This is a genomic window from Motilimonas cestriensis, assembly GCF_021295315.1.
Classification (GTDB): domain Bacteria; phylum Pseudomonadota; class Gammaproteobacteria; order Enterobacterales; family CBDFNC01; genus Motilimonas; species Motilimonas cestriensis.
This window is the reverse complement of record NZ_JAIMJA010000008.1, coordinates 57672-113700: the sequence shown is the minus strand read 5'-3', so window position 1 is coordinate 113700 and position 56029 is coordinate 57672. Positions and strand designations below refer to the sequence as shown.

Genomic DNA, 56029 nt, shown 5'->3' with positions numbered 1-56029 from the left:
CTGCGCCCGTACCGCAATTTGCATTAATTCGTCAGCCTCAGGATCGAAGCGATTAAGCATGTCGGTCATGCGCTGTGAATATAACAATTCTTTCGGCCAGCATTTACCGTCAAATTCTTCTTGATTGGGATCTTGGCTATTCGCTTCATCAATTAACGATATGACTTGCTCAAACATGGGGAGATTCTCATTATTCATGGGGATAAATTAGCTCACTAGTGTAACCTGTTGCACCATACTGCACCTGCGTTTGCACTATAAATGAAGCGTTCAATTAGCGCACTAACGAAACAATATTTTGCTCAGTTTTCTGCATTCTGGAGAAGATACCTTGGTACTCGTCTTGTGTGATGACTTGCTCGTTTAATAAAAACTCAAGGTGCTTTGAATAAATGACCTGCATCTCACTTCTTGAATAACCTGTGCCATAAGAAATCGATTTCAATCTAGCTTCCAATGCATTAACAAAGCCCGTCACTTCTGTTTCAGATGGAGTGGAAGGCTTGATAGCAAAAATCCCCTCTCGTGTTCTTCCATCTGTAAAAATCAACAGATTCGTATATGAAGACATGACACTGCTAAAAGAAAACAACGAAATAGTACCAAAAATAATCAATGCGAATAATGCTCTTTCCCCTGAGCCCTGCGAGATATCACCCATAGATAGATAATACGTAGCAACGATTGAGACGATGAACGAAACAACAAAAGTGAGGATGCCAACTATCTTAATTTTTCGATGCCGCGTTGGCCTCGCTGATAATTGGTCGATAGGCATTGTAAATGAACTGGTATTGAACAAAGATTTCGTTGTCACTGTCATATCGCGATCACTAAAAACTTCTAAAACAGTTGTTTTAAAAGGAAAGCTTTTTTGCTCTAGCTTCAGTTCTAGCATATATATTAAATCCCTGAAAAATAACAACCTTAAACCCTAAAGGGTTGATGAATTATAATAATCGCACTGAAAACAAGAGATGGCAATGCAAAGGTCACATGATATTGTGCGATACAAAACAAGGTGTTAACCGTATCAGCCAGACATCTCGTTACTAAGTAAAACCTGATAAGGATCGTGAATCACTTGCTGATTACTGCTGCCACGCCACGGCAAGCTAGGGTTTGCCAAGTCTTGTTCAAACTTACCATCCACTAACACCGTAAAAAAAGGCAACAGAGCTTTTTGTTTTTCATTCAGTTCAGCCAAGGTATAACCCGTCCAACACCAAATGTCTTTGCCTTGGGTACGCGCTTTCACTTGCTGCACCAGATCTAAAATCGCATCAAGGTTATTCGGGTGCAGCGGGTCGCCACCGGAAAGAGACAGGCCACGGCGTTTGATCCTAGGATCGTTAAGATCATTAATGATCGTTTCCACCATGGCTTGATCGAATGGGTGCCCAGCATCACAGCGCCAGGTCTTTTGGTTGTAGCAACCCTTGCAAGCATGCTCACAGCCCGAAACAAACAAGGTACACCTCGTGCCCGGGCCATTAACCACATCGACTGGATAATATTTCTGATAGTTCATTGAGTTAAAGGTGCTTAACGCGGCGCTGAACTTCTTCTTGCTTGCCGTCGTTAAATGGCCTTGCGTCTGGGCTACCTAAATAACCACACACACGGCGAATTACCGACACGGTTGCGGGGTTATGATTACCACAAGACGGACAGGTAAAGCCTTTGCTAGTACAGTCAAATTCGCCAGTGAAGCCACACTCGTAGCATTCATCTATCGGAGTATTAGTACCGTAATAAGGTACGCGTTCGAAAGCGTAATCCCAAACATCTTCTAGTGCTTCTAAGTTGTGTTGCATGTTGGGGTATTCGCCGTAGCAAATAAAACCACCATTGGCGATATCGGGGTAAGCCAACTCAAAATCGAGCTTATCAAATGGGTTAACCTTTTTTTCCACGTCTAAGTGGAAACTGTTGGTGTAATACCCTTTGTCGGTCACGCCTTCAATCACACCAAAGGTTTTGGTGTCTAACTTACAAAAGCGACTACATAAATTTTCACTAGGCGTGCTGTATAAGCTAAAACCATAGCCTGATTCATTTTTCCACTGCTCGGTCGCCGCGCGTAGGGTTCTCACTATATTCAGAGCTTTTTCACGCAACACGTCACTGTCGTAAACATGGGTATCAGTGCCGTATAACGCTTGCACGGTTTCATGTAAGCCAATGTAGCCTAATGAAATAGAAGCGCGGCCATGTTTAAAAATCTCACTAATATCATCATCAGGCTTTAACCTCACACCACAAGCTCCCTCCATATAAAGGATCGGCGCCACGCGGGCTTTTACCCCTTCTAAGCGGCTAATGCGCGAGTCTAATGCCGCTTTGGCAATGGCTAGGCGCTGATCTAGAATTTTGTAAAAACGGCGCTCGCTACCTTTAGCTTCAATCGCAATGCGTGGCAGGTTTAAGCTGACCACACCTAAATTATTACGCCCCTCATGGATCATTTCACCTTCTTCTTCATACACGCCTAAGAAGCTGCGACAACCCATTGGGGTTTTGAACGAGCCGGTTACGCGCACAATTTGCTCGTAGTTTAGGATGTCGGGATACATGCGTTTTGAGGCAGACTCTAATGCTAGTTGCTTAATGTCGTAGTTAGGATCGCCCATTTGATGGTTCAAACCGCCCTTAATGGCGAACACCAGCTTAGGAAAAATAGCCGTCTTCTTGTTTTTACCTAAGCCAGCAATGCGATTTTTTAAGATAGATATTTGAATTAAACGCGCCGCCCAACTAGTCCCCAAGCCAAAACCAAAGGTGACAAACGGGGTTTGACCATTAGCGGTATGCAAGGTGTTCACTTCATATTCCAATGACTGAAACGCGTCATAACACTCTTTTTCGGTGCGACTTAGGGCAAAACCTTCAGCGTCGGGGATTTGCCACTCTTGTGCTAACGCGACATTTTTTTCATAGCTGGCTTCAACATAAGGCGCTAATACCTCATCAATACGGTTGATGGTAGTGCCGCCGTAAATGTGGCTAGCCACTTGAGCGATAATTTGCGCGGTAACAGCGGTGGCTGTCGCAATGGACTTTGGCGTTTCAATTTCCGCATTGCCCATTTTAAAGCCGTGAGTAAGCATGCCTTTTAAGTCGATTAACATGCAGTTAAACATCGGGAAAAATGGCGCATAGTCTAAATCGTGATAATGAATTTCACCACTTTGATGCGCTTTGACGATTTCTTTGGGCAACATATGCTGCGTGGCGTAGTGCTTTGCCACAATACCAGCCAGTAAATCGCGTTGAGTTGGAATAACCTTGCTGTCTTTATTGGCATTTTCATTGAGGATCGATGCATCACTTTGCTCAATCAAACCACGAATTTCTGTCGCAAGGCGGCCCTTCTTTTCACGAACTGAGTCACGATCGTGACGATACTCAATGTAATGGCGCGCCACTTCTTTGTAATCACTGGCCATCAGTTGGTTTTCAACCGTGTCTTGCAGCTCATGAATATCCACTTCATAACGCTGCGCCAATTCTTGCTCGACATTTTCTGCGATGGTTTGAGCATAACGTTCATCGGGCTCTAACACGTTTTCCATGGCACACAGCACCGCAGCTTTAATACGATTAAGATCAAAAGGCACGCGCGCGCCATCGCGCTTTATGACGACAGGTTTCAAGGTGGAAACTCCTAACAAGAGAAGACCTCACACTAAATGTGGGCTTAGATGTATTTAAAGAACACTATATGTTGTGTATTAGGCGGAAATTTACTGTTTAGCGTGTTGATCTAGATCAACTGTAAAAGAGGATGTTCCTGGCTTTTTACTATTTGAGATTAGCGTCAAAATTGACAATTATTTTTGCTTTTACCCTTGCATTAACGCCAAGGCTTTTCGCTCTTGGCTTCCCTAAAGATCAAGCAAAATCGTGCTGATTTAACGTATTATTTTTACGCTATTATTCGTACTACTCTTGGTCGCTTTGTTTCCATAAAATATGGCAAAACTTTTCATCTTGGTCTTTGCTGATTAACAAACGCGCATAAATATCTGTTAGCGCATCTTCTTCGTCAACCAAACCAACGACCACTTCGGCATAGCTGTCTTCATCTACTTCAAAACCAACATGCTCATCCCAATCAAAGCCAACGGCCACTAAATCCGCTGCACCTTGCTCTTCAAATTGCGCCGCCAGTAAAATCATGTCCGCGGGGTCTAAATTATCACAGGCCAAATCTAAGAAAATTTCGTAGGCGGCATCGATAAGCTCATCTGGCGATAGTTGATTTTTTTCTGTCATGTTATTCCCCTTAATTAAAGGCGCATTAGACCATGGCAAGGGATGCAATTAAACAAAAATACCACTTCAAATCGGTCGAAAAAAAATTTTTAAAAATAATTTTTTTTGCTTGAATCTCTCTCAGACCAGAGCCAATAAGCTTGTCACGTGAGGGCCAAAAACACTTAGCGTCAGTTTGGCATTTTTGGTCAATTTGTTATCTTATAAATTTTTCTTTCTCGCCTATACTAATCTTAGTTCGCCACACTGGAGGTTATTATGATAGGTAAAATAGCAGCTTATTCACTCGTGGGTCAATCGATACAACACGCTGGAATTATTACGTTTTTCAATCAGAAAACCGATGAAGTGACGATCCGAGACTTTGATGGCAACATCTGGAATGGATGGGGTTTTCAAATCAAACTCATTCAACCTGAAGAGCCAGAAATAGAGTCACCGATAGCAAGCTGAACTGGCGGTGGAGACTCAATGCTGGCAATGTTATGCTGCACTATCTGTGTCCATCAATACTGACAAACCATGAACAAAATTATTTATATTGCCGATCCAATGTGCAGCTGGTGCTTTGGTTTTAGCGCTCAGCTGCAGCAACTAAAACAACAGTTACCTCAATATCCGTTTGAACTTGTCATGGGTGGTTTGCGCACAGGTGAAGATGCGCAACCGCTAGACGCCTCCCTCGCTGATATGCTTTCGCATCACTGGCAAAAAGTAGAGCAGTTAACAGGGCAAAAAATTAACCCTGAAATACTTAATCGGGTTGATCAATTTATTTATGATACCGAGCCTGCTTGTCGCGCGGTCACTTTATTAGGTGAGGCCAGTCCAGCTCATCAATTTGACTATCTACTTGCGGTGCAAACAGCTTTCTATCAAGATAATAAGGACATTACCCAAGCTAAAGTGCTGGCTGAGCTAGCGAGCCCTTGGTTAGAGCAAGATTTCTTTTTAGAATTATTTAATAGCCCCGCCATGATTGAAGCGACACAACAGGATTTTGAATTGTCACGACAGTGGCAAGTGTTTAGCTACCCTACCTTAGTCTATTCAACAGAAGATAGAATGATTTTACTGGCGCAAGGTTATGCCACAGCAGATGCCATTCGTGAAGGAATAGAAAATATAGAGCAAGGTTTAGCGGACGAAAAAACGGACAGCGAAGCGGAATAATCACTGCGTAACAATAAAGGGGCTAACTGCCCCTTTGACGTGAACAACAGCGATTTTATTAGGTTTATTTAGCCTTAAACTGATTACTCAAAAAATCATACTGATAGCCAATGGATGAAAGCTTTTGCTCAAGACCATCGCGAGGAATATCAAACAACCCGACTAAATCTTCCAAATTTTCACATTCAATGCGCAACTGCTCGTTCACGATACTGAGCAGAATGTGACTATCCATCATATGAAATCGACTTAAATCCATCATCTTGCCTCCTCATTTATAGTACTACTTTGAGTTTAGCTTAAATTATGAAAAACGATGAAATGGCCACCACCTAAGTGTCACGCTTTAACATCGCAATCGCAATACCACCAATCACTAGCAAGCTTGAGATAGTTAGCGATAATGTCCATGATTCACCCAGTAACACGACGCCAAGCACTGCGGTAATAATCGGCACACTGAGTTGATACAGGCCAGCTTGGGTCGCAGAAATACTCGGTAACAACAAGTACCATAAGGTGTAGCCTAAACCAGAAGCTAGCCCGCCAGATAAACAAGCCAATATGATGCCGTTAACGGATAAGCCATTGCTCCAATTAAACCAAGGTAACAGGGCTAAGCTAAGTAATGCTGCCCGACTAAAATTTTGCCTTGTCATCAGTACCGGTTGTCTCGCGCCCTTACCTAGCCAAGTATAAACGCCCCAAGCAACACCCGCTAAGGCCATCAGTAATGCAGCAAATAAGCTTGGCGCAGAAGAACTGGGCAGTAACAAATAAGCGAGCCCCACCATAGCTAATAACATTCCAGCAAGCTCGAAACTATTGGCAATATGCCCTTGGCGAAAATTGATGACAAATAAAGTTAGCTGCACCAGGGCAAATAAAATCAGAGCCCCCACACCAGCATCAAGCTGAATATAAGCAAACGAAAAACCAGCCGCATAAAGTAATAATGCCACCGCTCCACCCCAGCTACCTACTACTTGCTCCTTTGAAAGTGATGATGAAGCAAGGAAAAAACTTATCCCCCACAACGTGAACGCGCCAAAAACAAGGCGTAATACAGTAAACTCCGCGGCTGCAAGATCGCCACTGGCAAGGGCAAAACGACAAAAAATGGAGTTAGCAGCAAACAAGGTTAAGGTTAACACTAGCTGCAGTAAGAACTTTGTTTGAATTGATGACGGCATAAAAAAGGCTATGGACTTAAGCAATTAAGTCATCATAGCCCGTTAACACAAAGATAAACAGTAAAGGAAGTTTACTGTTTCATACCCAGTTATTTTAAAGAGGAGTAGTATGCCGCTAAGTCGGCAATATCTTCATCAGACAACGCAGCAGCATTAGCTTGCATCACAGCAGCCATGCCACCATTTCGCTCTTTAGATTTATAAGCTTTAAGGGCAGACACCAGATAAGCCTCATTTTGGCCTGCCAAATTTGGATACACAGGTACCGCTGCAATGCCCTCTGCGCCGTGGCAAGCAACACAAGTAGCAGTTTTAGCTTTACCAGCTTCAGCATCTCCCGCCGTCGCTAACGTTGGTACACAGGCCAATAAAGAAAGCCCGATTAATAATTTTTTCATTTTATATTCCTTCACATTGCCCTAGGGTCTGTTTATGTTTCGAGGTTATATTTTTCGAGAGGCCAACAGCCCCTAGCTTTAAGACCAAATATTTAACTATATTAGCAGTTTATATATGAGCGATACGGACTAAGATCAAATAAACTTAGGCTGTGCTCATTCAATCTAGTCAGTACGTTGCTAAGGCACTATTTGACCAAACGGGTCACTCTTAACCACGCCTAGTCGCTATTAGTTCTAGTCGATAGCGTTAAAACGAGCAAATAAAGCGAGCGATTTAAAAGAAGTAAAAAAAGAGGAAGCTAAACTTCCCCAATGCGATAGATTTTTTCTAGTTGTTTTTGGCTCGATACTGCTACTTCCAAATCTCTCAGTAGGCCATCCTTAATTGAATAAACCCAGCCATGTACGGTTAGCTCTTGCTCTCTTTGCCAAGCCTCCTGCACGATGCTGGTGTGACAGATGTTTTCCACTTGCTCTATCACATTCAATTCACACAAAAAATCAACTCGCTGCTCTTGTGTCATCTGTGAGTTAAATTTGCGTCGGTGTTTTTGATAAGTATCTTTAATGTTACGCAGCCAATAATCAATCAGGCCGTGAGAAGTATTCTCCAGTGCCGTTTTAATGCCGCCACAGCCATAATGACCCGTTACGATAATGTGTTTTACTTTAAGAATGTCGACTGCATATTGGATCACCGACATACAGTTTAAATCGGTATGTACCACTAAGTTAGCAATGTTGCGATGCACAAAAATATCGCCCGGAAGCAAGCCCAGTAATTGGTTAGCCGGAACACGACTATCAGAACAACCAATCCATAAATACTCTGGCGCTTGTTGCGCTGCTAACGTTTCAAAAAAAGCGGGATCTTCGGCTTTAATTTTTTCGGCCCATTGCGCATTATTTTCAAGCAGTTGCCCTAATAAATTCACATTTGCTTCCTCATTTCTACGATCTACGGCTAATTTAGCGCGCCTAGAGTAACCAAACACTGATACAAAGCAACTAATAAATCACTGATTAAGATGGCTGGATTTAATAGAATGATTTTTAAACCATGTCTGCCATTCAGGTAGCCACAACCAAAGCAACACCGCACTCATGGTCATTGCGTCTGCAAACCATCCATCCAATAAAATGCTAGTCAGAGTTAACCCGGCAGATTGAAATGTGCGTTTAAGCGCTGACGGTTTAAATGAGACATATTACCCTCCGCAGCTATCACCAGCTTGCTATGAATCCTAAAATTGAGAAGCATTAACTATTCCAAGTCGCTGAAGCCATCACAATTAAATATCCGAAATCCCATTTAAGGCGGTGTTATACTTGATACAAGAACAAATAAGACCAAGGAAGTCCTTTGCGTAATTTAATCCGCATCCTCAGCATCATGCTGTTAGTGCCAGTCAGTTACTTGACGATGGCTGAAGACTTGGAGCAAGAAGAGCCGAGCCCCTGTCTCTATAAAAGCCAAGAAAGCACCATGCTAGACAAAACTTATGATTACCTAAACTCAACCTTGTGTGAGCCCGCGTTGTGGTTTGATGATTTCTTTGTCGATGATCGTGTAACCCAAGACTCTAGAGCCGGAACCATGGTGCGCTGGTATAATGACTTTAAACAAACCGAAGGCAAAGGTTTTAAGTATGAAACCCGCCTGTCGGCACGCGTTAACATTCCAAAAGCCACCAAGAGACTGAAGTTAGTATTTGAAAGTGATGCTGACGATAAAGTCGCAGATCTCTTTCCTAACAGCAGTGAAGACACAAAAAATACACTGGGTTTACGCTATGACTGGTTTGTTAAAGAGCGTTCCAGTTTAAATTTTAAAGTCAGCTTACACCCAGGCATAGAAGCGCGTTATCGCTACACTTATCCCTTCAGTGAGCATACTTTTGGTAGGATCACGCAAAAAATTTATCAGAAAGAAAGCGATACCGGCAGTAAGACCGACCTCGATTTAGATCACAAATTGAGTGACACCTTTTTGTTGCGCTGGACTAATTTCGCCAAAGTAGAAACCAGCTTTGATGGCGCTGAGCTCGGTTCGGGCTTAACCCTTTATCAATTTATCTCAGACACCCAAGCGCTCAGCTATGAGGCGAGTGTGCAAGGTAAAACGAAACCTTACCACTACCTATCCAACCAGCGCCTTGCCGTTAGATATCGACAAAGCATATTTCGAAAGTGGTTTTTTTATGAGATCACCCCTGCGGTTGACTGGCCTAAGGACGAGGAAATAGAACGACATGATGAGGTTTCAATCACCCTCAGATTAGAAGTGCTGTTTAACAACATTTGAAATAGTTAGTTCAATAGCTATTACCTATTGAACTAACTGAAATAAACCAATTTAAGCGCGCTCTATTTTCCTCTATGCTATACCTAAGTTGATAAACATTGAGAGGATATTTTATGTTAGCTGTTATTTTTGGTCGCCCTGGTTGCCCTTATTGCGTTCGCGCAAAAGAGATCGCTGAAACACTTACTGAGTCACGCGATGACTTTAAATTTCGTTATGTTGATATTCACGCTGAAGGTATCAGTAAAGCGGACTTAGAAAAAACAGTGGGTAAACCAGTAGAAACCGTGCCACAGATATTTATGGATCAAAACCATATTGGTGGTTGCACCGAATTTGAAGCCTACGCAAAAGAAAACCTAGGCTTGTATAAAGAAGATTAATCGAGTGATTAATAGCTTTAAAGCGCCATTTTGGTGCGGTAATGCGCACCTACAAACATTATTGCCGACGTTTCTCAATCGGCAATTTCGTTTGCCCCTGCAACACCAAACCTTAACCACGCCTGATAATGACTTTTTAGACCTAGTCTGGACCGAGCGTCCTTGGGCTGACTTTAATAAGCCGATTGTGATTATTTTTCATGGTCTAGAAGGGTCTATTCACTCACCTTACGCCCAAGGCATGATGAGTGCGATTAAGAAAGCAGGTTGGATTGGCCTACTAATGCATTTTCGTGGCTGCAGTGGCCGGCCAAATTTACGCGCCCGTAGTTATCATAGTGGCGAAACCTCTGACGCTCGTTTTTTAATTAACTGGCTTAAGCAACAATATCCAGCCCATCCTTTAATGGCGATAGGCTATTCCCTCGGTGGTAACATGCTACTCAACCTACTGGCTGAGCCGCAACCATCGGGCTTGGCTGCTACCGTGTCAGTTTCTGCGCCACTGCGGCTAGATTTATGTTCCGTGAGGTTGCAACAAGGCTTTTCTCGTATTTATCAACATCACTTACTCAGTCGCATGAAAGCGAACGTTGACAATAAAGTGAGTACTGGCGCATTAGCTGAGTTTCCGCTGCCAAATTATAAGCAGCTATCAACATTCCACGCTTTCGATCAAATGATTACGGCACCGCTTCACGGCTTTGCCAGTGCCGCCGACTATTACCAACAGTGCAGTGCATTTGAAAAGCTAACCAGCATAAACACGCCATGCTTACTTATCCACGCCAAAGATGATCCCTTTATGACGCCGGAAGTCATCCCGCGCTCTGACCAAGTATCCGCTTTTGTTGAGTTGGCTATCAGTGAAAAAGGTGGCCACGTAGGCTTTGTTCAAGGTAACATCCAGCGACCCACATTCTGGCTAGAACAAACCATTCCTACATGGCTAAGCCAATTCAGCAAGAGCACATTATGATTATCCCCTATCAAGATATTAGCGCCGAGACACTTGAACAACTGATTGAACATTTTGTCCTACAAGAGGGCACTGAATATGGCGAACAAGATATTAGTTTGACCGAAAAAGTCCTGCAAGTGAAAGCACAGCTCAAATCAGGTCGCGTCGTCATTGTTTATTCAGAATTACACGAATCCGTCAATATCGTACCAAAAGACCAAGTTAGCGAAGAAAATTCAGCAATGTTAACTTAACCATTTCCTGACACGTTTTTTTTACATACACTGCTTATCTATTTGTTAGCTTATTATTGGATAAGGTTCTCTCATGTCAGCCACGCATCCCATTATTGCCATTACCGGTTCATCAGGCGCAGGCACTTCAACCACAACCTTAGCCTTCGCCCAAATTTTTCGTCAGCTTGGCATCAAGGCCGCTTTTGTCGAGGGGGATAGCTTCCACCGCTACACCCGTCCTGAAATGGATGTGGCAATCCGTAAAGCGCGTGAACAAGGCAAGCATATTAGTTACTTCGGTCCGCAAGCGAATGACTTTGAACAACTTGAACATTTCATGAAGGAATACGGCGAAACGGGCACAGGTCGATTCCGTCGCTATCTACACACATTTGATGAAGCCGTGCCTTACAACCAAATGCCAGGTACCTTTACCCCGTGGCAAGAGCTCGAAGACAACACTGACCTATTATTCTACGAAGGCTTACACGGCGCTGTCTGCGATGGTAATACAGATGTCGCTCAGCATGTGGACTTTCTGATAGGGATGGTGCCGATTGTGAACTTGGAGTGGATCCAGAAGTTAGTTCGCGATACATCAGAACGCGGCCATTCTAGAGAAGCCGTAACAGACTCAATCGTGCGCTCAATGGATGACTACATAAATTTTATTACACCGCAGTTCTCACGCACGCACATAAACTTTCAGCGCGTCCCTTTGGTGGACACCTCTAACCCCTTTAGCGCCAAGAACATCCCCTCGCTGGATGAAAGTTTATTGGTGATCCGATTTCGCGGCATTAAGAACATGGACTTTCCTTACTTGCTCTCAATGATTGATGATGCGTATATGTCTCGTATGAATACCATAGTCGTGCCGGGCGGCAAAATGGGGTTTGCCATGGAACTATTACTCACACCGTTGATCCGCCAGCTAATGGCCACAGGTAAAATAGCCTAAATATTTGGGCTCATGGTGAATGAGCCCATTTCACTTCGACTAAGCTCTGTGAAAACTAGACTGCTTTAACTTCAAAACAGGCATTTATCTGTACTGTAGCTTCCAACATTTTAGCGACTGAGCAATACTTATTCATCGACGCATTAATGGCTTTTTCAACTAAACGAGCATCAACATCTGTGCCTGTAACCGTGTATAGCAAGTCAATTTTTCTAAAGACTTTAGGCGCAGATTCAACTCGCTCGGCTTTCACGTCCACCTCACAACCTTGGATTTTTTGCTTAGCGTCCTTTAAGTCAGAAACAATATCCACAGAGCTACAACCGGCAATCGCCATCAATACCAATTCCATTGGGCTTGCCCCTTCGGTACCACCGTTGCCATCCATTAATACTTGATGCCCTTTCGACGATTGACCGACAAATTTCAAGGCCTGCGACCACTCCACTTTAATTTGCATATATTTCTCATTTACTTATTGTGACAATAGGATGATTAAGCTTGGTTTTTTTCTTAAACATTGAGCTAGTTCAAACTGCTTATTAGATCAAAATCAATGTAAAAAGCTGATCCAGCGCTAATTTTATAACTTTATCAATCAAGACTTGCAGCATGATTACAAGGCTTTTATGCTATCATGCGTTAACTAAAATAGCTCACTGCTAATGATGTCTTGCTGCAGGTGCAACCAGATTGAAGCGGTAAAATATAAGAATAGAGGAACACATATGGTACTTGGTAAACCTCAAGCAGATCCGACGTTAGAATGGTTTTTGTCGCACTGCCATATCCACAAGTATCCTTCTAAAAGCACATTAATCCATGCTGGCGAAAAAGCTGAAACCCTTTACTACATCGTAAAAGGCTCGGTTGCTGTGTTAATCAAGGATGAAGAAGGCAAAGAAATGATCCTGTCTTACCTAAATCAGGGAGACTTTATGGGTGAGTTAGGTTTGTTTGATGAATCAGAAAACCCAATTCGTACCGCTTGGATCCGCGCAAAATCTCCATGTGAAGTGGCTGAAATCTCTTACAAGAAATTCCGTCAATTAATTCAGGTAAACCCTGAGATCCTAATGCGTCTTTCCAGCCAAATGGGCTCTCGCCTGCAGGAAACTAGCCAAAAAGTGGGTGATCTCGCTTTCCTAGACGTAACAGGCCGCATTGCACAAACCCTGTTAAGCTTAGCGAAACAGCCTGACGCGATGACTCACCCAGACGGTATGCAAATCAAGATCACTCGTCAAGAAATCGGCCAAATCGTTGGTTGTTCTCGTGAAACAGTCGGTCGTATTCTGAAGATGCTGGAAGAGCAGAACCTCATTTCAGCTCACGGTAAAACCATTGTGGTATTCGGCACCCGTTAAGCACGGACAGTCAATATTAATAAGGTGATAAAAACGAGGCTTAGCCTCGTTTTTTTGTTTCTGCCATTCAAAGCTATTCTTCTCGGCAAATTTCAGGCATAAAAAAACCGGCCTAAGCCGGTCTTTTAAGAAGTAAGTGTAAAACTTACTCTGCAGCCACTACTGAAACTTTAACAGTTGCAGTTACGTCGCTGTGTACTTGGATTGCGATGTCGTATTCACCAGTGTTACGTAGAACACCTTCTGGTAGACGAACTTCGCTCTTCGCTACTTCTACGCCAGCTGCAGTAATTGCATCAGCGATATCACGAGTACCGATAGAACCAAATAATTTACCTTCTTCACCCGCTTTAGAAGCAATAACAACAGCTTCTAGTGCGCTTAGCTTCTCGCCACGTTGCTCAGCAGCCGATAGGTCTGCAGCAATTTTAGCTTCAAGCTCAGCACGACGTGCTTCGAATTTCTCTGTGTTTGCTTTGTTTGCTGGAACCGCTTTACCCTGTGGGAAAAGGAAGTTACGAGCATAACCAGCTTTAACAGAAACTTGATCACCTAGCGTACCTAGGTTAGCAACTTTGTCTAATAAAATAATTTCCATGTCACTTCCCCTCTTACTGATGTAAGTCAGTGTATGGTAAAAGAGACAGGTAGCGTGCGCGCTTGATAGCACGAGCTAGCTGGCGTTGGTATTTTGCACGTGTGCCAGTAATACGGCTAGGTACAATTTTACCACTTTCAGTAACGTAGTTTTTTAAAGTCACTACATCTTTGTAATCGATTTCGCTTACGCCTTCAGCAGTAAAGCGACAGAACTTACGACGACGGAAATAACGTGCCATTTGCCTGATCCTTAAATAATTTTCTCAATGTACTGAGCATGTAAAACCAATTCACCATTACCACTTTGGTTTTTATGGCTGGCGAGAAATCCACTCACCTTAATTTTATTGCCCTTCTCTATTTGATTTGAAACCTGTGTTGCCATCTCGCCCGCCACTACTATGGGCATAATGCAAAAGCATTGGCGAATTAAGTTGGCTTCTGTCTGCCGCGATTCATGTTTCATTTTAAATTTACAATGAACAATGCCTGCCGGACTTTTGGTCAACTTAGGAGAGTTAATTAACTCACCACTTAGTTGCAAACAGTTTTCTGACACAAATTACTCTTCGCTGGCAGCCTCTTGAGGAGCTTCTTCCGCTTGCGCTTGTGGAGCAGCAGAATCAAAAGCTGGACGAGAATCGCGTGATTGACGCTCTTCTTTAGCTTTAGCCATTGGAGAAACTTCAGTGATAGCAGCTTTAGTACGCATGATCATGTTACGGATCACAGCATCGTTGAAACGGAAAGCAGTTTCCAGTTCGTCGATTACAGCTTGCTCAGCTTCTACGTTTAATAGAACGTAGTGTGCTTTGTGTAGCTTGTTGATTGGGTAAGCCAATTGACGACGGCCCCAATCTTCTAGACGGTGAATAGTACCGCCATTGTCGGTGATCATTGCGCTGTAGCGCTCGATCATGCCGTTAACTTGTTCACTCTGATCAGGGTGAACCATAAATACGATTTCGTAATGACGCATTTACTTGATCCTTACGGGTTTAATCAGCCTCTGTGTGCGGCTCAGTCTGGTACCGTCAGAAGCAAGGAACAAAAGGGTGATGACTGATTTAAGGTCGCAGATTATACAGCCCTACACTAGGATACACAAGGGAAATAATCACCTAAGCTCAACTCAAAACCAGAACTGTAACTGATTGTAAAATAAACAAAAAAACATCGTTACACTCACACAAACAGTAGCATAGCGGCCCTTACGCTCAGTTAGACCGATTTCAATAGCTCAATCGGAGAAGAGAACAATGAACAATATGTATGACATTGCCACTATCTAATACTTTTTAACCATTGAAAGCCTCTTGAATGCCAGTAACCACATCGGTAACGTTTGTTAGTCCTTTTTTTGCAACCCCTCACAATCGGCCAAAAACAATATAAAAAAGTTTTTATCCGAAACCATTTGACAACAAACCTCAACCAACTATAGTAATTAAAGTTTCGAAACGAAACAAAATTGCAAATAACTTAAATGAGGACAGACCATGACTAAACCTATTTTTTACCATGCTGGTTGTACGATTTGTGTTGAAGCTGAACAACAAGTAGCCAAAGCATTGAATGCTGAAATTGTTCACTTAGGCGAACAGCCTGAGCGTTTATCTGAAGCGGAAGCAGCAGGTATTAAATCTGTACCAGCAGTGCTGCTTAATGGTGGTGTCTTCCACATTAACTTCGGTGCTTCACTGGCAGATCTCAAAGCTTAATGGGCCATTGGGCAGCAGTTTGCTGCCCTTTTTATTGATAAAATAAGGAAAAGTTACAATGAAAAAATATTTAGCAACAGCCATCGGATTAGTATTGAGTTCAGCGGTCTTTGCTGACGGTGATCATCAGGGTCATATTATGAGCAAATCCGATGCTAAAATAGCGAGTGAATTTGACCTGACACACGCAAAAATCATTAAAAACGCGGCCTCATTAACTTTCCAAGCGGAAGTAACAGATAAACTGGGCCAAACCAAACCGAAAGCAATCGGTAAATTGGGTGGCTCAGAAGTTTACAGCTATGTATGGCCAACCAATCTGGATTCAGAAGCGGTAGGCTTTGAGAAAGGTCAAGGGATCTTAGCGTTAGCAGTAACCGCGCACCCAGACTTTGATGATACGCCAAAGTTTGATGAAAACTTAGATGGCGATAAAGCCAATGATGGCAACGAATGGCATTCACACTGGGTAGTTTTAACCAAAGATGAGTCTTGTGGCGGCGGCCTGAAAGTGAAAGATATTCCTGAAGGTCAAACACCTGCGTTGCCTGCGACTTGGCCAGGTTTGCCGATTTACATTGATAGTCCAGGCTATACACCTGAGTTTGTTAAAAATGAAGTTTCTGTAGAAGTGCCAACAAAAGATTTGTCTTTCCAAGAAGACTTCCAGTTTGATGCGGTTACAGCCGTACTACAGGTGAATGATAGCGTACATAACCCGCTACTATGTGTTACTGCGGTCAACGATGTGGCTTCCGGTGACCTATCACTACCGGGTAAAGTAGTTGCTAAAAAGTAAGGAATAACTAATGTCCGTTCACGTATTTGATACTTATGCTTATACCGTTTCAGGCAAACGTTTACATTTCGATGTGCTTTTACCGACTAAAGATGCGGCATTGGCGTTAATTACCGCAAAAAAATGGTTGTCAGAGATTGGTGAAGAAGGGGCTGAAATCCGCCGTGGCGGTTGTGCGTTTTGTCATTCTTCGGTTTCTGTGCCTGAATTTGACGATACGATTAAAAAACAAGGTTATGCCATCTATAAACTAGAAGGTTGTCCGGCATAGCTTGTTGTTCCATCTCCTTGTATATCTATTTCAGCCAAGCACTTGCTTGGCTTTTTTTTACGCGCTGTTTTAGTTGTTACTGATACTTACTGGCGATCTTCTTAAACACATTGATAGCGCTTAGGTTAACGATTATTACACTGAAAAAAACGGCTGATGACGCCGCTTTGTTAATACATCGGTTAGTTAAGGCATGCTGCCGTTTTTACTAACGCTTGAGCTTCTGGTGTATTAATGATCGATCCTGTCACTGCGGCGTAGGTGTCTTCTATTGCCAGTACTTTTATCCCTTTTTCGCTGGCTGAAAGAATACGGTTTTCGCCTGTTTTTTTGTATAACTGACAAGTAAAACCGTCACTGTTGGGATAACGCGAAGAGATGTCTTTTAATATGCTTTGCGTACTGTTGTTATTAATAATGATGTCGCACCATGCTTTATTGTTCCTAAGCACGATTATTTTATATTGTTCATGCATATCATTTTTTCCTATCGGTTTGAATTCAATTAGTTTGAAGTGTGGATTAGGCTGCAGTGAATTAATTCGTTGGATCTGATCAAGTCTGATTGGGCCAATCGGCTCTTGTTCATTAACTAACGTTATCCATTCAGCTTTATTTTGACTGAATACGTTGTCGGCATAACCCGTTAGCCGTCGACCGTCATCATGTTCGATCGCTATTTTTATTTTTGACGAGCAGGCTATCTCTAAGTAATCGTGAAGCGCGCAATCAATGGGGGTGTACTTCATTTCGATTCCTTATTAAAGGTATAAAAAAGCCTACTCTGAGGTAGGCCTTTACATTTTTCAGAATTTTTATTCAGATAAAGCATTGAGGGCTGCTTGGTAATCCGGCTCGTCAGTCACTTCAGATACTAACTCTGCGTGTAAAATAGTGTGATTTTCATCGAGTACCAAGACAGCTCTGGCATATAGCCCCGATAATGGCCCTCCTTCCATTTTCACACCGTATCCTGCTGCGATGCTTTGCGTTTGATAATCCGAGGCGGTGATTGCATTGTCTATGCCTTCCGCGGCACAAAATCGACTGTATGCAAAAGGTAAGTCCAGCGAAGCGAACAATAGAGTGGTGTCTGTTCGGTTGGCAAGTTGTTGGCTAAATGTTTTTAATTGGATGGCGCAAACTGGCGTATCAATGCTTGGGAAAATGTTGAGAACGAGCTTTTTACCCAATAGATCAGTGCGTTTTAATAAACCCAGTTTACTGTCTATTAAAGTAAAGTCAGGTGCTTGCTCGCCAACTTGTGGAAACTGTCCCTGCGTCTTAATTGCATTCCCTTTAAAGGTAAGGTGTTGCTGCTGCGGCTTTTCCCATCCTTGCTGCATTAGCCAATCGTGCCATATCTCTGCCGCTACGGGCTGTAAGCTGGCGCCGACTTCTTGCGTATCCAATCGTAGCGCAGCGACATCAACACCATCTGTATTAGAAATTTCGCCGGTATGGCCGATAAACCACTGCTCCATTGCGTTGACGGTGACTTCAGGATGAAACTGCATTGCGAGTGCAAAGTTCTCTACCGCAAACGCTTGATTAGGATAGTTTTCATTACTAGCTAATAAAGTCGCTCCGGTAGGCAAATCAAAGGTATCACCATGCCAATGCAAAATAGGTTGTTCGCCTAGTTTGGCTAATGGGTTTTGAGCACTATTTTTCAGCGTTAGTCGACCCCAACCCAGCTCTTTTTTATGGCCAGAGTAAACCTTTGCTCCCATCGATCGAGCCATTAGCTGAGCGCCTAAGCAAACTCCAAGTAAGGGCTTCTTTGTGGCCAAGCGTTGCTGAATGAGATTGATTTCATCATTAATAAAAGGGTATTCCGCTTCATCGTAGACACCAATAGGGCCGCCGAGGATGATTAATAAATCGCAGTCGTTGATAGCAGTTGTTATGGGATCCTTACCTGCTTCAATGTAATTAATTTTTGCATTAAATTGAGCTAAAACTGGCGTAATGTTACCGAGATCTTCAAAAGCCAGGTGTCTAATGACGTTAACTGTTTTCATAATTTTCTCACTGCTTTATTAGAAAAGTGAGCGGCTTAGCTGCTCACTTTATTGATGTTGTTTAGCGAATAGCGCCTGATACATAACCACCGTGTGGCATGGTTAGACCATCTGCTGCACCATACACTTTGACGATGGTGTCTGTTTTAGTGTCAAGTTTTAGAATGTATTTTGATGCATAGCTTGATACATAAATGAAGCGTTGATCGGCGCTAACACCTAGGCCATGCGCCACGGCAAAATCAGCGGGTAGACCTAGTCCTGGAGCTAATCGTTTGATCAGTTGTGGGTTGTTTTTATCACTCAAGTCATAAATAGAAATAAAACCATCGTCACCATAACTACCATCAAGTGAGTCCTCTTCTGCGATGTATAGTTTACCCGCTGCAACCGTAACATCTGATGCTGAGCGTAGAACACCCGCTTCAGCTTCATTATTAGCGGTACCTAGAATTGGCCAAGCAGTGCCTTCCCACGCATCTATCATCCAAATACTAGGTGGAATAATAGTTGCGCCTGCTGGCGTATTTGATGTTGGCCCAAATTGCATTGATGCTGTGACGGCATAACGCTCATCAATCCAAGTGTTAAAGTGGGTGAAAGCCGCGTAAGCTTGTTCGTCACCTAGGCGGATTTTTTTCTGTAGTGTTAAGGCGCCTGTTTTCTTGTCTACGTCGAATAAATCAATGTCACCGTCGTCGTAGTAATACCCTGTTGATAGGCCTAATGTGCCGGATTTATTGAAGTAAACACCATGGGTTTGCTCTGTTACATTATCAATTACGATGGGATCGACACTGGCAAATTCTTGCGTTTTGGTGTCAATAACACGCACTTTATTGTCTGACCATTGCGTGAAATAGACGTATTTAGAATAAGGCAGTATGGTGGGCCCGTGTATTTGGGTCATGGCTGGCTGCGTCCAGCTTGCAATGGGCTGTAGTGGTGATGTTTGTGTTGGGGTATTGTAACTTGAGCTCGTATTGGCCGGTTCAGCTTGTAGCACTTTCGTTACTTCAAGTTCAACGAAGCCTTGCTTCCATGCATAATTATTGACTTTGATAACGACAATGTTGGCCGCATGAGTCGTGGATGCATCCGTGGTTACGTACAGCCATTTTGCGTTTGGCGAAATAAGTACGTGTTGTGGTCTTCCTCCTGGCCAGCCAGATAATGCATCTAATCGTTGTTGTATGATGATATCGTTATCGACGTTAATAAGGATTATCTCTGATTCCATCATATCGAGTGCTGCCATGACATTTTTTAGCTTAGCACTCTGTGATAATGGGCGATAGCTGGCCGTTATTTCATTTTCTTCAGGGCTAATTTCAACCACTTGTGGTAGCTCACTCTCTGTTTCGTTCATGGCATACACGGGGGCGGTTATCGTTAACATTGAAGCCAGTATTATTGGGTGTCTCATATTTATCATCCTTAAAAATAGAAATTGAGTTAAATATCCAGTACGACATCACTGGTTGGTTGACTACAGCACAGTAAAACCATGCCTTGGTTTACTTCATCTGGGAGTATCCCTCCTAAATCTTGCATATTGACGTGACCTTCTTTTTTTAAGGTCCGACAAGCGCCACAGATTCCGGAACGACAGGCATTTTTTACAGCCACTCCGGCTTTTTCTGCTAACTCTAATAAGCTTTCATTACCGCTTGTCGTCGCTTTAACACCGCTTTTGATAAAGTTGACGCTGTAGGTGGGTGTATTTGTAGATACTTGTTGATGACTTATAGGCATAGGGGAGATAAATGCCTCTTCGTGGTAACGCGTTAAGTCAAAATCTATACTCATTAAATATTCTTTAATCGCCCTCATATAGGGTGCAGGGCCGCAAACAAAAACCACCCTCTCATGGACATTTCTTACCATGGCGTTAAGCCACAAAGGATCTATACGTCCACTCACACCATGCCAAGCTTGCCCTGTTACATCTTCGGGAATAATCGTTAGCGTCAGACCGTTAATCTGTCTTACCAGGGCGAGTAACTCCTGCTGTTCAATAATTTGGCTCGGGCTTCTGACGCTAAATATTAAGTGGGCATTCACTTTTTTGGCTTGATTACGCCAATGGCGTAGTGTGGCAAGGTGTGGAGTGATGCCACTACCGGCAGCCATTAACAGTAACTTATTATCTTCATATTCCGCTGGTATAAACTTGCCATAGGCACCACTGAAAAATATAGGCATCCCCGGTTGGAGATTATTGTGTAGCCAATTTGAGCCAGTGCCATAAGGAACCGCTCGCACAGTGATAGAAAATACCGAGGTGTGGTTTGGTGCAGAAGAGAGTGTATAGCTACGTAAAATATCACCGTCTTCTGTTGGTAAGACTAAGGTAATAAATTGACCTGGCATATATTTCAATTTTTTTTTGCACTCAAAAACAAAGGTTTTAACGCCTTCGATATCTGTCTGAACATCCTTACAAATAGCTTCTTGTTCCATTTTACCACCCCTTTATTTTGTTTCGCATCGAAACAATAATAAGAGAGCGATAAATTTACAAGGCTTTTTTATTTGGTTTGGCAACTTAATTTTTATGCAACAAAAAAGTCATCTAAATAACGTTTTTAGTCGACACCATGTATCTCGTTTTATGTTGTTAAAAATATTTCACGACAATGGTTTTTACTTATTTTTTGTAGCTAACAAATGGAGGATGACGGCATCATGAATAACTTACATTCGCACCCTGACAACAAGATCCTAAACATCATTAATGGATTAACGAACTTATGGAATAATCGAGCGAAGATCCACGAAGGAGACCCAAGCCTGGATCTTACTTTTGAACCTGACAAAGATGACTTTAAGGAAGAATTACTACCTTTTTATCAGCATCCTGTTTGGATCGCAGCCGATCCTGCGCTTCGTCAACAAGTACTGTCGTATGGTTGGATTATTTACAATGAAAAAACCATTCAAATTGAATCAAAATTGATTGCGCCTGTGTGTGATTTGATCATTGATGGAGAGTTTCCTGGCTCAGAGCAAGATGAAATAAAACATGCTATTAGCCAAGCATTGGTTGATGAAGCTTTTCATACTTTGATGGCAGTAAAAAGTATTAACATTGTTTACCGTGAGCGTGGCTTAGAACGTATTAAGTTACCTAAATTCGAATTAATCCACTGCTTGGAAGAAATGCTATTAGGTTGCCACACCGAGTTTGAACGTAAACTTGTACGCTTAGCAGTAGCTTGTGCTTCGGAAACTCTCATTACTGATTATCTAGGCTCACTGTCGAAGGATGATCAACTACAACCGCTTTGTTACAAAACGGTAGAAGCCCATGCTGCCGATGAATGGAGCCATGCGAGTGTCTTTTCTTACACAATGGCGGAGATTTTTGCCAAACTATCAGAGCATAACAAATCACTCTATTTAGCCACATTGCCTAAAGCCGTTAAAGCATTTGGTGATGATGAACTAAACGCGTGGCATACAATATTGGCAACAATACAGTTTCCACACTTTGAAGTCATGCTAGCTGATTGCCGTGAGCGTAATAACAATGCAGTGGAAGTCGATACTCAAGGCATTGCTAAGCTCTTAAATAGTTTAGGCATTGAAGACACCTTAGCAGCGTAAAAAGCAGCGTTATAGGAATGACAGTGGGACTTAAGTTCCATTGTTGTTAATTACTTTAAGCTGATGCTCTCGACAAATTAACTCTCCAAACTTTCGTGGCAATTCTTTTTGCGTCAACTGACACAGAAACAATGTTTGGTTTTTGGGCGCATGATAAATACACGTTTTACACAACCCAAAGCTTACATTTCTCGTTTCCATTTGAATATCTATCAACAAAGCTTCTAATTGTTGCTCTAACGTGCTGTTTTCATCATTTGAACAACGGTCTAGTGCTTGGCGCAAACTCGGTGGAGGCATCGTTTGGTCTGCGATTTTCCGCCCTGCATCGGTCAAGCTTAAGTGGTAAACCCGCTTGTCTTGGGTATCTTTTGTCTTAGTTAAGTAGCCTTTATTTTCGAGTAGAGTAATTGACTGCGATGTAGTCCCTTTAGTCGCCCCCAAGAAGTCTTTTACTGCAGCTGGGGTATCACTAAATAGGTTGCAGCGATTCAGGTAAAAAAGCACCTCCAAATGCACAGGATGTAAACCATGGCTTAACCCAGCCTGCCTAACTTCATTGCGAAACAAGGTACTTAATCGCTCTAATAAATCACAAATTTTTATCGTATTCGCCATAACAGCCCATTTTAAGTTTTTATTCGAAACAATGTTGACAAGTATAGCACTATGATTACAATAAACAATGTTTCGCATCGAAACCAAAATAGACTTAATGTTTCACTAATTTTGTTTTTGCTAGCTTGATATTGGGCATAACACTATTGGTAAAAGGAGTTACCTAGTTATCAGTGGTAACTTTATCGGTCAACTATTGTGAGAAATATTTTATGAAGCTTCATGTTTTTGACACATTCGCTTACAGCCCTTCAGGTAAGATCATCCATTTTGATGTACTGATCCCAGAGAAAAATGAGCTTCAAGCGCAACAATATGCATTGCAATGGCTAGCCAGCATCGGCGAACCAGAAGCTACCATTAAGCCAAGTGGTTGTTTGTTTTGTCATACCTCTGCCAGTTTACCGCAATTTGCGGATGACGTTTTAAAAACAGGCTTTGCTATTTACAAGTTGGAAGGTTGTCCCGCCTAACACAATGTTCACCCAGTGATGAGCCGTGTTATATATTTTCTATCCAATAAAAGTGATCATTATGTTAAGTCAACAAACTGTAGAACGAGTTAAATCAACCGCCCCTTTCTTAACCAGCCATGGTCCCGCGCTTACTGCGCACTTCTATCAACGTTTATTTAAGAACTACCCTGATCTGCAACATACCTTTAACCGCGCTAACCAAGCTTCCGGCCGCCAACAGCTAGCGCTATTTAGCGCAATTGGCGCTTATGTACATTATCTAGATGATTTACCTGCATTGACATCAGCGGTTGAACGCATCGCGCAAAAGCACAGCAGTGTACTGGTACAAGCAGAGCATTATGAAGTAGTAGGGCAAGAGCTTATTGGGACGTTGGGCGACTTAGGTGGCGAGTTAATAACCCCTGATATTCAACAAGCATGGATAGAAGCTTACCAATTTTTGGCCAATATTTTTATTACACGAGAGCAGGCAATCTATACGGCACAAGCCAATAAAGTTGGCGGTTGGCAAGGTTTTAGACGCTTTATCATTCACGATAAAATAATGGAAAGCGAGTTGATTCAATCTTTTATTCTGATGCCAGAAGATGGTGCGCCAGTCGCTGACTTTCTCCCGGGGCAATATATAGGTATACAGCTTCGCGCTGCGGGCCAAGATTACGATGCGATTCGTCAATATTCTCTTTCTGATACCAGTAACAGCGAATACTACCGCATTTCCGTAAAATGTGAGCATGATGGAGAGGTCTCACCGTATTTACACCAATTACCACTGCAAAGTATTATAAATGTAACCCCTCCCTCCGGAGATTTTTATCTCAACTTACCACTACAAACGCCAATAGTGTTGTTGTCTGGTGGTATTGGCCAAACTCCATTATTGAGCATGTTGAATAGCACTTTAAAACAGCCTTTAAGCAAAGATATTTATTATCTTCATGGTTGTGAAAATGGCCAGCATCATGCCTTTGCCAAGCACCTCAACTTTCAATGCAAAGCTCATCCCAAACTACACCGCTGGGTTTGGTACCAATCCCCCCTCGCTAACGATTTAAAAAGCGAAGATTATGACTTTTCTGGTTTAATGTCTTTAGACAAAGTGGCATCTGAGCTGCCAATTGAACAAGCACATTTTTACTGTTGTGGGCCGACAGGGTTTATGGCAGAGATGTATCGGCAATTAACCTCGATGGGAGTGACTCCTGATCGTATTCACTATGAAAACTTTGGACCACATATTGATGCAAACAACTAACGTAACGGTCTTATCTGGGACCATTCAGCCATTAACTGTAAACCTAACCAGTGCAATCAAGAAAGCGCCAATCACAGAGTCTACTTGGTTATCTGAGCAAGGTCTCGCTAACGATCAACAAGCAGACACTAAGCATCACGGCGGTGTTGATAGAGCGTTACACCTCTACCCTGTAGAGCATTACTTGTCATGGCAGCACAGCTATCCAGAACGAAATTGCTTTAAAGCTGGAGCGTTCGGTGAAAATTTATCGGCGCAAGGGCTGACTGAAACAGAGGTCTGCATCGGCGATGTGTTTCAATTAGGCGACGCAGTGATAGAGGTCAGCCAACCGCGCTCGCCTTGTTTTAAGTTGAATCACCGCTTTGCCATTCCTAATATGGCTTTATTACTTCAAGTAAATGGCTTAGCGGGTTATTTACTGCGCGTTTTACAGCCTGGGAATATTACGCCAAATACACAACTGAGCTTAATTTCGAGAGCCTTTCCCGAGTTGACCGTAAAAGAAGTCGCGTGGCGGTTCTTTAATGACCCATTGAATGAGGCTTTTCTACAGCAACTAGTAGCGTGCAGTGCGCTTTCAGAAAGCTGGAAGGTTAAAGCACAGCAGCGCTTAGAAACAAGTAAAGTGGAAGACTGGAACAGCCGTTTGTTCGGCTTCAACTTAGGTTAACCAGCAGGCTTCATTAAGCTATGTTGCCGATGCGTTTTTTGGCTAATCAAGCATCATACCAATGTGAGGGATGCCGTCTTCTAGATAAGGCTCACCGACAATCTGAAAACCGTGCTGCAAGTAAAAACCTTGTAAGTGGGTCTGTGCGCTAAGATAAAAAGGCAGATTAAAGTGAGCCTTTGCAGCCGTCACGCCTCGGGCCATCAATTGATGACCTAAGCCGATACTTCTCGCAGGCATCGCCACGATTACTCTGCCAATAGAGGCTTGCGGATAGGCAGTATGCGGCGGCAGGATACGTAAATACCCTACCACCTCATCACCTTGCCACGCTGATAAGTGCAGCGTGTCAGGATGACAATCTAAACCGTCTAAATCTTGATAAGGGCAATCTTGCTCAACCACGAATATCGCCATCCGCAGTGCCGCAATTTGATACCACTGGGTGGCAGTCAATTGCGTAAAGTGACTAAGCTGCCACTTTATTTCGTGTGATAAGCCCTTATTCATAAGACCGGTTTACTTAGCTTGATAACCAGCGCGCTGGCGCACTACTTCAAACAAGCAAATACCGGTCGCTACCGACACGTTCAAGCTCGATACCGAGCCAGCCATTGGCAAGCTAATTAACTCATCACAATGCTCGCGAGTTAAACGACGTAAACCCGCACCTTCAGCGCCCATTACTAGACCGACAGGGCCAGTTAACTTGGTTTCATACAAGGTTTGCGTGGCTTCACCCGCAGCGCCATACAGCCATACACCCGCTTCTTTTAACTCACGCAACGTGCGCGCTAGGTTGGTGACTTGAATAAGTGGGATACTTTCCGCAGCGCCACACGCCACTTTACGCACGGTTGGCGTTAAGCTTGCTGATTTATCTTTTGGCACTACCACGGCATGCACGCCCGCAGCATCAGCACTGCGTAAACAAGCACCTAGATTATGAGGATCGGTAACCCCATCCAAAATCAATAAAAAGGCAGAGCCATCGTTAGCTTTCAGGATGTCATCTAAATCACCTTCGTTGAGCACCGGCGCTGCTTTCACGCGTGCAATAATGCCCTGATGCTGACCACCATCGGTTTTATCATCCAATGCTTTACGCTGCATGAATTGCACCGACACACCCAAGCGTTGTAAACCTTGAATAATCGGTAACATACGTTCGTCTTGGCGGCCTTTTAGGGCGTACACTTCAATAATACGCTCAGGGTTATTTTCTAGTGTCGCCTCTACGGCATGAATACCGTAGATTAATTCAGATTTGCTCATTTCGTTTTCTTCGCTTTATTTTTGTTTTTAGCCACACGCTTAGACTTTTTAACTGTCTTTTTCTTTTTCGGCTTACCGGATGCTAGCTCAATGCTATGACCCTTGCCTTTACCTTTGCGCCTGATAGGTTTATCGGTTGTCTTTTCAGTCGTAGCTTGCTCGCTGGCAGGCCTATCTTGCCCTGCACTGTTTTGCTGTCTATCGCCCCCGCGCTTACTGCCGCCACGAGGTTTTCTACCGCTCGGCTTGGCTGTACTGTCGTCGCCTTTAGCGGCATTGGGTTTACGGCCAGAGCGACGACGTCCGCCTTCTTCACCTGCTAATTCAAAATCAATTTTCTTATCGTCTAAATTGACTGACAGCACCTTAACCGACAAGGTATCACCGATACGGAACACGCGACCGGTGCGCTCACCCTGCATCACTTGTCGACCGGCATCATACTGATAATAATCTCCCGGTAAAGAAGTAACGTGAACAAGGCCGTCGATGTGCAAGTCATTTAAACGAACAAAGAAGCCAAAGTTAGTCACCGCCGCGATGGTGCCTTGCATTTCATCGCCAACGTGATCTTGCATGTACTCACATTTCAAGAAGTCCGCTACATCGCGGGTAGCATCGTCAGCACGGCGCTCGGTCATTGAACATTGCTCACCTAAGATTGGCATATCTTCTTCAAGGTAATGGTAACCGCCAGTATCGGTCCAACGATGGCCAGGGTTTTTCACCTCTTTCGCCAATTGGAACTTAATGGCGCGATGTAAGATCAAATCAGGGTAGCGACGAATAGGCGAGGTAAAGTGCGCGTATTCTTTAAGTGCCAAGCCAAAGTGGCCGACGTTTTCATCTTGATACACGGCTTGCTTCATTGAGCGTAGCAGCATGGTTTGGATCAGCTCAGCATCAGGGCGCTCTTTAATTTTATCTGCCAAATCAGCATAGTCGCGCGGCTGCGGCTCTAGGCCACCACGCAGCTCTAAACCCAGCTCACTTAAAAAGCTTCTAAAGCCGGTCAGCTTTTCTTCACCCGGCGTTTCATGTACTCGAAATAACGCGTGAGCTTCCATTTTTTCAATGTAGCGCGCCGCCGATACGTTGGCTTGGATCATACATTCTTCGATGATCTTATGGGCATCATTGCGGTGCAAAGGCACTATCTGTTCAATTTTGCGTTGCGAGTTAAAAATGAAACGGGTTTCTTGGGTTTCAAACTCCATGCCACCACGAATATGACGCGCACTTTTCAGTGCTTGATACATCGCGTGTAGCTCGTGCAAGTGTTTTACATGGCTTGAATACTGCTCACGTAAGGCTTCATCGCCATCTAAAATATTTGCCACTTTGGTGTAAGTAAAACGCGCATGGGAGTTCATCACCGCTTCGTAAAACTTGTAACCCGACAAACGACCTGCCGCAGAAATGGTCATTTCACATACCATACACAAACGATCAACTTGAGGGTTAAGTGAACATAAACCGTTGGAGAGCTTTTCCGGCAACATAGGAATAACCTGGTCAGGGAAATAAACCGAGTTACCGCGATTTAACGCTTCTTTATCTAAAATACTGCCGTGTCGCACGTAATAACTAACATCGGCAATGGCGACCCATAAACGCCAACCGCCCGATGGTTTTTTCTCACAGTAAACCGCATCGTCAAAGTCACGGGCATCTTCACCGTCTATGGTGACTAGCGGTAAATCACGCAGATCGACGCGACCAACTTTGGCATGCTCAGGCACAGCATCACCAAATACGTTTAGCTCTTTATCAATGCCATCTGGCCAGCTGTGCGGAATATCATGAGTGCGCAAAGCAATTTCTACTTCCATCCCTGGCGCCATATTTTGGCCAAGAATTTCAATTACCTTACCAATAGCATTAACACGAGGTCGTGGGCGAGTGGTGATTTCAGTCACTACCACTTGGCCGTGACGAGCGCCATTTCGCACTTCCGTAGGTACAATAATATCTTGTGCAATACGGCTGTCGTCAGGTACCACGAAGCCGACACCATCTTCTAAGAAGAAGCGCCCTACCACTTGTATCGGAGTGTCATCCAACACGCGAATTAGTCGCGCTTCGGTGCGACCGCGAGCGTCGACTTTTACCGGTTGAACCAGCACGTAATCGCCATGAAATAGCGACATCATTTGTTTTGGCGGTAAGAATAAATCCACCCCGCCTTCTTCTGGTTTAACAAAACCAAAGCCATCTTTGTGGCCAATGACTTTACCCTTTACCAGTTCTAATTTGTCCGGTAAGGCATAACTCGCATTGCGACAATAGACCAATTGACCATCGCGCTCCATCGCCTTTAAACGGCGGCGCAGGGCAATGTAATCATCGTCGGTGCTAAGTTCTAATGTTTTAAATAACTCATCGCGAGTGGCCGGTTTACCAAGCTTTTCAAGCAGGTTCAAAATAAATTCACGGCTGGGAATGGGTTTATCGTACTTCTGCGCTTCGCGCGCTTCAAATGGGTCTTGTGACATGTGTTCTTCTCCTCGAAGGAATACCTGCCAGTATATCCGAATCCCTTGTTTTTTGAATGAAAAATACGCGAAAACAGAAATGAATAAAAGGCAAGAAAATATAGTAAGTTTATTTCAGGATAAAACCTTTACCTACAGCTAATCTTAATAAGGTAAAAGCATTATATTCCTTATTGAGGGAGCAGGACGCTCCCTATTTTTTTGTTCTTAATTTAAGTAACCTGAAGCAAATTACGGTGCAATCCGTTTTGCTCTTGCTACTACGTTTGCGGGCATTTTTTGACTCAACTGCTTGAGGGTGTTAACTGCCCGTTGGTGGGTTTTCTTATCTGCAATAATCGCATGGTGCAGTAAACGATAAGCCTCTTCATAATCTTTCGGGCTACCATTACCTTTTACTAACAAATCAGCCCATTGCAGCTGCGCCGGCAAAAAACCTAAACCAGCAGATTCGCGTAACAATGGCATCGCCTTAGCAATATCGCGCTGCACTAACGTGCCTTTGACATAATATCGACCAAGCTGTTCCAGTGCCGCCGGCAAACCTTGGTTTGCCGCTTGCCACATAAAGTAAACACCAAGCTCGGGATCTTTATCAACACATACCCCCCAAGCTAGCATATCGCCCCAAAGAAATTGATAGGTAGGCTCTTGCACCTTAGTCGCGTGGGCTTCAATATCTTGCACCAGTTGACACTCATCTTTCTTTACGCGTGCTAAATGCTGGTTATTATTAATCAATACCACCAGCTCATCTTGGGTGTATAGTTGCACTACTTCATAATCTTGTGCAGCCTGCAGGGCGAAAATACTACAGCAAAACAACCCTAATAAATACTTATACATAAATTAATCCTTACGTCCTCAGTCAAGTATATCGGCACCGCCTTGGTAATCTTAACCTTAAAACGGCAATAGCATGCGTTCAGTAGAGCTGACTGCAAACACATCACAAGTAACTAATGCAAGTAACTAATGCAAGTAATAAGCCAATAAAAACTTATTGATAATAGATATCATTTGCATTATTGTTACAATATAACATCACAACACAAGTAAGAGACGATGCAAGCAAATATCCACCCCGACTACGACTATGTTATCTTTCACGATACTTCCGCAAATCACTCATTTTTGATCCGCTCAACTTACAAAAGCGATCAAACCATGCAGTGGCACGATGGCAAGCACTATCCAGTTTGTTACCTAGATACTTCCAGTGAATCTCATCCTTTCTACACAGGCAAGCAAAGCTTAGTTAAGTCTGAAGGGCGTATTGCCAAATTCAACCATCGTTTTGGTTTTACAAAATCAACAGGTAAGGAAAAATAATGCAGGTACTTAGCTCATTAAAATCAGCCAAACAACGCCACCGAGACTGTCAGATAGTCAAACGACGCGGACGTTTGTATGTCATTTGTAAGAGTAACCCAAGATTTAAAGCAGTGCAGGGCGGCACCAAAAAACGTAAAGGTTAATATAATCAATAGGTTTACCGCATCACGAAGCGGTAAACCAAGCGTTAACTGAAGAAATCAAGCGCGGCTGCTGAACTTACGCTCTTCAACATTAATCTTAATTTTATCGCCTTGCGCAATGTGCTCAGGCACTTGCACCACTAAGCCAGTTGTTAACGTGGCAGGCTTAGTACGAGCGGTTGCAGAGCCACCTTTTAATGAAGGCTCTGTTTCAGCAATCACTAACTCAACGCTACTTGGCAAATCAATCGCAACTGGCGCGTCGTTCACTATGATGGCTTGCAAACCTTTCGTTTCTTCATCAATGAACAACAGTTCATCTTCAATGTTTTCTTTATTGAAGCTGTAAGATGAGTAATCTTCGTTATCCATAAATACATACTCGTTACCATCAGCATAAGAAAACATCACCGGACGGCGTGTTAAATCGGCTAACGTCAACATTTCTGAATCTTTAAACGACTGATCAAGCTTATGGTTAGTCCCCACGCTGTACATACGCATACGATAAATACTACCGCCGGCGCGCCCTTGAGGCACAGAGCGCTCGATATCACGCACAATATAAGCATCGCCATTAAACTCAATGGCCATATTTTTTTTGATTTCACTCGCTTTAGGCATTTTACCCAACTCCTAGGATTGTAATTGGCGGATATATTAATCAGGATTTTGCTTTGTGGGTATAAATTTGTGCAAGCTTTGTGGTGATATTTCATCGTTAGATGACAAAACACATCATTTACTCGCGCTAAAACTCTATTAGCCGGTGTGACGGTAGAAATAGTCAACCGCCTACTAACAGCATTCGACATTGAATATTCCGCGCTGCAAGCAGTTTAGCGCTGACGCTGTGAAGTACTCGACTAATCAACCCAGTACAAGGGATCGTCAGAAAAAAAACCTTAGTCGATATAAGCCAACTCGACATCATTATTGGTCAAGCTCTCAATTCTTATGCTCAAGCTATCTTAACTAACCCATAAAAGTCACTTTAATGTATTCTTAGCTACTCATTATTGGCAATGAGAGAAAGCAATGGATCCTCAAACACTGGATAGCTTAGCTGCAGCTTATACTGCAGCCCCCTCTTCTGAATTAGCTAACATTTTAGTTAAAAGCTACATCGAAAGCGCTCAGCTAGAGCAAGCAAAACTCTACCTTGGAGATATTGATACAAATTTAGCTGAAACAACGTTAATTTCACTGTGCACAGCATTCGCGCAAGATAAAGATATTGAACACCTTAGCAAGGTAGCGGCCAAGCTCGACAATCATCGCTTTCAAGTTTATTTAGATACCCTTGAGCAATCCGAACACGGTTATTTAGCAAAAAACATCTACCAATCTCTGCGATTATCACACCCTGAGTTGAAAACAGCAGCGCGTGATCAGCATTTCCAATTGGTCGATGAAAAAATTAAACTCAGAGTGATCGATACACCCAATACGGCCGAGGTGCTATCGCTAACACACCATCGTCAACCAACAACCAATTTTAGTGATGTTGTTGGCCTTGAAGCGATTAAAAAACAAATTAACAAGAGAATCATTTTACCTTTTCAAAAGCCCTCCATCTTCCAGCGTTTTAAGAAAAAAGTAGGTGGCGGTGTATTATTGTACGGACCTCCTGGCTGCGGTAAAACATTACTCGCTAGAGCAACAGCCGGTGAATGTAATGCCTCATTTTTTAATGTTGAAGTAGCAGACATTCTTGATATGTATATTGGCGAGTCAGAGCAAAAGCTTAAAGCGATTTTTGATAAAGCCCGCCAAGAAAAGCCCGCCGTCATCTTTTTTGACGAACTAGAAGCACTGGCCGGAAAGCGAGAGCATGCACGTAACAACGCCACCAGCAACACCATCAGCCAATTTCTAACCGAACTCGACGGCTTTTCACAACAAAATGACGGCATACTGGTGTTGGCGTCAACGAATGTTCCTTGGGCGATCGATTCGGCTTTTCTCAGACCGGGACGCTTTGATCGGATGTTTTTCATTCCTCCTCCTGACGCTGTCGCCCGAGAAGCCATTCTCAAACATCATATGACAGATCGTCCTATGACAGCGGATATTGCGTTTAATGCAATCGCGCAGAAAACATCAGGCTACTCTGGGGCTGATCTCGCCAATTTGATTGAGATGGCTGCAGACGAAGCGATTGACGAAACCATCGAGACTGGCGAAGAAACTGAAATAACAATGAAACATTTTACTCAATCACTCGGACAAAGCCGTGCGACGACCACTGAATGGCTAACCACAGCAAGAAACTATGCTCGCTATGCCAATGATGGAGGCCGCTATAATGATGTCCTTGATTTTATTAAAAAGCATGGAAAATAGAACAGATTATGGAAAGCTATAACATTATTGATGAACCTAAACCTAGTTGGGGTTCAACCTTTGTACTTGACCCCATCGCAATCCTTTTCCTATGCATTTTTATTCCCGTACTTTGGTCACCACCTTTAGCTGCAACGTATTGGTTCCCCTTGGTTTGGATGGTTGCAAATGGAATTTTCATGGGCAGCCCAACCATTAAAAAGGAGCTGCTGATCGCCGTACTAGGAGGGTTAACCCTATTAGGGCTACTCATTGGTTTTGGAGCCATCGCGAAACAAGATGGAATGGGCGTAATGGTATTTCCATATTTTAGGATCTTGCTCAAAGCGGCATTATTTTTATGCTTATATTACATCGCATTCATCCAATCTGGTCCTTACGCTCTCCATCAATACATCTACACACAGGGGCAGTCAAATGAATGATTACTACTTTGACACCGCGCTTCAAAGCTACAACCAAGGGAGACACGCCCACTCGGTAACGCTTTTAAAACAACTTCTTGGCGAGTCACCTGAGAAAGCTGTTTACCATGGATTATTGGCGGCTAACTTGTTAGCGATGGGCCGTATTCATGCTGCTGACTATGAGTTAAAACTCGCTCTCAACCTTGATCCTACTAATGCATTTTTCCACCTAGTCGCCGCGCGGGTATTCCTGTTTAAAGGGAAAATAACCGCCGCCCTTGAAAGTTGCGATAACTCATTGCAACTTGAACCCAATGACCATAATGCCTTACTGCTTAAAGGGGAGCTTTATGGTCGACTAGAAAAGCGCCGCTTGCAATTATCGGCACTGCAAGCTGCTGCTAACATAGCGCCTGATTCAATCAGCATCATGATTGCTTTTGGGGAATATTTTCTAGACATAGGTGATTATAGATCGGCCAAGGAATACGCAGAAGAAGCCCTTAACAGAGATGCTCAAGACCAAGATGCTAACCTACTAATGGGTGAAATAGCACTCGCATCAGATAATATTGAAGATGCTGACTATCATGCTAAATTTGCCATTATGCAAAACCCAGAAAACCGCCAAGCACTTAATTTGTTTGCGCAAATTAAAATGCGAAAAAGTGCTGTTTTTGGCTTATGGTGGAAACTAAATAATTACTTGAGCAATATGTCTAACCTGTCCACCGGGCTAATATTGATCATTGGTTTTTTAAGCTTTAATTTACTCTCACAGATCGCGCTAGATTTAGGCTATTCGACCGTCAGTTTTTTACTTTCCTTAACGTGGCTTGGGCTGGTGGTTTATTCATGGGTGGCGATCCCCTACTACCATAAGATGCTGAGAAGAGAACTTGAAAAGTTTCAGTTCAATCCTGATTACTAAACTAGGATAAGCCCAAGGGAGTAGAGAGGATATCCTCTCTACTCCCTTGGGCGCTAACTGCTGTTTAACCAGAAACTAGAGCACGGTTGTCTAAAAATTACTTACTTCCAATGGTCCAGTAGTCGTAATAAAGCTCGTTTTCATCAGCGATTTGCTTAAATGAGTGGCTTAACTCAAATAAAGACTGCAATGCTGTAATATCTATCTGTTTCGACAGGCTTGTCATAAAATAAGTGCTGCCATCTTTGCTTTTTTGTTGGCTGATTTCCGTGACAGACATACCTTGCGCCTTGGCTTGTGCCACAACAGCGACCAACGAGTCTTGATTACGCGCATAAAAATAAGAACGCACTTGCTGCTTATCCTCAAGCTTCAGCCCTTGCGAACGCAGATTGGCAAGAATGCGCAGGTCAGTGGTTTGTTGCACTTGTTGCGCGTATTCCAGATAAGCAGGCTCAAGCTGGGTTTTCATATCAATGGACCAGAAGTTACTATTTCCTGCTGCAATGGCTTTAGCAAAAATGCGGTTAACAGGATGGATTGCCGTAAAATGATTAGCGCCCGTCACCAAGCTGGTTTTAACATTGGTATTAGGCTGCCCTTTTAAGCGCTGTTGAAACTCCTCAATGCTACTCGCTTTGCCAAACTCACCTTCAACGATATAAGTAGGCTTGGTAATATAGGTGAGGAAGTTTTTCGGGCTTCTTAAGTCAATTTCCTTATCATTCCAAACAAAATTGGCACGCTTTTTACCATAATGATTAGCCGTTGGCCCAAGTGAAATAACGCCAGCGAATATATCCGTCGCTTCAGCCACCAACAATGCCAATGTCCCGCCGGTACTGTGCCCACCAAGGTAAACCCGCTCAGGATCAATATAATCTAAACTTCTAAGATACTTACCTGCACTAATTACATCGTTGACTTCACCATAAAACTGCTCGACCACACCAGGATTTCCTTTAACACCACCTCGCAGTGTTGGAAACATCATCACTATGCCATAATCTCGATAAACTCTGGCAGACTGTTCATTGTCCACATCGATCTTGGTCCATAGATAATCACCCGGCGAACTGGTCGGGAAACCGCCCGTTAGCCATATAATCGCTGGCCTTTTTTCATTTTCGGTCAGTTTCGGCTGACTCAGATAAGCTGGCATCTCGCCTAACTCGGTCCGGTATTTAATGATGCTGAAGATGTCTGACGGTGGCCTGGTTATCTCTTCGTCTATCTTTTCTTGTTTGCTCAACACTGTGGTATGACCGGCGCGCTCAACGAGTAAATTATCAGCCCAAACTGAGCTGGTAAAAAGCACCAAAACCACCACAAATAATGGATGTCGCATCTTTTTTTGCATTTTCATCAATTCCATTTAACTCATCGACCGACCATTCCGATCTTAAGTGGGACATTTTAATCAAAAACTGTAAATTAATAGCCAACATCTAATACAACAGCAAACTAACTTTCAATTTAAATACACTATTAGGTAAGTTGTAATGAAACGCTTTATCCCCATTATATTGTTCTTTATTTTTATACAAACTTCTTATGCTAAAGAGTATGCCTACCATGACCCGAGCGCGATTATTGTGTCTTCAGGCAAGCAACATCAGCTTGATATAGCAGCTTTAGATGAAATAATTAACGACCTCTCATACCACGCAAAAAACTATCCGCCAAAATTTGATTCCGAAAATGATAAGCAACGTGCAACTAATGATGTAAAGAAGCTATCTGCTATTTTACAAATTTTACTAAACAGTCCAAAGCCTGAGCCAGCTTTGCTCAAACGTTCGGGTTTAGTTAATAGTATTGGTCACAATTTAGACATATCAGGAGCTGCAAAACTGGCAGATAAAGACTTTAGTAAGCTACTTGCTTTAGAGCCAAATAACGCCGAGGGTCATTACTTGTATGGAATATTTTTAGCTGGCGCCAAACAAGCGACTAAGGCTCTACCTCATTTAAAAAAAGCTGTAGCACTTGGCTACACTGATGCGTATTTTTCTCTTGGCATGGTCTACCTAACACAGGGAAACATAAAGCAAGCATTGACTAATCTTAAGACGTATAAGGATCATCGGCCCGATGACAAAAATACAGATAAAATTATCACTGCTATAGAAGAAGGAAAGTTTAAAATTAACGCCAATTAAGCCTAGAGAGCCCAGCAAATCAGCTACAACACTCGCCCTTGCCCACTCTCTATATTGGTTTCTAGCTTGGCGGCTAGTTTCGTTTCTAGCATCGCTACCCAGCTGGCGCCTTGCTTGGCGGTGGCTTGTTGTTGTTGAGCTTTTTGTGCAAATTTCAGCGCTTTTTGATATTGATTTAACTCGTACCAAGCTTGGGTTTTCGCTAGCGCTACCTTACCGGCCACGCCGTTGGTTGGCATGGTTTCAAGCACACTAAGCGCCAGCTTAGGTTGCTGTAACAAACTGTATAACGCCACCTGTTGTAAATAATGTTCAGGCGAGCCCGTCAGCTTAGCAACTTGTCCCCATACTGTAGCAGCACGTTGATATTCACGTGCTAGTTGCCAATAACCAGCCAACTCTTTGAGGGTACTGGTGTTATAGGGCAAAGTTTGGTTTTTTAATTGGCTGGCAAATAAATCAGCGGCTTGATAGGGCAAACCGGCATTGGCGCGCAAGCGAGCCAAGTTTTTTAACTCTGCCGCTGAGCTCAACATGCCAGCTTGATAGGCTATTTCTAAGGTGCTTAAAGCGCGTTTTTTATCACTCATTTGCAAATAAACCGAAGACAGCTGCTGCCACCACTGTTTATTATTGGGCTCGTATTGAGTGAGCTGAGTCAGTATTGTTGCCGCTTTGGCATAATTTTTTTGCTGGTAGTAACCCGTGAGCAACAAGGTGGTGGCAGATTTATTAAACCCTTTGCTGAGCTTAATGGCCCGCTCTGCGGCCTTCACCACACCTTGCCATTGCGCTAATTGATAATGCGCCTGTGCCATATTGAGATACAGCGCCGCATCGCGCTGCGCGCCGGTCACTTGCTGATAATGTTTAAGAGCCGATTTAGCCTTAGCTTGTGATAAATATAAATCCCCCAACATGCGCTGGGTTTGTGATTGCTGATCTTTCGGCAAGGCATTTTCTGCCACCGCTTGTGACAAGCTAGTTATCGCTGCCGCTGGCTGATTGAGCTGCCAATGAAGATTGCCTTGAAAACGTTTAATATAAGCCAGCTCAAAACCCGCCTTGGGCTGAACGGCTTTAATCACCCTTAGCGCTTCGCCGTATTGCTCTTGCTGGTAAAATTGATAAGCCGGTTTAACCTGTTTTGCCAGCGCCGCACTTAAACTTGGCTCACTCGCCAACACGGGAAAGCAAAACAAACCAAGCACAATCATTAACCATTTCATTATGTAACCTCAGTTGTTCTCGAGCTGTTATTAACCAGATTGGGTATGTCTTTACGGCAACATTTCGTTTTCAAGGATGAAAACGCAAAGCGTATTGGGACATATTCACAGCGTTTTTGTGGTGAAGACATACTCGTTCACTTATCCAGAATTCGCGTTGTTTAAGACTCTAACTTAAATTCAAAACGCTGCTGTTGCTGCGTTTGTATTTGGGCTTTACCGTCGACCATTAGCGGCTTGAACTTCCAACGCCGCATTGCTTTCTTCACTTCTCTTTCAAAAGTACGCTTGGGTACGGCTTCAATTATGCGCACATTAATAGCTTTACCTTCTGCGCTGATATCGTAAGCCACCACTACATAACCCTGCTTTTGTCGACGCTTTGCCTTAGCAGGATAGATAGGCTCAACGCGATGCAAAGGCACTGCCATGGCATCACCATTACCTGCAACGGCTGGAGCTGCAACGGGCGCGCTGACCGATTCCGCCATCACACTCGGCATATTAATCGCCATTGCGCTCACGCTGCTGGATAAACTTAATGCAGGAGCGGTTAGCTTAGCCGCCACCGGATTAGGCGTCGACGGTTTCAGTTGCTGTACTGGCACTTTCGGTGTTAATGGTTTTACCTCTGGTGGCGTCGGTTTTTGCCGCCTTTTGCGCTCGCTTTGTTCTTGCGTATCACTCATCACCAAATCGAGGTAAGGCGTGTCTTGCGATTTTGGCAAGCGGCCAAGATCTTTGTGGATCAACCCCGCCATAAACACAAACAAGGCAAAAGCCATGATAGGCGCGCCAATCAGCGCTAACACAAAACGCATTTAAGGCTGCTCCGCCGCAACGGAAATTTGTTTGATACCAGCCGATTTCGCGGCATCCATCACCTTTACCACCACGCCATGGCGCGCCATTTGATCGGCTTGGATCACTAGCCCCACTTCACCGCGCTCGGCAATGATCCGCTCCAGCACTGAATGTACCTTTTGCACATCCAGTTGTTTTCTGTCTAAGTAGATCTCGCCATTTTCTTTGACCGCAATAAACACGCCAGCATTTTTTTGCTCACTGGCCGAAGCCGCTTTCGGGCGATTCACTTCCACGCCAGACTCACGCACAAAAGAGGTGGTAACAATAAAGAAGATCAGCATGATAAACACCACATCTAACATCGGCGTCATGTCTATTTGCGCATCTTCTTCCGGTCTAATTCGTCTTCTTCTCATAACCTACTCGTTCACCGTGGCCAGCTGCTGTGAAAACTGACTTAATAACACTTTTGTACGCCGCTCTAGACGTGAGTACACTAATAATCCTGATAACGCGCATACCAAGCCGGCTAAGGTCGGAATGGTTGCCATGGAAATGCCTGAAGCCAGTAACTTAGGATTACCGGTGCCATGAACAGCCACTACATCAAATACTTGGATCATGCCGGATACGGTTCCTAATAATCCTAACAACGGACAGATTTTGATGAGAGCAGATAGCAACGGCAAATGCCGCGTCAGTGCTAACTCAGCTTGTCCAAGTAACGACTGGCGAATATGCACCGCCTGCCAAGATTGCCATTCGCTGCGCTGTTGCCAACGCCCTAATAAGCCTTGCTGCTCAGCTTTAAAGCTCAGCCATAAATAATAAGCCCGCTCTAACATCAAGCCCCACAGCAACACTAACACGCCAGCAATGGCATACATCACCACACCACCAGCGCGCATTAGCGCTGCTACAAGGTCGATAGAGTTTACTACCTCATTCACCTTAGCTAGCCTGCAACTGCGGCGCTTTCGCCATGGCTTTAACCGCAGAGCTGGCATCCGCCGCTTGCGCTTGTAACTCTGCTTGCTCGGCAATTAAGCCGATGCTTTGCTGCTCTAATAAGATAATCAAACGGTTAGCACGGCCATGTAGCACGCTGTGGATCAGTAATAACGGCAAGGCTGCCACTAACCCCATCACGGTGGTGATCAGTGCCATCGAAATACCGCCCGCCATCAACTTAGGATCGCTGGTGCCAAACACGGTAATCGACTGGAAAGTGCCTATCATCCCCGTGACCGTACCCAATAAGCCCATCATCGGCGCCATGGCGGCAAGAATTTTTAAAATGCTGTTGCCACGCTCTAACGCAGGCACTTCACGTAGTACCGCTTCATCAAGCTTAAGCTCCAGCACTTCAGTTGAGCGATGCTGATAAGCTTGATATACCGCCATAATACGGCCTAATGGATTGTTGCTATTGGCTTTAGTGGTTTTCATTTGGCGATGAATTTGCAGCGACACGCGACTTAATCGTACCAGTCGTACCAGCGCTATCATTAAACCCAGCACTAACACCGCCAAAATGCAGTAACCAATCACCCCACCTTGAGTAATGCGCTCTGAGATAGTGGGCGTTCGCGCTAACATGGTCAACAAATCGCCCTTTGCCGGATCGAAATAGAAGCCTTGCACCGATGGGGAATTAACTTGCCAATCTGCCAAGGTATTCGCCACGTCACCGCCAACGGGTTTGGTTAAATGCTGCAACACGCCTGTTTGCTCATCACGAACTAAATAGGCGCCCTGACTCACCAAGTTAAAACTGCCTAAACGCACCACCGTTTGCTGTTGCGTGATGCCGGATGGGTCAGCCACCGCTGCTTCGAATTTCACCACCTTGGCAGACTCGGTCATGTCTTGTTGCAACACAAACCAAAGCTGCTCTAGCTCCGTAAGAGAAGGCAGTGCTTTACGTTGTGATAACTCCGCCACAAAAGTTTGCCTCTCAGGAAACTGAGTAGAAATAATGGAGCGAGAAAAATCGCTAGCAAATTCACCGGTCATCTGGCGCACCACACCAAACACTTCACCGAGATTGTCCGTTGCCAAACTTAAGTCTTGCTCTAATTGCGCGAGTTGCTGCTCTTGCTGATCAAACTGCGCGTTAAGTTGGTCCGCCTTGCCTTTAACTTGATCAAACCTTGCTTGCGCCTGTGCTAACTCGTTGCGCCAATGAGCTAAATCCCCTTTAAAATCGGACTCGCGCTGGCTGTTAGTTTGCTGGTTTTTCGCTTGTTGCTGTTTAACTTGCTGTAATAAATCATCAAGTTGATTAGCACTAGCCAGCGAACTGAGCAGTAGTGAAAAGGTTAAGAAGATATATTTCATTGTGATACCTCCGCGATCAACGGCAGTTTAATCAAGTTAGGTATCTCGGTTTTTTTGGCGATGGCGATGGCTTGTTTGACATCTTGGGCGTAGGCGTTATCGACACTTAGCCATTGTTGCTGATTTCGATCCCAGGACCACACGGCTTTGCCATCAAGGGATAAGGCAACAAACGCGACACGGCCAAGGTAGAAATACTGCACCGTGCGGGTGGTGCCATCTAAGGCTAACTCGCCTTGGTATTCGCCCATTTTACTGCCATATTCCGCTTCAATTTGGTAGGCAGTTAAAATGCGACGGTATTTTTCTGCTTCAGAAATATCAGCCTTGTTCATCATTTGTTGCAGCTGACTGATGCGCTGCTGGCGCTCATCCAGCAAAAACGGGGCATCCAACGCCACAAACTGTGCAAGGTTATCCAGCATTTTTACCATTAACGGCACTAACCCTTGGCGCGTTTCTTTAACATCAATAATTTGCTGCTGGTATGAAGCCACTTCGCTGGCTTGATCTTGCACCAACTCAGTCAAGTAAACATTGTATTGCTCAAGTTGTTCGGCCTCGGCTTGCAGCTGCTTTACCTTTTGAATAATCGCAAGTTTATTATCATCAAGCTGATCGATAGTGTGCTGAGATTGACGAGCTTGCTGCTGGTCGTTGAGGGCTTGTTGTTGAACTTGAGTCACACTTGCGGCCAGTGCAGCTGTCGAAAACAAGCTAGCACTACTGACCACCAGCAACGCAGAAAGAAAACGATTGGGGAACAAAACAACCTCTACCAGCAAAATGGATGATAACAATTCGCGTATGATAATTAATATCATTTAATTATTCAATGACAATTTGCCGCAGCTGATTCTAACAAAAAACATGGCTAAAAAATAAACAAAAAAGCCGCAATAGCGGCTTCTCTGAACAAGGTCGATTGCCAAGTCACTTCAAACTACGATTAGCTTTCGACCTCCGACAACGACTCAGCGCTAGACTTATCAGCTAACTGCTTATTCTTCTGCTTGAGGTAAAAATAAGAGACTAACAACAGGACACCGCCAATCGCCATAAAGGCCACCACTTTTTGTACCAAGGCGAACCCAGCCATGTCCCAGAAGATCACCTTGATGAAAACAAAGGCAAACAGCGCACTGGCCAGTTTAATTAAGCGCTGCCGTTGTGGATGTAAGCTCAACATCATCAACCAACAGCCATGTACCACAAGGGCAACCGAGCTAAATGGCGCAAATACTTCTGTGCCAAAGCCGTAACCCGTTAGTAGGTAGCTCGCAATAAAAAGCCCATGCCAAAGTAATAACCAACTCAAATAACGTGGTCTCAGCAAACGTTTGAATGGCGTATAAAATAGCAACCAGCCCAACCCTAACAAGCCCAGTACATCAAAGGCCGCATAGCTTAATAAATTATCTCTCACACCAAACAAGGCGAATGCTTGTAAGCCGATCAACAACGCCATTGCCGCGACAATAACAGCAAGAGCCAAACGCCAACTGCCCCGGATGGTAGCGTGTAAAGGCCAACGACTTAAATCAAGCACAAGACAACTCGCAGCCACTAATACCGCAAGCGCCATCCAATGGCTAAAATAGTAAGTCAGCGCTAATCCTGCTAGCGCCATATAATAAGGCTTTAATGGATAAACTATCGCTAGCGGCTTGAACCGCCGCAGGTAACACTGTCGACTAGAGTAGCAATAGCTGTAAACAATTACCGCTGCCAGTCCAATAGCTAATCCCAGCACACCATTAAAGTGCCCCATAAAGACTAAAGAAAAATTAAACGCACTCGCAATCAATGCCAGCAACATGCCTAAGCTACGTAATAATAGGTGACGGATTGGTAGGTGCAGCAAAAAGGCAAATAACGCACAACCCCATAAGCTAAGCCAAAGCACATCTGGCACTTTGGTTGCCACATACACACTAATGGCAACCAATAACGCGAAGTAATAAGGCACGCTTTTTCTTAACAAGGTGAGTGGTTGATGCGCAAACAACCAACCGCGCCAATGGGTCAATCTTGCTCGTAAGGCGCTAAACACCAGCGCACTCAAGCCAAGTGCCCACCAGCCATTAGCGTTACCGTCAAACAAACTCATCACCATGGCAATGTTTGCGAGCCAAACCAGTCCAATTAGCTGGTAACGAAACAGCACATGTCGCATCGGCCAGTGTAGTAATAAGGCCAATGCTGCCCCGGCCCAAAAGATCAAGGCAGACCATTGCGGCAGCGTCACGCCCCACACCATTAAAATAACCACTAACAATGCAAAATAATAAACGCTGGCCAAACGCGCCCGATGAAACGGTGGGTAGCGCTTTAACCATAAACGCAACGGCCGTTGATAATAGCGCAGTGTAGTAAACAGTAAGCTAGCCATCACTAACCCTGCTGCGCCTTGCCATTGGTGTGCCCACAAACTCAGTGACGCACTGAGTAAACCAATCGCGATAAATCCCAAAGCAACACGGCGCAGCAACAACTCACGCAACCAAGCATGCAGCGCTAAGGTGATAAACACCGCGATCCAGCTAGATATCGCAATATATTCAGGCCACTGACAAACATAATAAAATGCTGCAGCGAGCACTAAGGTAAAATAGTAAGGGGGCACAATATTGAGCGGTTTAAGTGGCGCGAGCACACGTAATCTTGCGCGGCATTGCCCTATATTTTGCACAATCGCAACACAGACTAATGCGCCAATCAACAAGCCTGCCCAACCTTGCCATAAGTCGAACGCAATCCCTTGAGCCAGCGAGAGCAACACGGCCAGCGCCAAGAGTAAGACAGCTTCAATGCGCAACGCTTTAGCTTTGCGCCAATAATCTAACGTTAATGCCAGCGCAGCACTCGCCCATGCCGCCAAGGCAACCCATTCGAGCGCCACCTTGCCCACTTTAATGGTGATGTAAGCAGGTATAGCCAGATAAACAATTAAGTTTACCCCTCGCGCAATAGGCAATAACGCTGAGCTTGGCAAATAGCGACAATACACCCGATAGGTTAACCACATTAAGGTAAACAAACTGATGCGCGCGAGCTGGCCCAGTAAATCTTGCTCGATAAAACGCCAACTCCCTACTTGCTGCACACTCAATAGCACTTGTATCAACAGTGGCAGATACGCCAGCCAAGACAAAGTTTCTGTAACAGGCAATACTTGACGTGTGGTGCGCCAAAGCAATAAAGGAATGACTAATGCCGAGGCCACCATCAAATAAGAAGGCTGCCAAATATAACAACTGAAATAAACAAACAGCGCCAGTAGTAATGACAACAGCTCTGCCATTCCCCAAGTAACACCTCGCTCACCTTGGCTGATATCTAACGTATTGGCTCTGTCATAAAATCGAAGCAACCGCTCACATCCGCGAACAATCGCCAATGTAAAAGCAAAGTTCAGCCAAGGTGCCATCACGGCAAAGGAACCTATCATAAATATTGGCGCGGCCTCATCGTTGGACGTCAGCAGTAAACTGACGCAACCATAAGCCGTACTTAGCAAACCTATGAACAGCAGCACATAAGCTTCACTACGTACGACCCCATAACGATGACGTAACCCCAGCCACAGCAATAAAGCGCCTTCAAGGGACCAAATAATGCCTTGAAACTCATGAGAAACCAGAATTAACGCAGCAAAACCCGCCAGCACGCCCGCAAACGCCAGACAAATATGCTTAACCTCGTCAAGCTTGCGCCAGTAACCAAATAGGCCAAGAAATAGCACACTATTTAGGGCCAGTAATTGCCCACTCCAGCTATCCACTTGCAGCATAGCTAGAATAAAAAAGGCCAACTGCGCCATCGGTAAACCGAGCAAATGCTGATCAACTCTCAGTTGGCGTAGCTTGGCAATCCCCGTTAAGGCGTACAGTAAAAACAACAAGTTGAGACACAACAAGGCTAATAAACTTTGCCAGTTGTCAAGTTGCGCATGAAAGTCCACGAACAGAATAAAGGCTTCGGCGCTGGCGATATGTGTCATGCTGGCCAAGGTTAATAAGCCATGCCAACGCAGTTGCTGACAAACCCGCCAAGCGAATATGGCCTGCAATAAAATATAGGGTAAATACAAGGCTGGATAGTGCTGCTCAACGCCAAACACTAACGGCGAAAACGCGCCGCCAAGCAAAGCAATAACAGCAACGACTTTAGTCTCCAATTTTTGCGCTAAGCCATAACCCGCTAACGTAACAACGGCCAACCAAATAAGCGCCGTGAACGGACTAATCAGCCCAAGATAAGGCCCTGCAAAATAGGCGCACAGATAATTAAGAATAATAGCCAAACCGACGAGTCCAGAGCCATATTCAGACATATCTGGCTTTTTCTTATAAACCCATAAGCCTGCAGCAAGAATAGAATTGGCAAACAGCACCGCTACTGCGATACGCATGCCATCGCTAAATACATTATTCCATGAATATTGCAGCAAGTAGCCGAACCCTAAGGTTAACGCGGCAATGCCTGCCAAGGTCATTAGAAACACCGGGCCTAGGCCGCGCTGCTGATAATGCGCATAAAAACTTTTTAGCTGTCGCGATACTTTCGCAATCGGCCCCAATAGCGAGCCAAGCCATTCATGACTGGCTTGCTCCATGGCATTTTTATGCATGCTGCGTGGCAATGATTCCGCAGCTTTAGTGACAGCCTCAGCAGCGTTATCGCTTGCCGCTAACCTAGTGGGCTTTGGAGCAAGTCGGGCTGCTTGCTCTTGGCTGGCTGATTGCTCTGATAAAGTGTGAGGCTGAGCTACAGGCTCTTGGTGAACAGGCGCTTGTCTCACAGGTTTGATAGCGGGCTTTACCGCGCTATCGTTAGGCTCGGTTAGCGATTCTTTGCGAACTGAAGCTGGAATGACTGATTTTGACTCGACATCCGCAGACTTCACCGCGGCGCTACGCTCAACTTGCTCCTTACGCGCAACCAATCGTGCTAATATCGCATCTTGCTCCGCTTGGTCTTGCTCAGCTTGTCTTGCCTGCTCACTGGTATTAACTGAGCTAGTATGACTTGGCTGAGACGCAACCTTAACCTCGGCGCCCTTAGCGGTCATCGCTGCCACTTGTTGCGGCGTAACATGCTCGGTTTCATCATAAGTAGGCAAGTTGCTGCTGCCAATCTCTGATGGCTTGACGCCTGTTGCGTGAGCATTAGTGGCTGGCGTTGATGATAATGGATCAGGAGCCAACTCTTTATGGGCTGAAGACTTATGCGCTGAAGACGCTGCAGAGGAACTCAGCTCAGGGGGCGCTTTTGCCATCTCTGCTTTAATTTTAGTGAGTTCGGTTTCAGCCTGATTGATACGATCAGCTAAATTAATTTGATTGTGCCGCAAGGCTTGCAGCTCGTTTTCTAACGCCGTGATTAAATGCTTCAATGCTTACCTTACTCGGCCAACACTTGCAAAGTTAGGTAATTAACCCAAACTGAGGCTAGTTTAATGGCCGATAGCTCTATCAAGAGAGAATGAATGGCGCATAATAACTATTAAATCAACATTACATCAACACAAAGCGCTTATAATACAGTGTAAAATTTAACCTAAGTCAAAGTTAATCCAATGATTAGTAGGAGCATTCATTTACATCAAGGGCTTTTATCGTGGCAGATGATCCACATAGATCATCATCACGTATTTCAATGTGAGCTGGAGCACAGTAGAATACCCAAGCCTCCAATGCACCGTGACTTATCCAATAGATTATAGGTAAAGAGCATACTCACTATGGCTAATAGCATCGCTGAACAAGACATTAACCAAGCAACCGTAGGTATTATAGGTGCGGGTGTGGCAGGTTCGACTATTGCCCTGCGCTTAGCTGAGCAAGGCATAAAAACCTTACTGATTGAACAAGGTGACGGCCTAGTGAATGGCCCACCAATGTGTCACCTTCATGCCGGTGGCAATTTATATCGTGAAATCAGCGATGAGCAATGTATTAAGTTGCTAAACCAATCCATTAATACCTTGAGAATCTACCCTCATTGCGTCAATCAGCGACCAACGGTCATCGCGGTGCCAACCCAAGACCCAGGTGAGCCAAGTGACCTAATGCCACGACTGCATTTATTGCGCGATGAATATAAACGCATTGTTGCACAAGATCCGCGCAACCAATTACTTGGCGAGCCCGATCAGTATTTCACTTTGTATCAGTTCGAAGACATGCAGCGTTTAGCGCAACTGGCCACACCTGAGTATCCAAGCGCTAACGATGATTGGATGATCCCAATTGCTAAGCAAGTGGACTTGACGCAACTAAAATACCCACTGGTGTTAGTGCAAGAATATGGTTTAAGTTCATTGCGCATTGCCGCGACAGCGACCTTGTCATTAGCTAAATTAGGTCAAGCCCAAGTTTTAACGCAAACTAAAGTGCTATCCGTGAGCCAGCACCAGCAAGGCTGGCAAATCGAAACCCAAGACCAACAAGGGCAACAAACCCATCAAGTTGATTTTTTGGTTAATGCTTGTGGCTTTCGCACTGGGCAAGTGGATGACATGGCGAAATTTAAACGCCAGCGGATTGTTGAATTTAAAGCGGCCTATATAGCCCGCTGGCAAACGCCCAACGCGGTTTGGCCTGAGGTTATATTTCACGGTCAGCGCGGTACACCAAAGGGTATGGCGCAGTTAACACCTTATTGCGATGGCCATTTTCAGCTGCACGGTATGACCAAAAATATCACCTTGTTTAAAGATGGTTTAGTGCAGTCAGATGACACCAGCTCACAACCCAAGTTGCCGAATGCATTGGTAAACAAAATTGTTAATCACTGGCCACAAGATGTACTGGTCTCGCGCACCGAACAAGCAATTGAGCATTTATCTCAGTTTATTCCAAGTTTCAGCCAAGCCGAATTTGGTGGTAAGCCGTTGTTTGGTGCTCAGCAAATCCCTGGCGACGATGCTGACTTACGCGCTGCTGCGGTGTCGTTTGAGCAACATAACTACGCACGAGCAGAAATTGTTAAGGCGTCATCTGCGCTCACTGCTGCGGATCAAATATTGGAAAAACTCGTACAACTTAAACTAGCTAACCTCAAGCTAGAAGGGACACGAGAGACACAGTTTCCAATCACACTGCAATTGGGCATGACTGAAATTACTCAATTGGCGACGGAGCTGGCGGTACACAGAAACTATCCTGCAGCATTGGCACTGCCTTATCACGCCACCTCAAGCAGAGACAAAGCCGCTGTTACACAACAAAAAACATCGGCGAAGCCACTGGTAAGTCGTGCTGAAATTGAAGTCGCCACCGCCAGTTAAACCAGATAAAACGCCAACACGACTGCACTTTTTGCACCAATAATCGGTTTTTTATGAACTTTTTGCTAAAATCGCGGACTCAAAACAGAGTTCGCTTTTTTTGCCTTGCTTTTAGCCGCGAATATTATTCATTTTTTAACGTTTGGATTGTTTATGTCATTTAGTGCATTGAAGAAATTACCACTCATTGTTGCTTTACTCGTTCCTACCAGCTTTGTCCATGCAAGTAGCGATATTATTGACTTTGCTCGCCAGTTTAAAGGCACCGAATATGTTTGGGGCGGCGCAACGCCTTCTGGCTTTGATTGCTCGGGTTACATTAAATACGTTTACAACAAGTTCGATATCAGTATTCCTCGCGTTACCCGTGCTTACCACACCTTATTTGACCGTGAAGTGTCGATAGAAGAAGCGCAAGTAGGCGACTTGATTGTATTTACCGGAACGGATGCCAAAATAAGACAACCCGGCCATGCTGGTATTATCAGCGAAGTTGACGACGGTAAACTGATGTTTTTGCACAGCTCATCATCTAAGAAACACTTTGGCGTTTCCGAAACGAATTATTACAAAAGTGGCTATCCAAAACGATTTTTAAAAATAATTCGCATGGCTGATACCGAATCTGATAGCTGATAAAACCCCTCTATAGCATGATGGAAGCAGCTTTGGCTGCTTTTTTGCGTTATAGCCTGTTACCATATTGACCTTTCCTTATGATCATGGCCAATATGTTACTGAATACTTTCACCCAACTGCCTCTTAGCGTGCGCTTTATGCTGCTTTCTGCACTTGGCTTTTCACTGATGTCGGCCTGTGTGAAGTTGGTGAGCCAATATCACATTCCGGTGTTAGAAATTGTTGCCGCCAGAGCGTTGGTATCAGTGGCATTAAGCTATGGTGATGTGAGACGCAAGAAAATCTCGATTTGGGGTAACAATAAAGGCTGGCTCTTTGCCCGCGGTGGCGTCGGGGCGCTAGCACTAATTTGTGTTTATTATTCCATCACCACCCTGCCACTGGCCGAAGCGACTCTATTACAGTACTTACACCCAGTGTTTACCGCAGTGCTCGCGTTGATATTTTTAAAAGAGCCCATTTTACACTCCACCAAGCTGTGTATCTTATTCAGCTTACTAGGTCTTGGCATTATAATCAGCCCCGGCCTTGGCCTTGATCCTGCCGCAGGCTTACCTTGGTTTAGTATCGGCGTTGCCCTACTTGGCGCTTTTGGTAGCGCTATTGCTTATGTGATAGTACGAAAGCTCAGCCGCTTAGAAGATAGCTCTGTGATCATTTTTTACTTCCCGCTGATTGCCTTGCCGCTATCACTGGTGCTATTGGGCGATGATTTTGTCATTCCGCCACCTGAAGCGTTAGTGTTATTGCTGTTTGTCGGTATTTTTACTCAAGTGGGACAAATTGGCTTAACCAAGGCGATGCAGTCAGAATCGGCCAGTAAAGCGACCGCTTATTCATATATCCAAGTGCTGTTTTCAATGTTGTTAGGTTGGTTTTTGTTCAGCGAACTGCCGTCGATTTGGAGCTGGATTGGCGGTGGCTTTATTATGCTGGGCGCACTGATTAATGTCTGGTGGAAGAAGTAACACCAACTCTAACAGCAATGTTTGCACGGGAAACATACTATTTCGCTTAACCAGAACTCGGGTTAATTTAACCTCAGCTCTGTTTAAGCCTAACGCAGCAAGATAAAGTATGTTTTACAGCAAAATTTCGTTTTCAGGGATGAAAACGCAAAGCTTATAGGGACATATTCACAGCGTTTTTGCAGGAAAGCATACTATTTAGCTTATCCAAGATTCGGGTTAATTTAAATAAAAAGGTGCTGATAATTCAGCACCTTGATTTTATTCAGAAAGGTATAGAGCTAACACACATAGACCAGTAAGCAGTTTATAACTTACCTTCACTACCACACATACGGATCTTATCTATGACCACTTTCTTCATTGCCGCTTTGCCCGGGGTAATATACTTACGTGGGTCATTGGCATCTGGATATTCTGCAAAGTGATGTTTCACCGCATCAGAAAAAGCAATCTTTAGCTCTGTCGCCACATTAACTTTACATACGCCAAGGTCAATACAGCGACGAACCACTTCATCAGGTATCCCTGACGCGCCGTGCAGCACAAGGGGAATATCCACTACAGAATGAATTTTCTCTAGTCGGCCAAAGTCCAATTTAGGTTCAGCCTTGTATAAACCGTGCGCTGTCCCTATCGCTACCGCCAGTGAATCGACACCGGTGCGACGCACAAACTCAGCAGCGGCAGCAGGGTCGGTCATCAAGGCATCTGCGCTGTCGACAATAAGATCATCCTCTTGACCGCCTAAGCGGCCTAGCTCCGCTTCAACACTGGCATCAAAACGATTGCAGTATTGGACCACTGAGCGCACGATGTCGATGTTTTGGTCAAAAGCGTGGTGCGAGCCATCGATCATCACCGAGCGGATCCCGCTTTCCACTTTGTAACGAATATCTTGTAAATCTTCGTGGTGATCAAGATGAAGCACCAAAGGAATAGCATGCTTATGCGCCGCCTCTTTACAGATACTGATAAGGTAATCTGTCCCCGCATAATCATAAGTACCCGGCGTACCAGCAAGGATCACCGGCGACCCCATTTCAGAAGCGGTTTCGACAATGACTTGCACCGTTTCTAAGTTATGCACATTGAAAGCAGGAACTGCGTAGCCGCCTTGAAGTGCGCGTTTAAGCATTTCACGAGAAGAGATTAGATACATAAAGCCTCCTGACTGGGCATTGCAACGGCATCAAATACGAGACGCCCGTTAACCCAAGTTTTTGCAATTGATAGATCGGAATGAATGGCCACCATTGAAGCGCGTTTACCGACTTCTAAAGTGCCCAGTTGATGTTGTAAGCCTAATGATTTGGCTGGCGTCAAAGACGCCATCAGCCACGCTTGCTCAAGCGGCATATCGAGCCAACGTTGAATGTTTTGTACTGCTTGCAGCAAAGTAAGCGTGCTGCCCGCTAAACTGCCGGTGTCGGTCGTGACCACACCTTGTTGCATTTGAACTTGGAATTCACCCAGCGTGTATTGGCCATCTGGCATACCCGTAGCGCACATCGCGTCAGTAATCAGTGTCATGCGCGAGCCACAACAGCGGTGCGCAACATCAATGGCCGCGGGATGCACATGATGGCCATCAGCAATCATTTCGACATAGCTATTGGCATGGGTTAACCCTGCACCCACAACACCGGGATCACGATGATGTAGCCCTCGCATCCCGTTGTAACAGTGCACTATGCCACTGGCGCCGGCATCCAAAGCCGCTTGCACTTGATCATAGCTAGCGTCGGTATGGCCCAGCATCACCTTGATGCCTTGTTGTTTTAAGTGGCGAATAACATCAAGTGCACCGCGCTTCTCTGGCGCCAGTGCCACCGTTACCAATTGGTTGTCACTGTATGAGATCAAACTATCGAGCTCGCTAGTCGACAATTCACGAAACCATTCCGTGGGATGGGCGCCTTTGTTCTTTTCGGTGAAGTAAGGCCCCTCTAAATAGGCGCCGAGAATTTCAGCCCCTATCACGCCACGCTGCTTGCTTTGCGCAACTTGCTGCAAAGCAGCAACTATTTTTGCCTCTGGCGCTGTCACTGTGGTGGCAACAAAGGCAGTCACTCCCAAGCTGGCAAAATAATGGGACATGGTATTAAGGCTGTCATGACTGGCATCCATCACATCACAGCCTTTGGCACCATGAACGTGACTATCAATCATTCCCGGCATCAGGCTCACCGCACCTAAGTCAGTGACCTTTGCATGTTTAGCGCAATCAAACACTTCAATGGCGCTAATCACCCCATCACTATCAAGTGTGAGCACCGCATCATTGAGCCAAGTGTCACCGTGCAGCAAACGCTGGGCACGATAGCGAAAGGGATCAAATACCATCTTCTGCTACCTCGACTTCTTGTGCGTTTTTCAATGCCATTTCAGCGGCGAGTGAAGTAATGCCACGGTGACCGCACGTTAATGCTTGATCACAAAATTCGAGCAAGTTCAGTTCATCACGCTCAAGTAGCATCTCAGCGGTCATTTGCATGTTAGTGCCGGTTACTACTTCAATATCATCACGGCCTTGACTTAACAGCGAGGCGGTACGAAAAGGTGTGCCACCCAATAAATCAGTCAGAAATACAATACCGTCACCCGAATCAATCGCACTGATAGCGTCACGCATTTGCGCTTCTAACTGCGCGGTTGTCGACTCTGCTGGAAAGTCGATATATTTAAACTGAGGTTGCTCACCTATTACCTGATGAACCGCTTTGGCAATACCAGAAGCAAACCCACCATGACCCGATAAAATTACTGCTATCATTTGTCATTCCTTATTGGGGCTAACGCATCAGCCCCATTTCATCGTGTTAAAAACGCGGCTTAAGGTTTATAGAAAACCCATAAAGCGGCCAGCAATACCCAGTGTGACGGTAATACCAATCAGTTTTAGCGGGCTCCAACCACGTTTTACTAAGGCATACATCACCAAGGTGTAAACCAAAGGTAAGAAGGCTGGCATCAGCTTATCGATAACATCAGCTTGCAGTTTCACGACCGCATCACCGGCGGTTATTTCAGCCGTAGTAGATAGACGAACGTAAGTCGCAACCAACGCGCCAATCACTGTCATCCCCACCATCGACGCGGCATGACCGACTTTCTTGGTATTGGCTTTAATGACCGGTATGGCTGCAACCCCCATGCGATAGGCATAGTGAGCAAGACCGAAACGAAGACCAAAGTGCACCACGTTGAATAGCACGAAAAAGAACACCGCCCCCATAATGGAGCCTTGCAAGGCAAGGTCAGCACCAATACCACCACAAATGGGCAGCAAGGTGAGCCAGAACATCGCATCGCCAATCCCGCCCATGGGGGCACCAACGGCTATTTTAGTGCTCTGAATGCTGTTGATATTTTGCTTTGAACGCTCCATCGCCAGCACGATCCCCATGACAAATGTCACCAAGAATGGATGGGTATTGAAAAAGCCCATGTGGCCTTGCATCGCTTTAGCAAGATCTGCCTTATTGGTGTGGATCTTCTTCAGCGCGGGCAGTAAGCCGTAAAGCCAGCCGGAAGCCTGCATCCGCTCGTAGTTAAATGAAGCCTGCAGTAGTAATGAGCGCCATGCCATTTTGTTAATATCCGCCTTGGTGAGCGCGGCGCCAATTTCTTTATTTTCATACTCATCCGCGGCCACACCAGCAGCAGGCTGAACTGCTTTGTCAGTCACGTGTAGGGGTAGATCTTTACTTATATTAGATTCCATCTTCGTAGTCCTCTGCTGATGTTACTGTTGCAGGTGTGGGTTCTGGTTTACGCATAAAGTCGATAATCGCCATTGCCGCTGCAGCAGCTGCGATGGCTAAAATAGGGAGTTGCAGCCAAGCCGCAGCAACAAAACCGAGAATGAAATAAGGAATGTAGACATTCTTCATCATGATCTTCATCAGCACGGCAAAGCCGATTGCTGGCATAATGCCGCCCGCTACACCTAAGCCATCAATAAGCTCTTTGGGTAGCACTTGCACGATCTTTCCGGCGTGCTCTGCGCCAAGGTAAACCGGCAAGAATGCACATAGAAAGTAGAATGCCCCCAGTACAGATAGCGCGATGTAGTTCACGCGTTCAATGCCGTCGCTGTCAGCGGATCGAGCAAACTCATCACACTTAGACATCATTGCCGACATCGCCGAGAAGAGTAACGTGATGCCCATTTGCACCGCCACAGCAAAAGGAACCGCGACCCCTACCGCAACGTTAGGCTCAACTTTAGTGGTAATAGCAAAAGCCGTCCCGACGATAGTGCCGATGATCACATTCGGTGGCTGGGCGCCCGCTAGCGGCGCTAAGCCCATCCAAATCAGCTCTAAGGTCCCCCCCACCAGAATACCGGTTTGCAAATCGCCTAACACCAAACCAACCAGCGGTCCCAATACCACTGGGCGGTGAAAATGGGTTAGACCGTTAAATAAATCCAGTCCAGCGAAGAAGGCTAGGATGCCGAGCATCAGCGCCTGTATGAATCCTATTTCCATAACGAGTATCCTTATTAGATAAGAGTAAAGAGGTCGGTAGCGCTTTCAGTGGGTACACCTTGCAGCGTACATTTCACCCCTAACGCTTTTAGCTGCTCCAATTCCGCAATGTCTTCGGCGTCAACCGAAACGGTTTTGGCTATTTGTTTTTTTCCTTCCACGTAGTGCATGTTGCCAACGTTGATTTGGCTAATGGGTACGCCAGCAGCCACCAGTTGGCGAAAGTCTTTAGGTGAACGACAAACCAACAAAATACGTTGGCGATCTGAGGCTTTATGAATGGTGTCGATGGTCTTTTGCACGGTCCAAAAGCGGATCGCGATGCCATCGGCCAACACCATTTCCATTAAGTTTTGCTGAATGGTGTCTTGGGCAACGTCGTCATTAACAACAATGACAATATTGGCGTCCACAAAACCAACCCATTGCACACCGACTTGGCCGTGGACCAAGCGCTCATCAATGCGACTTAATACGATATTTGGCATGTTCAACTCCTGTTAATTCTTTTTATTATCAAACTGATGAATAACAACACCCTGCACCACGCGATTGACCTCGCCAGTGGGGCATGGGTTATCTGGACCAAAACCAAGCTGCAGTGACTTTTCAAAAGCCAACATTTGGCAAAATAGGATGTAAGGGAAACAGAGCCATGGGTCACCAAGGCCTAATTGGCCCAGCTCAAACACGCCTTCTTGGTTGAGGGGGGCTTCAGTAATGGCGATATGCCCTAAGGTTTGTTGGTCGCCTCGGATCTCATTGAACAAATCTAAGTCGTAACGCCTTGTATAAGGGTCGCTAGAAATGAGCTGGATCACTAACGCTTTATCATTAATGCTAAATTTAGGACCGTGGCGAAAACCAAGTGATGAATCGAAACTGGTCATCACTTTACCCGCGCTCAACTCAAGAGACTTAAGGGAAGCCTCTCGGGCTAACCCAGCAAAGCCACCACTGCCTAATACAATTAGCCGCTCGTAAGGTTGCGCTGCCAGCTGTTTAATAGCTTGTTGCCATTGGTTAATTTTGCCCTCGCACAATGCCGCAGTGGCTGCAATTTGTTCACACCACTGGACCTGAGTTTGCTCACCAAACAAGGTTAATGTGGACATTAACATGCAGCTGAAACTGGACGTCATGGCAAAGCTATTGTCGTTTGAACCTTCCGGCATCAACAGGCAGTAAGCGTTATTAGCCTGTTCAGCGTGACGCGCTAGGGCACCATCACCGTTACAAGTGATGAATAGGTGATGACAATTTGGCACTAGCTGGTCTACCAAGGCCACCGCGGCGACACTTTCTGGACTGTTACCTGAGCGCGCAAATGACACCATTAGCGTGGGTCGGTTAGCATCTAGGTATTGCTCTGGGTTAGAGACAATATCCGTGGTGGGAATAGACTCAACTTGAAAGTTCAGCCCTGCCTGAATAAACGGGGTTGCCGCATCGCCAACAAATGCCGAAGTACCAGCACCAGTTAAGATAATTCGCAGCGCGGGCTGCTCACATAGCGGTTCAAGGAACGCGCTAATCGCGTCATATTGCTGCACCAGAATATCCGCCAGCGCACGCCATAAACGCGGCTGCTGGCTAATTTCTGTTGCGGTATGAATGCCATTACGTTGCTCTAGCCATGACTGTGAATAACCTAAAAACGTGTTCATTAGATAGTCTCCTGACAAATCGCTGCATTGGCATAACAAGCTTGGGAATAGACCTTGGTCACCTCCATGATCTTGTGAATAACTATGTCAGCGGGATCGTTTTGAATTTGGTGTTGCGCAATGGCTTTCGCCTGATTCGGCAAGTACTGGCTAAGTATCGTTACCGGTAGCGGCTTGGCGGCTAGGTG

64 protein-coding genes (2 of these 64 only partly in view) are annotated in these 56029 nt (G+C 44.7%); 24 read left to right on the top strand and 40 right to left on the bottom strand.

Features of this window, described 5'->3' with window-relative positions:
* The 5 genes from K6Y31_RS09690 to K6Y31_RS09670 all read right to left on the bottom strand — a co-directional run.
* Nucleotides 1-177 carry the 5' end (the start) of a DUF4202 domain-containing protein gene (locus tag K6Y31_RS09690; protein ID WP_233052584.1) on the bottom strand. Its footprint begins 417 nt before the window's first position, so only the first 177 of its 594 coding nucleotides appear in the window; its start codon is at nucleotides 175-177; its stop codon lies off the left edge, out of view.
* 97 nt (nucleotides 178-274) lie between these two features.
* The gene (locus K6Y31_RS09685) at nucleotides 275-898 is read right to left on the bottom strand and encodes a hypothetical protein (RefSeq protein ID WP_233052583.1); all 624 of its coding nucleotides are present in this window, start codon (nucleotides 896-898) and stop codon (nucleotides 275-277) included.
* A 135-nt stretch (nucleotides 899-1033) separates the two neighbouring features.
* Complete coding sequence (gene nrdG, locus K6Y31_RS09680) at nucleotides 1034-1531, bottom strand: anaerobic ribonucleoside-triphosphate reductase-activating protein (RefSeq protein ID WP_233052582.1); 498 nt, start codon at nucleotides 1529-1531, stop codon at nucleotides 1034-1036.
* Between the two features lie 4 nt (nucleotides 1532-1535).
* Nucleotides 1536-3656: an anaerobic ribonucleoside-triphosphate reductase gene (gene nrdD / locus K6Y31_RS09675; RefSeq protein ID WP_233052581.1), complete on the bottom strand. Its 2121-nt coding sequence runs from the start codon at nucleotides 3654-3656 to the stop codon at nucleotides 1536-1538.
* Between the two features lie 289 nt (nucleotides 3657-3945).
* On the bottom strand, nucleotides 3946-4278 hold the full coding sequence (locus K6Y31_RS09670) for an HI1450 family dsDNA-mimic protein (RefSeq protein WP_233052580.1): 333 nt from the start codon (nucleotides 4276-4278) through the stop codon (nucleotides 3946-3948).
* A gap of 258 nt (nucleotides 4279-4536) precedes the next feature.
* On the opposite strand from K6Y31_RS09670, the gene K6Y31_RS09665 reads away from it, so the two are divergent.
* Complete coding sequence (locus K6Y31_RS09665; RefSeq protein WP_233052579.1) at nucleotides 4537-4731, top strand: hypothetical protein; 195 nt, start codon at nucleotides 4537-4539, stop codon at nucleotides 4729-4731.
* 69 nt (nucleotides 4732-4800) lie between these two features.
* Complete coding sequence (locus K6Y31_RS09660; RefSeq protein ID WP_233052578.1) at nucleotides 4801-5451, top strand: DsbA family protein; 651 nt, start codon at nucleotides 4801-4803, stop codon at nucleotides 5449-5451.
* Between the two features lie 64 nt (nucleotides 5452-5515).
* Here K6Y31_RS09660 and K6Y31_RS09655 read toward each other — a convergent pair whose 3' ends face one another.
* The 4 genes from K6Y31_RS09655 to can form a co-directional block, all read right to left on the bottom strand.
* Nucleotides 5516-5713, bottom strand: coding sequence for a DUF4250 domain-containing protein (locus K6Y31_RS09655; RefSeq protein ID WP_233052577.1), 198 nt, complete (start codon nucleotides 5711-5713; stop codon nucleotides 5516-5518).
* A gap of 70 nt (nucleotides 5714-5783) precedes the next feature.
* A complete protein-coding gene (locus K6Y31_RS09650) occupies nucleotides 5784-6644 on the bottom strand; it encodes a DMT family transporter (RefSeq protein WP_233052576.1) in 861 nt (286 codons plus the stop codon).
* 89 nt (nucleotides 6645-6733) lie between these two features.
* Nucleotides 6734-7042: a c-type cytochrome gene (locus tag K6Y31_RS09645; protein ID WP_233052575.1), complete on the bottom strand. Its 309-nt coding sequence runs from the start codon at nucleotides 7040-7042 to the stop codon at nucleotides 6734-6736.
* Nucleotides 7043-7344: 302 nt separating this feature from the next.
* Nucleotides 7345-7980, bottom strand: a complete 636-nt coding sequence (gene can, locus K6Y31_RS09640; RefSeq protein ID WP_233052574.1) for a carbonate dehydratase — start codon at nucleotides 7978-7980, stop codon at nucleotides 7345-7347.
* Between the two features lie 428 nt (nucleotides 7981-8408).
* On the opposite strand from can, the gene K6Y31_RS09635 reads away from it, so the two are divergent.
* The 5 genes from K6Y31_RS09635 to K6Y31_RS09615 all read left to right on the top strand — a co-directional run bounded on the left by K6Y31_RS09635 (nucleotide 8409) and on the right by K6Y31_RS09615 (nucleotide 11891).
* On the top strand, nucleotides 8409-9350 hold the full coding sequence (locus K6Y31_RS09635) for a hypothetical protein (protein WP_233052573.1): 942 nt from the start codon (nucleotides 8409-8411) through the stop codon (nucleotides 9348-9350).
* Nucleotides 9351-9463: 113 nt separating this feature from the next.
* On the top strand, nucleotides 9464-9733 hold the full coding sequence (locus tag K6Y31_RS09630) for a GrxA family glutaredoxin (RefSeq protein ID WP_233052572.1): 270 nt from the start codon (nucleotides 9464-9466) through the stop codon (nucleotides 9731-9733).
* 4 nt (nucleotides 9734-9737) lie between these two features.
* Complete coding sequence (locus K6Y31_RS09625; RefSeq protein WP_233052571.1) at nucleotides 9738-10712, top strand: hydrolase; 975 nt, start codon at nucleotides 9738-9740, stop codon at nucleotides 10710-10712.
* A complete protein-coding gene (locus K6Y31_RS09620) occupies nucleotides 10709-10948 on the top strand; it encodes a YheU family protein (RefSeq protein WP_233052570.1) in 240 nt (79 codons plus the stop codon). Before K6Y31_RS09625 ends, K6Y31_RS09620 begins: the two co-directional genes overlap by 4 nt.
* A gap of 73 nt (nucleotides 10949-11021) precedes the next feature.
* Complete coding sequence (locus K6Y31_RS09615) at nucleotides 11022-11891, top strand: phosphoribulokinase (RefSeq protein ID WP_233052569.1); 870 nt, start codon at nucleotides 11022-11024, stop codon at nucleotides 11889-11891.
* Between the two features lie 55 nt (nucleotides 11892-11946).
* Here the strand turns inward: K6Y31_RS09615 and K6Y31_RS09610 are convergent, their stop codons facing one another.
* A complete protein-coding gene (locus K6Y31_RS09610; RefSeq protein WP_233052568.1) occupies nucleotides 11947-12351 on the bottom strand; it encodes an OsmC family protein in 405 nt (134 codons plus the stop codon).
* A gap of 268 nt (nucleotides 12352-12619) precedes the next feature.
* Between K6Y31_RS09610 and crp the strand changes: the two genes are divergently transcribed.
* On the top strand, nucleotides 12620-13258 hold the full coding sequence (crp, locus tag K6Y31_RS09605) for a cAMP-activated global transcriptional regulator CRP (protein WP_232801461.1): 639 nt from the start codon (nucleotides 12620-12622) through the stop codon (nucleotides 13256-13258).
* A gap of 145 nt (nucleotides 13259-13403) precedes the next feature.
* Here crp and rplI read toward each other — a convergent pair whose 3' ends face one another.
* The 4 genes from rplI to rpsF are packed head-to-tail and all read right to left on the bottom strand — an operon-like array spanning nucleotide 13404 to nucleotide 14837.
* Nucleotides 13404-13856: a 50S ribosomal protein L9 gene (gene rplI, locus K6Y31_RS09600; RefSeq protein ID WP_233052567.1), complete on the bottom strand. Its 453-nt coding sequence runs from the start codon at nucleotides 13854-13856 to the stop codon at nucleotides 13404-13406.
* Nucleotides 13857-13869: 13 nt separating this feature from the next.
* A complete protein-coding gene (gene rpsR, locus K6Y31_RS09595; RefSeq protein ID WP_119910532.1) occupies nucleotides 13870-14097 on the bottom strand; it encodes a 30S ribosomal protein S18 in 228 nt (75 codons plus the stop codon).
* 11 nt (nucleotides 14098-14108) lie between these two features.
* Nucleotides 14109-14417, bottom strand: a complete 309-nt coding sequence (priB, locus tag K6Y31_RS09590; RefSeq protein WP_233052566.1) for a primosomal replication protein N — start codon at nucleotides 14415-14417, stop codon at nucleotides 14109-14111.
* Nucleotides 14418-14420: 3 nt separating this feature from the next.
* Complete coding sequence (gene rpsF / locus K6Y31_RS09585; protein ID WP_232801464.1) at nucleotides 14421-14837, bottom strand: 30S ribosomal protein S6; 417 nt, start codon at nucleotides 14835-14837, stop codon at nucleotides 14421-14423.
* Nucleotides 14838-15357: 520 nt separating this feature from the next.
* Between rpsF and K6Y31_RS09580 the strand changes: the two genes are divergently transcribed.
* The 3 genes from K6Y31_RS09580 to K6Y31_RS09570 are packed head-to-tail and all read left to right on the top strand — an operon-like array spanning nucleotide 15358 to nucleotide 16649.
* Nucleotides 15358-15579 (top strand): thioredoxin domain-containing protein, encoded by a 222-nt coding sequence (locus K6Y31_RS09580; RefSeq protein ID WP_233052565.1) that lies wholly within the window; start codon nucleotides 15358-15360, stop codon nucleotides 15577-15579.
* A gap of 58 nt (nucleotides 15580-15637) precedes the next feature.
* Nucleotides 15638-16378, top strand: coding sequence for a hypothetical protein (locus K6Y31_RS09575; RefSeq protein ID WP_233052564.1), 741 nt, complete (start codon nucleotides 15638-15640; stop codon nucleotides 16376-16378).
* A 10-nt stretch (nucleotides 16379-16388) separates the two neighbouring features.
* Nucleotides 16389-16649, top strand: coding sequence for a DUF2024 family protein (locus K6Y31_RS09570; protein ID WP_233052563.1), 261 nt, complete (start codon nucleotides 16389-16391; stop codon nucleotides 16647-16649).
* 182 nt (nucleotides 16650-16831) lie between these two features.
* On the opposite strand, the gene K6Y31_RS09565 is transcribed toward K6Y31_RS09570, so the two are convergent.
* From K6Y31_RS09565 to K6Y31_RS09550, 4 genes are all read right to left on the bottom strand, one after another.
* A complete protein-coding gene (locus K6Y31_RS09565) occupies nucleotides 16832-17398 on the bottom strand; it encodes a Rho-binding antiterminator (protein WP_233052562.1) in 567 nt (188 codons plus the stop codon).
* 66 nt (nucleotides 17399-17464) lie between these two features.
* Nucleotides 17465-18673, bottom strand: a complete 1209-nt coding sequence (locus tag K6Y31_RS09560) for a glutamine amidotransferase (RefSeq protein ID WP_233052561.1) — start codon at nucleotides 18671-18673, stop codon at nucleotides 17465-17467.
* A 61-nt stretch (nucleotides 18674-18734) separates the two neighbouring features.
* Complete coding sequence (locus K6Y31_RS09555) at nucleotides 18735-20099, bottom strand: NHL repeat-containing protein (RefSeq protein ID WP_233052560.1); 1365 nt, start codon at nucleotides 20097-20099, stop codon at nucleotides 18735-18737.
* 29 nt (nucleotides 20100-20128) lie between these two features.
* Nucleotides 20129-21136, bottom strand: coding sequence for a flavin reductase family protein (locus tag K6Y31_RS09550; RefSeq protein WP_233052559.1), 1008 nt, complete (start codon nucleotides 21134-21136; stop codon nucleotides 20129-20131).
* A 225-nt stretch (nucleotides 21137-21361) separates the two neighbouring features.
* On the opposite strand from K6Y31_RS09550, the gene K6Y31_RS09545 reads away from it, so the two are divergent.
* Entirely contained in the window at nucleotides 21362-22282 is a 921-nt protein-coding gene (locus tag K6Y31_RS09545) for a diiron oxygenase (protein WP_233052558.1), read from the top strand.
* Nucleotides 22283-22312: 30 nt separating this feature from the next.
* Here K6Y31_RS09545 and K6Y31_RS09540 read toward each other — a convergent pair whose 3' ends face one another.
* Nucleotides 22313-22900, bottom strand: a complete 588-nt coding sequence (locus tag K6Y31_RS09540; RefSeq protein WP_233052557.1) for a MarR family winged helix-turn-helix transcriptional regulator — start codon at nucleotides 22898-22900, stop codon at nucleotides 22313-22315.
* Between the two features lie 212 nt (nucleotides 22901-23112).
* Between K6Y31_RS09540 and K6Y31_RS09535 the strand changes: the two genes are divergently transcribed.
* The 3 genes from K6Y31_RS09535 (at nucleotide 23113) to K6Y31_RS09525 (ending at nucleotide 25307) form a co-directional block, all read left to right on the top strand.
* Complete coding sequence (locus K6Y31_RS09535) at nucleotides 23113-23373, top strand: DUF2024 family protein (protein WP_233052556.1); 261 nt, start codon at nucleotides 23113-23115, stop codon at nucleotides 23371-23373.
* Between the two features lie 61 nt (nucleotides 23374-23434).
* Nucleotides 23435-24634, top strand: a complete 1200-nt coding sequence (gene hmpA, locus K6Y31_RS09530) for an NO-inducible flavohemoprotein (protein WP_233052555.1) — start codon at nucleotides 23435-23437, stop codon at nucleotides 24632-24634.
* Nucleotides 24621-25307 (top strand): MOSC domain-containing protein, encoded by a 687-nt coding sequence (locus K6Y31_RS09525; RefSeq protein WP_233052554.1) that lies wholly within the window; start codon nucleotides 24621-24623, stop codon nucleotides 25305-25307. The genes hmpA and K6Y31_RS09525 overlap by 14 nt, the downstream gene beginning before the upstream one ends.
* A gap of 42 nt (nucleotides 25308-25349) precedes the next feature.
* Here K6Y31_RS09525 and K6Y31_RS09520 read toward each other — a convergent pair whose 3' ends face one another.
* From K6Y31_RS09520 to K6Y31_RS09505, 4 genes are all read right to left on the bottom strand, one after another.
* Entirely contained in the window at nucleotides 25350-25817 is a 468-nt protein-coding gene (locus K6Y31_RS09520; RefSeq protein WP_233052553.1) for a GNAT family N-acetyltransferase, read from the bottom strand.
* Between the two features lie 9 nt (nucleotides 25818-25826).
* Nucleotides 25827-26582, bottom strand: coding sequence for a 23S rRNA (guanosine(2251)-2'-O)-methyltransferase RlmB (gene rlmB / locus K6Y31_RS09515; protein ID WP_232801472.1), 756 nt, complete (start codon nucleotides 26580-26582; stop codon nucleotides 25827-25829).
* On the bottom strand, nucleotides 26579-29077 hold the full coding sequence (gene rnr, locus K6Y31_RS09510; RefSeq protein ID WP_233052552.1) for a ribonuclease R: 2499 nt from the start codon (nucleotides 29075-29077) through the stop codon (nucleotides 26579-26581). Before rnr ends, rlmB begins: the two co-directional genes overlap by 4 nt.
* A gap of 231 nt (nucleotides 29078-29308) precedes the next feature.
* On the bottom strand, nucleotides 29309-29923 hold the full coding sequence (locus K6Y31_RS09505) for a tetratricopeptide repeat protein (protein ID WP_233052551.1): 615 nt from the start codon (nucleotides 29921-29923) through the stop codon (nucleotides 29309-29311).
* Nucleotides 29924-30142: 219 nt separating this feature from the next.
* Here K6Y31_RS09505 and K6Y31_RS09500 point away from each other — a divergent pair, with 219 nt between their 5' ends.
* Both K6Y31_RS09500 and ykgO read left to right on the top strand, forming a co-directional pair.
* The gene (locus K6Y31_RS09500; protein WP_232801475.1) at nucleotides 30143-30409 is read left to right on the top strand and encodes a type B 50S ribosomal protein L31; all 267 of its coding nucleotides are present in this window, start codon (nucleotides 30143-30145) and stop codon (nucleotides 30407-30409) included.
* Nucleotides 30409-30555, top strand: coding sequence for a type B 50S ribosomal protein L36 (ykgO, locus tag K6Y31_RS09495; RefSeq protein WP_232801476.1), 147 nt, complete (start codon nucleotides 30409-30411; stop codon nucleotides 30553-30555). Before K6Y31_RS09500 ends, ykgO begins: the two co-directional genes overlap by 1 nt.
* Nucleotides 30556-30612: 57 nt before the next feature.
* On the opposite strand, the gene efpL is transcribed toward ykgO, so the two are convergent.
* Nucleotides 30613-31179, bottom strand: a complete 567-nt coding sequence (efpL, locus tag K6Y31_RS09490; protein ID WP_232801477.1) for an elongation factor P-like protein EfpL — start codon at nucleotides 31177-31179, stop codon at nucleotides 30613-30615.
* Nucleotides 31180-31593: 414 nt separating this feature from the next.
* On the opposite strand from efpL, the gene K6Y31_RS09485 reads away from it, so the two are divergent.
* Genes K6Y31_RS09485 through K6Y31_RS09475 form a run of 3 tightly spaced genes read left to right on the top strand, consistent with a single transcriptional unit; the run spans nucleotide 31594 to nucleotide 34239 of the window.
* Nucleotides 31594-32901, top strand: coding sequence for an ATP-binding protein (locus K6Y31_RS09485; RefSeq protein ID WP_233052550.1), 1308 nt, complete (start codon nucleotides 31594-31596; stop codon nucleotides 32899-32901).
* Between the two features lie 8 nt (nucleotides 32902-32909).
* Nucleotides 32910-33326, top strand: coding sequence for a hypothetical protein (locus K6Y31_RS09480; RefSeq protein WP_233052549.1), 417 nt, complete (start codon nucleotides 32910-32912; stop codon nucleotides 33324-33326).
* Nucleotides 33319-34239 (top strand): tetratricopeptide repeat protein, encoded by a 921-nt coding sequence (locus tag K6Y31_RS09475; protein ID WP_233052548.1) that lies wholly within the window; start codon nucleotides 33319-33321, stop codon nucleotides 34237-34239. The genes K6Y31_RS09480 and K6Y31_RS09475 overlap by 8 nt, the downstream gene beginning before the upstream one ends.
* A 97-nt stretch (nucleotides 34240-34336) precedes the next feature.
* Here the strand turns inward: K6Y31_RS09475 and K6Y31_RS09470 are convergent, their stop codons facing one another.
* A complete protein-coding gene (locus K6Y31_RS09470; RefSeq protein WP_233052547.1) occupies nucleotides 34337-35599 on the bottom strand; it encodes a prolyl oligopeptidase family serine peptidase in 1263 nt (420 codons plus the stop codon).
* A 142-nt stretch (nucleotides 35600-35741) separates the two neighbouring features.
* On the opposite strand from K6Y31_RS09470, the gene K6Y31_RS09465 reads away from it, so the two are divergent.
* The gene (locus K6Y31_RS09465; RefSeq protein WP_233052546.1) at nucleotides 35742-36401 is read left to right on the top strand and encodes a hypothetical protein; all 660 of its coding nucleotides are present in this window, start codon (nucleotides 35742-35744) and stop codon (nucleotides 36399-36401) included.
* A 23-nt stretch (nucleotides 36402-36424) separates the two neighbouring features.
* Here the strand turns inward: K6Y31_RS09465 and K6Y31_RS09460 are convergent, their stop codons facing one another.
* The 7 genes from K6Y31_RS09460 to K6Y31_RS09430 all read right to left on the bottom strand — a co-directional run bounded on the left by K6Y31_RS09460 (nucleotide 36425) and on the right by K6Y31_RS09430 (nucleotide 46175).
* Complete coding sequence (locus tag K6Y31_RS09460) at nucleotides 36425-37630, bottom strand: tetratricopeptide repeat protein (protein ID WP_233052545.1); 1206 nt, start codon at nucleotides 37628-37630, stop codon at nucleotides 36425-36427.
* Nucleotides 37631-37791: 161 nt separating this feature from the next.
* The gene (locus K6Y31_RS09455; RefSeq protein WP_233052544.1) at nucleotides 37792-38451 is read right to left on the bottom strand and encodes an energy transducer TonB; all 660 of its coding nucleotides are present in this window, start codon (nucleotides 38449-38451) and stop codon (nucleotides 37792-37794) included.
* On the bottom strand, nucleotides 38452-38853 hold the full coding sequence (locus K6Y31_RS09450; RefSeq protein ID WP_233052543.1) for an ExbD/TolR family protein: 402 nt from the start codon (nucleotides 38851-38853) through the stop codon (nucleotides 38452-38454).
* A 3-nt stretch (nucleotides 38854-38856) separates the two neighbouring features.
* Complete coding sequence (locus tag K6Y31_RS09445) at nucleotides 38857-39387, bottom strand: MotA/TolQ/ExbB proton channel family protein (RefSeq protein ID WP_233052542.1); 531 nt, start codon at nucleotides 39385-39387, stop codon at nucleotides 38857-38859.
* Between the two features lies 1 nt (nucleotide 39388).
* Nucleotides 39389-40777, bottom strand: a complete 1389-nt coding sequence (locus tag K6Y31_RS09440; protein ID WP_233052541.1) for a MotA/TolQ/ExbB proton channel family protein — start codon at nucleotides 40775-40777, stop codon at nucleotides 39389-39391.
* Entirely contained in the window at nucleotides 40774-41601 is an 828-nt protein-coding gene (locus K6Y31_RS09435; RefSeq protein WP_232801488.1) for a DUF3450 domain-containing protein, read from the bottom strand. Before K6Y31_RS09435 ends, K6Y31_RS09440 begins: the two co-directional genes overlap by 4 nt.
* Before the next feature lie 125 nt (nucleotides 41602-41726).
* The gene (locus tag K6Y31_RS09430) at nucleotides 41727-46175 is read right to left on the bottom strand and encodes a DUF2339 domain-containing protein (protein WP_233052540.1); all 4449 of its coding nucleotides are present in this window, start codon (nucleotides 46173-46175) and stop codon (nucleotides 41727-41729) included.
* A 348-nt stretch (nucleotides 46176-46523) separates the two neighbouring features.
* Here K6Y31_RS09430 and K6Y31_RS09425 point away from each other — a divergent pair, with 348 nt between their 5' ends.
* The 3 genes from K6Y31_RS09425 (at nucleotide 46524) to K6Y31_RS09415 (ending at nucleotide 49678) form a co-directional block, all read left to right on the top strand.
* Nucleotides 46524-48071: an FAD-dependent oxidoreductase gene (locus K6Y31_RS09425; protein WP_233052539.1), complete on the top strand. Its 1548-nt coding sequence runs from the start codon at nucleotides 46524-46526 to the stop codon at nucleotides 48069-48071.
* A gap of 153 nt (nucleotides 48072-48224) precedes the next feature.
* The gene (locus K6Y31_RS09420) at nucleotides 48225-48707 is read left to right on the top strand and encodes a C40 family peptidase (protein ID WP_233052538.1); all 483 of its coding nucleotides are present in this window, start codon (nucleotides 48225-48227) and stop codon (nucleotides 48705-48707) included.
* A gap of 86 nt (nucleotides 48708-48793) precedes the next feature.
* On the top strand, nucleotides 48794-49678 hold the full coding sequence (locus tag K6Y31_RS09415) for a DMT family transporter (RefSeq protein WP_233052682.1): 885 nt from the start codon (nucleotides 48794-48796) through the stop codon (nucleotides 49676-49678).
* Between the two features lie 307 nt (nucleotides 49679-49985).
* Here K6Y31_RS09415 and K6Y31_RS09410 read toward each other — a convergent pair whose 3' ends face one another.
* From K6Y31_RS09410 to K6Y31_RS09375, 8 genes are all read right to left on the bottom strand, one after another.
* Nucleotides 49986-50840, bottom strand: coding sequence for a tagatose bisphosphate family class II aldolase (locus K6Y31_RS09410; protein ID WP_233052537.1), 855 nt, complete (start codon nucleotides 50838-50840; stop codon nucleotides 49986-49988).
* The gene (gene nagA, locus K6Y31_RS09405) at nucleotides 50831-52024 is read right to left on the bottom strand and encodes an N-acetylglucosamine-6-phosphate deacetylase (protein WP_233052536.1); all 1194 of its coding nucleotides are present in this window, start codon (nucleotides 52022-52024) and stop codon (nucleotides 50831-50833) included. The genes K6Y31_RS09410 and nagA overlap by 10 nt, the downstream gene beginning before the upstream one ends.
* The gene (agaF, locus tag K6Y31_RS09400; protein ID WP_233052535.1) at nucleotides 52014-52454 is read right to left on the bottom strand and encodes a PTS galactosamine/N-acetylgalactosamine transporter subunit IIA; all 441 of its coding nucleotides are present in this window, start codon (nucleotides 52452-52454) and stop codon (nucleotides 52014-52016) included. The genes nagA and agaF overlap by 11 nt, the downstream gene beginning before the upstream one ends.
* 66 nt (nucleotides 52455-52520) lie before the next feature.
* Nucleotides 52521-53405 carry a PTS N-acetylgalactosamine transporter subunit IID gene (gene agaE / locus K6Y31_RS09395; protein ID WP_233052534.1) on the bottom strand — a complete coding sequence of 295 codons (885 nt, stop codon included), beginning with the start codon at nucleotides 53403-53405 and terminating at the stop codon, nucleotides 52521-52523.
* Nucleotides 53395-54174 (bottom strand): PTS N-acetylgalactosamine transporter subunit IIC, encoded by a 780-nt coding sequence (agaW, locus tag K6Y31_RS09390; RefSeq protein ID WP_233052533.1) that lies wholly within the window; start codon nucleotides 54172-54174, stop codon nucleotides 53395-53397. The genes agaE and agaW overlap by 11 nt, the downstream gene beginning before the upstream one ends.
* Before the next feature lie 14 nt (nucleotides 54175-54188).
* The gene (agaV, locus tag K6Y31_RS09385; RefSeq protein ID WP_233052532.1) at nucleotides 54189-54662 is read right to left on the bottom strand and encodes a PTS N-acetylgalactosamine transporter subunit IIB; all 474 of its coding nucleotides are present in this window, start codon (nucleotides 54660-54662) and stop codon (nucleotides 54189-54191) included.
* Nucleotides 54663-54674: 12 nt separating this feature from the next.
* Nucleotides 54675-55841: an SIS domain-containing protein gene (locus tag K6Y31_RS09380; protein WP_233052531.1), complete on the bottom strand. Its 1167-nt coding sequence runs from the start codon at nucleotides 55839-55841 to the stop codon at nucleotides 54675-54677.
* Nucleotides 55841-56029 carry the 3' end of a D-tagatose-bisphosphate aldolase, class II, non-catalytic subunit gene (locus K6Y31_RS09375; RefSeq protein WP_233052530.1) on the bottom strand. The gene runs 1119 nt beyond the window's last position, so only the last 189 of its 1308 coding nucleotides appear in the window; its start codon lies off the right edge, out of view; its stop codon occupies nucleotides 55841-55843. Before K6Y31_RS09375 ends, K6Y31_RS09380 begins: the two co-directional genes overlap by 1 nt.

Bases quoted from the DNA above. Each gene is read 5' to 3' on its own strand.
- K6Y31_RS09520 (WP_233052553.1), bottom strand. From the start codon at position 25,817: ATGAATAAGGGCTTATCACACGAAATAAAGTGGCAGCTTAGTCACTTT.
- rpsF (WP_232801464.1), bottom strand. From the start codon at position 14,837: ATGCGTCATTACGAAATCGTATTTATGGTTCACCCTGATCAGAGTGAA.
- K6Y31_RS09440 (WP_233052541.1), bottom strand. From the start codon at position 40,777: ATGAAATATATCTTCTTAACCTTTTCACTACTGCTCAGTTCGCTGGCT.
- K6Y31_RS09525 (WP_233052554.1), top strand. From the start codon at position 24,621: ATGCAAACAACTAACGTAACGGTCTTATCTGGGACCATTCAGCCATTA.
- hmpA (WP_233052555.1), top strand. From the start codon at position 23,435: ATGTTAAGTCAACAAACTGTAGAACGAGTTAAATCAACCGCCCCTTTC.
- K6Y31_RS09435 (WP_232801488.1), bottom strand. From the start codon at position 41,601: ATGATATTAATTATCATACGCGAATTGTTATCATCCATTTTGCTGGTA.
- K6Y31_RS09425 (WP_233052539.1), top strand. From the start codon at position 46,524: ATGGCTAATAGCATCGCTGAACAAGACATTAACCAAGCAACCGTAGGT.
- rpsR (WP_119910532.1), bottom strand. From the start codon at position 14,097: ATGGCACGTTATTTCCGTCGTCGTAAGTTCTGTCGCTTTACTGCTGAA.
- K6Y31_RS09565 (WP_233052562.1), bottom strand. From the start codon at position 17,398: ATGAAGTACACCCCCATTGATTGCGCGCTTCACGATTACTTAGAGATA.
- K6Y31_RS09560 (WP_233052561.1), bottom strand. From the start codon at position 18,673: ATGAAAACAGTTAACGTCATTAGACACCTGGCTTTTGAAGATCTCGGT.
- K6Y31_RS09575 (WP_233052564.1), top strand. From the start codon at position 15,638: ATGAAAAAATATTTAGCAACAGCCATCGGATTAGTATTGAGTTCAGCG.
- K6Y31_RS09550 (WP_233052559.1), bottom strand. From the start codon at position 21,136: ATGGAACAAGAAGCTATTTGTAAGGATGTTCAGACAGATATCGAAGGC.
- K6Y31_RS09505 (WP_233052551.1), bottom strand. From the start codon at position 29,923: ATGTATAAGTATTTATTAGGGTTGTTTTGCTGTAGTATTTTCGCCCTG.
- K6Y31_RS09580 (WP_233052565.1), top strand. From the start codon at position 15,358: ATGACTAAACCTATTTTTTACCATGCTGGTTGTACGATTTGTGTTGAA.
- rlmB (WP_232801472.1), bottom strand. From the start codon at position 26,582: ATGAGCAAATCTGAATTAATCTACGGTATTCATGCCGTAGAGGCGACA.
- K6Y31_RS09620 (WP_233052570.1), top strand. From the start codon at position 10,709: ATGATTATCCCCTATCAAGATATTAGCGCCGAGACACTTGAACAACTG.
- K6Y31_RS09410 (WP_233052537.1), bottom strand. From the start codon at position 50,840: ATGTATCTAATCTCTTCTCGTGAAATGCTTAAACGCGCACTTCAAGGC.
- K6Y31_RS09450 (WP_233052543.1), bottom strand. From the start codon at position 38,853: ATGAGAAGAAGACGAATTAGACCGGAAGAAGATGCGCAAATAGACATG.
- nagA (WP_233052536.1), bottom strand. From the start codon at position 52,024: ATGGTATTTGATCCCTTTCGCTATCGTGCCCAGCGTTTGCTGCACGGT.
- rnr (WP_233052552.1), bottom strand. From the start codon at position 29,077: ATGTCACAAGACCCATTTGAAGCGCGCGAAGCGCAGAAGTACGATAAA.
- K6Y31_RS09555 (WP_233052560.1), bottom strand. From the start codon at position 20,099: ATGAGACACCCAATAATACTGGCTTCAATGTTAACGATAACCGCCCCC.
- K6Y31_RS09475 (WP_233052548.1), top strand. From the start codon at position 33,319: ATGAATGATTACTACTTTGACACCGCGCTTCAAAGCTACAACCAAGGG.
- efpL (WP_232801477.1), bottom strand. From the start codon at position 31,179: ATGCCTAAAGCGAGTGAAATCAAAAAAAATATGGCCATTGAGTTTAAT.
- K6Y31_RS09460 (WP_233052545.1), bottom strand. From the start codon at position 37,630: ATGAAATGGTTAATGATTGTGCTTGGTTTGTTTTGCTTTCCCGTGTTG.
- nrdG (WP_233052582.1), bottom strand. From the start codon at position 1,531: ATGAACTATCAGAAATATTATCCAGTCGATGTGGTTAATGGCCCGGGC.
- K6Y31_RS09380 (WP_233052531.1), bottom strand. From the start codon at position 55,841: ATGAACACGTTTTTAGGTTATTCACAGTCATGGCTAGAGCAACGTAAT.
- K6Y31_RS09685 (WP_233052583.1), bottom strand. From the start codon at position 898: ATGCTAGAACTGAAGCTAGAGCAAAAAAGCTTTCCTTTTAAAACAACT.
- K6Y31_RS09465 (WP_233052546.1), top strand. From the start codon at position 35,742: ATGAAACGCTTTATCCCCATTATATTGTTCTTTATTTTTATACAAACT.
- K6Y31_RS09415 (WP_233052682.1), top strand. From the start codon at position 48,794: ATGGCCAATATGTTACTGAATACTTTCACCCAACTGCCTCTTAGCGTG.
- agaE (WP_233052534.1), bottom strand. From the start codon at position 53,405: ATGGAATCTAATATAAGTAAAGATCTACCCCTACACGTGACTGACAAA.
- crp (WP_232801461.1), top strand. From the start codon at position 12,620: ATGGTACTTGGTAAACCTCAAGCAGATCCGACGTTAGAATGGTTTTTG.
- agaW (WP_233052533.1), bottom strand. From the start codon at position 54,174: ATGGAAATAGGATTCATACAGGCGCTGATGCTCGGCATCCTAGCCTTC.
- K6Y31_RS09655 (WP_233052577.1), bottom strand. From the start codon at position 5,713: ATGATGGATTTAAGTCGATTTCATATGATGGATAGTCACATTCTGCTC.
- agaF (WP_233052535.1), bottom strand. From the start codon at position 52,454: ATGATAGCAGTAATTTTATCGGGTCATGGTGGGTTTGCTTCTGGTATT.
- K6Y31_RS09480 (WP_233052549.1), top strand. From the start codon at position 32,910: ATGGAAAGCTATAACATTATTGATGAACCTAAACCTAGTTGGGGTTCA.
- K6Y31_RS09630 (WP_233052572.1), top strand. From the start codon at position 9,464: ATGTTAGCTGTTATTTTTGGTCGCCCTGGTTGCCCTTATTGCGTTCGC.
- K6Y31_RS09500 (WP_232801475.1), top strand. From the start codon at position 30,143: ATGCAAGCAAATATCCACCCCGACTACGACTATGTTATCTTTCACGAT.
- K6Y31_RS09670 (WP_233052580.1), bottom strand. From the start codon at position 4,278: ATGACAGAAAAAAATCAACTATCGCCAGATGAGCTTATCGATGCCGCC.
- ykgO (WP_232801476.1), top strand. From the start codon at position 30,409: ATGCAGGTACTTAGCTCATTAAAATCAGCCAAACAACGCCACCGAGAC.
- K6Y31_RS09570 (WP_233052563.1), top strand. From the start codon at position 16,389: ATGTCCGTTCACGTATTTGATACTTATGCTTATACCGTTTCAGGCAAA.
- K6Y31_RS09645 (WP_233052575.1), bottom strand. From the start codon at position 7,042: ATGAAAAAATTATTAATCGGGCTTTCTTTATTGGCCTGTGTACCAACG.
- K6Y31_RS09470 (WP_233052547.1), bottom strand. From the start codon at position 35,599: ATGCAAAAAAAGATGCGACATCCATTATTTGTGGTGGTTTTGGTGCTT.
- K6Y31_RS09455 (WP_233052544.1), bottom strand. From the start codon at position 38,451: ATGCGTTTTGTGTTAGCGCTGATTGGCGCGCCTATCATGGCTTTTGCC.
- K6Y31_RS09665 (WP_233052579.1), top strand. From the start codon at position 4,537: ATGATAGGTAAAATAGCAGCTTATTCACTCGTGGGTCAATCGATACAA.
- K6Y31_RS09610 (WP_233052568.1), bottom strand. From the start codon at position 12,351: ATGCAAATTAAAGTGGAGTGGTCGCAGGCCTTGAAATTTGTCGGTCAA.
- agaV (WP_233052532.1), bottom strand. From the start codon at position 54,662: ATGCCAAATATCGTATTAAGTCGCATTGATGAGCGCTTGGTCCACGGC.
- K6Y31_RS09615 (WP_233052569.1), top strand. From the start codon at position 11,022: ATGTCAGCCACGCATCCCATTATTGCCATTACCGGTTCATCAGGCGCA.
- K6Y31_RS09485 (WP_233052550.1), top strand. From the start codon at position 31,594: ATGGATCCTCAAACACTGGATAGCTTAGCTGCAGCTTATACTGCAGCC.
- K6Y31_RS09660 (WP_233052578.1), top strand. From the start codon at position 4,801: ATGAACAAAATTATTTATATTGCCGATCCAATGTGCAGCTGGTGCTTT.
- K6Y31_RS09420 (WP_233052538.1), top strand. From the start codon at position 48,225: ATGTCATTTAGTGCATTGAAGAAATTACCACTCATTGTTGCTTTACTC.
- K6Y31_RS09545 (WP_233052558.1), top strand. From the start codon at position 21,362: ATGAATAACTTACATTCGCACCCTGACAACAAGATCCTAAACATCATT.
- K6Y31_RS09535 (WP_233052556.1), top strand. From the start codon at position 23,113: ATGAAGCTTCATGTTTTTGACACATTCGCTTACAGCCCTTCAGGTAAG.
- K6Y31_RS09650 (WP_233052576.1), bottom strand. From the start codon at position 6,644: ATGCCGTCATCAATTCAAACAAAGTTCTTACTGCAGCTAGTGTTAACC.
- rplI (WP_233052567.1), bottom strand. From the start codon at position 13,856: ATGGAAATTATTTTATTAGACAAAGTTGCTAACCTAGGTACGCTAGGT.
- K6Y31_RS09540 (WP_233052557.1), bottom strand. From the start codon at position 22,900: ATGGCGAATACGATAAAAATTTGTGATTTATTAGAGCGATTAAGTACC.